Below are 57,671 nucleotides of genomic sequence, written 5' to 3' on the forward strand. Positions count from 1 at the left end.
TTATGTGCACGGATCATGAAAAATTCACTTGAGAAATAGAAAATGAATGCCGCCACGAATGCCCCGGAAATACAGGAGAGATAGGTTTCTAAAAAATTCAAGTGCATTGCAGGTCCGCCGAAGGGAGCAAACATGAACTTGATCATCGACAGGGTAAAAAGTGTAAAATAAAAGTGCCACGGCATAATTTCAAGATATTAACATTTTACACCATAAGCCAAATCACCTGCATCACCCAAGCCGGGAACGATGTAAGACTGAGCAGTTAATTCCTTATCAATTGCTCCGACCCAAATACTGATCGAATCCGGAAGATGTTTTTTGACGAATTCAATAGCCTCCGGTGCTGCAATTGCGGCCACAATATGAATTCTTGCAGGTTTCCCCTGTTTCAGCAAAGCCTTGTACACCATTACCATGGAACTTCCTGTAGCCAGCATCGGATCAGAAATGATCAGGGTTTTTCCATCTATTGAAGGAGCCGCCAAATATTCTACATGAATATCGAAATCTTCGGCAGTTGTGTGTTTTCTGTAAGCAGAAACAAAAGCACTTTCGGCGCGGTCAAAATAATTCAACAAACCTTGGTGCATCGGTAATCCTGCTCTCAAAATGGTTGCCAAAACCGGTTGTTGTTTCAAGGTTGAAACCTCAGCTTCTCCAAGTGGAGTTGTCACCAATTCTGTCTGGTAATCCAATTGCTTGCTTAATTCATAAGCCAATACTTCGGCTACGCGTTCTAAATTACGTCTGAAACGCATGGGATCAGTTTGAATTGTACAATCCCTCAACTCTCCTAAAAAAGTATTGAAGATGGATGCTGACTGACCTAAATTGTAAACCATAGTATTGAATATTGCAGGTGAATTTTGTGCTTTTTAGTAAGTCATTTTGACTCTTCACAAAATAAAGGAATAAAAGCAAACAATTGAAATAAAAATGTGTTTTGTTAATGAATTTTAGCACTTAAAAATAAGTCATATCCCAATCCTTAGATGTAATTTTGCAGCATGGCCAAACAGAGCAAAATTGATTTTAGGATTTTTAAACGACTGCTGAAGTTTGCAAAGCCTTATTCCGGGCTTTTAATTCTGGCTTTTTTGTGCACTGTTTTACTTTCTGTTATTGGCCCTCTAAGACCTATGATCATTGGAAATACCGTGCAGAAATACATTGTAGATTCCAAAGAACCCGAATTATTTTTGAAATGGACCCTGATCGTAGGAGGAATGCTTCTTTTCGAAGCCCTTCTCCAATTTACAACTACCTATTTCTCGAATTTCATGGCACAATCTGTTATCCGTGATATTCGAATAAAAATATTCAATCACTTGTCGACTTTCAGAATGCAGTTTTTCGACCGGTCACCTGTTGGCGGTTTAGTAACTCGTGTGGTTTCCGACATTGAAGCTATTTCAGAAGTCTTCTCTTCGGGATTGATTGATATTTTAGGCGATCTATTGATGCTTATAGTTGTTTTGATCCTCATGTTTACAAGCAACTGGCAGCTCTCACTTCTTGCCCTCATCCCCATTCCGATCCTGATCTTTGCTACCCGGGTTTTTGCGAAAGCTATGCGTAAAAGTTTCCAGCAGGAAGGAACAGCGGTACATCGTTTGAATTCCTTTGTACAGGAACGACTTACCGGAATGAATATCGTTCAGATCTTCGGGAGGGAAAAAATGGAATATGCCGCGTTCCAGGAAGCGAATAAAACACACAGACAAGCTCACGTCAACGCTGTCTGGGCCTTCTCTATCTTCTTCCCGGTTGTAGAATTCCTAAGTTCGCTTTCCATGGCCTTACTTATTGTATGGGCTGCTTTTTCAATGACAGGAGAGCGCATGGGAGACACACAATTATTCGGCACCGTATTTAGTTTTACCCTTTGGATCCAGATGTTGTTCAGACCTATTCGTATGCTGGCAGATAAATTCAACATTCTCCAGCGGGGTATCGTCCGTGCCGATAAAGTATTTGAATTGCTGGATACCCATGAGCACGTTCAGGAATCAGGAACCATTACGGATTGTGATTTTGAACAACCATTAAAATTCGAGCATGTTTATTTCGCCTATAAGGATGAAGATTGGGTTTTGAAAGATATTAACCTGACAATTCAACCCAAGGAAACGATCGCTTTTGTTGGAGCTACCGGAGCAGGTAAAACTTCGATCGTGAATCTTCTGAGCCGTTTCTATGAATATCAAAAAGGAACCATTCACATCGGCGAAGTGGAACTGCGGGAGATACAAATGGACATCCTTCGGAAAAACATTGCCATTGTGCTTCAGGATGTCTTCCTGTTTTCAGACACTATCCATAACAACATCACTTTGGGTAACGAAGCAATTAGCCGCGAAGAAGTTATTGCAGCAGCAAAAGCAGTGGGAGCAGACAGTTTTATCGAGAAACTCCCGAATGGCTACGATTACCAGGTTGGTGAACGGGGCGGTGTTCTATCAGTCGGGCAAAGACAGTTGCTTGCATTTATCCGCGCTTACGTATACAATCCGCATATTTTAATTTTGGACGAGGCCACTTCAAGTGTCGACAACGAATCTGAAATGATGATTCAACGCGCCACCGAACAACTTACCAAAGGAAGAACTTCAATAGTTATCGCACACCGATTATCTACCATACAGGCAGCAGACAAAATCATTGTCCTGGACAAAGGTGAGATCCAGGAAACCGGTTCTCACGAAGAGTTATTACGCAAAGATGGACTGTATAAAAAACTGCACTCCATGCAATTCACAAAGAAATGACAAACGAATTAGGACTTAAGATCGGTGGTGTGCCAGAACATTTTAATTTACCGTGGAGACTTGCAATTGAAGAGGGGAAATTCCAGGAAATCGGTTTAAATCTTCACTGGTCTGACATGAGTGGCGGAACAGGGCAAATGGTCCGCGGACTGGAAACCGGAACAATTGATATTGCGGTTCTTCTAACTGAAGGAATTACTAAGTCTATCTTACAAGGCTTAGACGCAAAAATTTTGGAAGTGTATGTCGTTTCTCCCTTAAACTGGGGAATTCATGTACCAAATAAAGGCGCAATAAAAAAACCGGAAGATATCGAAGATCAAACCTTTGCCATTTCCAGGTACGGTTCCGGATCTCATTTAATGGCTTATGTCATGGCAGACCAATACGATTGGAACCTGGAGGGATTGAAATTTAATGTGATTGGCGATATTTATGGTGGTTTATGGGCACTTGAGAATAATGAAGCTCAGGCATTTTTATGGGAAAAATACACCACCTTTCCATTTGTAGAACAAGGCAAGTGCGATTACGTAGGCGACGTTGTAACCCCATGGCCTTGTTTTGTCATTGCGGCACGAACAGAGGTTGCTGAAAAACATGCGGATCTTCTGAAGAAAATGTGTTCCATTGTGAATCAAAAAGCATTGGAAGTAAAAGAAAATCCTGATTCTGCAGAGATCATTTCCTGGAGGTATAATCTACGTTTGGACCAGGTAAAAGACTGGCTATCCGAAACCGAATGGAATTATAAGGGAATTGAGTATCCGCTTGCTTTTGAAAAGACGACACATTATTTGAAAAAACTCAATTTGCTTTCAGAAGAAGAAGCAGAAGACTGGAGAGATAAACTATTTGTTTAAACCTTCAAACGAGGATAAAAGAGTTCAAGGTTGAAACTTTTTGAACTTTTGAACTTTCTTCTACCATCCGTTTGACTGACGTTTAGCTCTTTTTTGACGTTTTTCGTTCCTTTTCACACTTTTCTTTGCTTCCTTGGATTGTCTTGACCAAAATGCTTTCTTGGATTTTTTCGCTTCCTTTTTAGCTGCTTTGGCCTCTTTCTTCCTGCGTTTGGCAATTGTTTTCTCCGCTTTGGCAATAGAGCCATCCTGACTGTATGATGAAGTAACAGAACCTGCACCAAAAATAAACAGTCCACACAATACAAACAGTTGTAAAAACGTTCTTAACTTCATAATTTTATCATTCCAATTAAGTAAAGTGAAAATACGAATCTTTTTAATGATTTTACTCATAGCCGGCGTTTCTTGTAAAAAAAACAAGTCACACCCTGTGCCGAGTATCGCGTTTGATTTTCAGATCGATCTTACTTTGCCTTCTTACCAGGAATTGAACAATGTTGGCGGCTGGGCCTACGTTTCAGGTGGAATCAAAGGAATTGTTGTTTACCGGCAATCCACAGATGCTTTTGTAGCATGGGAACGAATGTCCCCCGAAGATCCTGACAATACTTGTGTTGAGGGTTTAACACCGGATTCTAGCAATTTCTTACAATTAAATGATCCGTGTTCAGGAGCTAAATTCTCGATGTACGACGGATCACCCATTTCCGGATCAAGCTGGGGTTTGCGAAAATACCAGGCAATCTGGAACGGAAGCAATCTGTTGCGGATTTATAATTGAGGATCAAAAGGTTTAAATAAATCTACATTAAACTTGAACTCCTCACCTCGCTTCCGTCTTCCAAATTTCCACATAAGAATTCGAATTTCTCGGATTAATTCCATGTAAAAATTTGTCTACGAATCCCGGTTCGATCTGGGCCTCCAGGTGCATCTCCGGATAAATGAGTTTGAATGTGTCAATACGCTGGTCTAAAGACTTTTCACCAAAGAAGAAGATATAATCCTGCGGTTCTGTCGTATAATAACTTGCCGGATTAACAGTATCCAAATTCCAGCGCTCCAAAACCTTATAGTTCCATCTACCGGAGTAGAAAAAAGGCATCATCTCAGGATTGGTTTCTCCGGTTGCTTCGATCAAAATATGTTCTCCACCATGCAATTTACCATGCAAAGCATACATTGTATTCACACGGGATTTCTTGGAAGGCATAACCGTAATAATGCAAAGCAACGGAATATTTAAGATCCAAAATGCAACCCAGGAAACTTTCCAGAAACCATTCCAAAACTTACGCGTTCTTAACTGCTCAATTCCAAGGAAAACAAGAATCACAACCAAGGGGAAAATAGTTAAGATAAAACGTTCCTGTCTATTGGGGAAAATAGTGTGAAACAGGAGAAAAACGAATGTCGGAATAAATAAGATAAGGTATTTTTTAGCTGACTTGAAATAAGCTATTAAAGCTAAAATCCCCAATGGAAAGAGCAGGAACCCGAAGAGCACATAAAAATACATGAAGTAGTTTGCATTTTTCATATAGCGCGTTCCTTCATTCATATTGTAAACGACATAACCTTTGAATTCCGCAAATGGATATCCCCAAATGAAATAATCTACAACTCCCTGGGTGAGTACGAACATTACGAGCGAGCCGCCCGTCATTAAGAACAACTTTCTCCATTCCAGCTTAATCAAATAATAGATTCCCAAACCAACGGCATAAATGGCAATTTGATAACGAAAAGAAATAGCTACACCGATCAACAAACCGGCATAGAACAAGGCCCATTTGCGATTGTCCTGTAGTGTCAGCCACACAGCCCACATCAAAAATGGAATACTAACGACCTCCACCAGGTTTCTTACGGATAAGAAAGGCATTGCCCATAAAAGGGCCAGCATCCATCCCACATAACTTGCTGTTTTCCTGTTTGTTAATTTTTCAGTAATTAAATAACCAAATCGAATAACAAGCAGTGAAAATAACGCGTGGATGATCCGGTTGATTAACATCAGCGTTTTCGGGTCCGAAATACCAAAGAATTTCATTGTTACAAAATACAAATAGTTTAATCCGACATAAGTAAAGCTATGTCCTTCCGGAGCAGCGCCGGCAGGTTTATTCCATGGCAGCCAATGATTGTAATCAAATCCGTCTGCCCATGAGCCGGCAGCTTCGATCACCAGAAAATGATCATCGTGCATGCTATAACCTTCGGAGAAAATTGCCGCTATTAAACGAACGATTAATCCTACAAATAAGATTGTTTTAAGTGATGACCAGTTAATGGTTTTAATTCTTTGAGAAAGTTGCATAAGCGAAATTAGCTATAATCCAAAATTAAGCAAGTTCTGTTACTTAATGATTAAATAGATAAAATAAGTGTGCAATGCACATTCAAGGGGATTAATCCCCTTGGAAACACGCGTGTGTGAAACGAAAAAGGAATCCCTTTCGAGATTCCTTTTCCTATTTTATCTGTAAATCGATTTTTTAGTATCTGTATGCATCGGATTTGAACGGACCTTCTACAGCTACTCCAATGTAAGCTGCTTGTTCCTGTGTCAATGTTTCCAATTCCACACCGATCTTAGCTAAATGCAAACGAGCTACTTTTTCATCTAAATGTTTTGGCAACACGTATACATCGTTCTCATAGTTTTTATGGTTTTCCCATAATTCCAATTGAGCCAATGTTTGATTTGTAAATGAATTAGACATTACAAAGGAAGGATGACCTGTTGCACAACCCAAGTTCACCAAACGACCTTCAGCCAGGATAATTACGTCATTTCCTTTAACGTTGTAAATATCTACCTGAGGCTTAACAGTAATTTTTGTAGAACCGTAGTTTGCATTCAACCAAGCCATATCGATTTCGTTATCGAAGTGACCAATGTTACAAACGATCGCTTTGTCTTTCATGTTTTCGAAATGACGACCAACGATGATGTCTTTGTTTCCTGTAGTCGTAACAATGATATCTGCGTTAGAAACTACCGAATCCAATTTTTTAACTTCGTATCCGTCCATTGCAGCTTGTAAAGCACAAATAGGATCGATTTCAGTAACGATTACACGAGCTCCGGCACCACTCAATGAAGCAGCAGAACCTTTACCAACATCACCGTAACCACAAACAACAGCTACTTTTCCAGCCATCATAACATCCGTTGCACGACGAATTGAATCTACCAAAGATTCTTTACATCCGTATTTGTTATCGAATTTTGATTTTGTTACCGAATCATTAACGTTGATTGCAGGCATTACCAAAGTTCCGTTTTTCTTACGCTCATGCAAACGGTGAACACCCGTTGTTGTCTCTTCGGACAATCCACGGATATCAGCAGTCAATTCAGGGAAACGGTCAAAAACCATATTGGTTAAATCACCACCGTCATCCAGGATCATGTTCAAAGGCTTTCCACCTTCAAATGCGAATATCGTTTGCTCAATACACCAGTCAAACTCCTCCTCATTCATACCTTTCCATGCAAAAACAGGAATTCCAGCAGCAGCAATTGCAGCAGCAGCGTGGTCTTGAGTTGAGAAGATATTACATGAAGACCATGTAACTTCCGCTCCTAATTCAACCAAAGTTTCAATCAAAACAGCAGTTTGAATTGTCATGTGCAAACATCCTGCGATACGCGCACCTTTTAAAGGTTTCTTCGCACCGTATTCTGCACGCAATGACATTAATCCCGGCATCTCTGCTTCTGCTAAAACGATCTCTTTACGACCCCACTCTGCAAGCGAAATGTCTTTTACTTTGTAAGCTAATTTTTCTGTTGTATTGCTCATAAATGTTTTATTGCTCAATTTTTACGACTGCAAAGATACAGTATAGGTTTGTGAATTAAAAATGTAAAATGCAAAATTCAAAAGAGTTAAGACTCAATGGTTAGAAGTTCTTAATTCTCTTTCGGGTTTCCGATCAGATACAAAATACCAACCGGACCTGATTTTTGTCTCCCTACTTTCCATTCAAAATTTTCATTCCCTTTCACTCGTGAAACCAACTCATTCATTTCTGGAATAGTATATGTTCGCAGTGCAGAAAGAATTCCATCCAGCATTACAAAAAGTGGAACTAGTGGAATGAAGTATGTGAAAACAATTCTTCCGAATGAAAAAGGGCGAATGAAAGGAGTCATCAATAAAACATTGATCGGTGAAAAAATCATGGCAAGAACGCTTTTCACATTTCGTTCCTGTGACTCAAAAATGGCAATCGGACTCCTGGAATCAACGGCATTTTGCAAGATCTGAACTGCATCTTCTTCTGAAAAATGATGCAGGGAAAGAAACTGGGTCCGGACACCTTTTAATTGTTGCGGGACATTTCGTGCATCCACTGAACTTTTTTCATATTTAAAATTGGACGCCTGTTTACTTACATATTCAAAGGCTTTTAAATTGGGGTAATAATCAGTCAGTATTATTTGTAAATCCGGATGATCTTTCTGTAGGCGTTTAGATAATTTAAACAGACCACCGCCCCCACCTGAGGCCAGGTCAATAATTTGCTGATCCCCGCTTTTCGCAATTGCTTCCGATAAAAGTGGTGTAATTGATTTATAAATATCAAATTGATTGGAGATAAATTGCAAAAAATCAGTCAGGTAATTTCTTAAAAAACCGGGAAACCAGGTTTGATCTTCAAATTCAAATAATTGTTTACGTTTCATAACGAAATATTTAGTATCTTTAGGTCAAAGGTACTAAACTTATTTGAATTAGGTCAGGTTTACTAAAAAATAAATGAAAACAAGAGATAAAATATTGCAAACAGCCCTGGACTTATTCAATAAGCATGGAGTTCCGAATGTAACCTTGCGCCGGATTGCCGCAGAAATGTTCATCAGCCAAGGGAATTTAAATTACCATTTCAAGCACCGGGAAGATATCATTGAAGCCCTCTATTTTCAATTATTGGAAACATTTGAAAGTGAAAAAGCGAAGCTGGATACTGAAAAAATTGATTTTCAATTTGTAATGGATTCTACTCGCGCAGGAATGGAAGCACTTTTCAAATACCGTTTTCTTATGATTGACTTCAACCAGAACATGCGTGAAAATCCGAAACTGCATGAACATTTCAAACAGCTGGAAGAAGTACGGAGAACCACCTATCTGTATTCGTTTGACCTTGCTATTAAAGCCGGAGTTATGCGGGCACCTGCATTCGAAGGAGAATACAACGGATTGAATGAACGAATCCGTGTTTTTAGCGACTACTGGATAGCTTCAGCTGAAGTTTATGGAGAACCTGTGGAAACAACAGTAGATAAGTACCATAACTTATTAGTTGAGATGTTCTTTCCGTATTTTACAAAGGATTCGCAGCGGGAGTTTTTGTTAAAGCGACTTTAAGAAATAAAAAAATCCCCAATCATTTGACCGGGGATTCTCCAACAATAAAAACAGAGTCTAAGGAAACTCTCGTTTAACAATACATTACAAATTAGCCAAAGCTTCTTTTACCAGTTCGGAAACACGTTTCCCATCTGCTTTTCCAGCTAACTGACCGTTTACAGGTCCCATTACTTTACCCATATCCTGAGGTCCGCTGGCACCAACTTCAGCAATTTTTGCCGCGATGATTGCACGAACTTCGTCTTCGGACATCATTTTCGGTAAATAGTCCTCTAAAACTTTTGCCTGAAACAATTCTTCTTCCGCCAAATCATTTCTTCCCTGGTCAACATAAATCTGGTAAGTCTCCATGCGTTGTTTGTGAAGTTTCAAAACGATTTTATTCGCTGCTTCTTCCGTCAACTCACCTGAACTACCGGATGTTGCCTCCAGTAATAATTTACTTTTAATATCACGCAAAACTGCAAGGCGTTCTTTCTCCTTAGCAAGCATCGCGTTTTTTATATCCTGATTGATTTTTTCTGTGAAATTCATTTTTGAGGATTTTAAGATTTTAGGACTTTAAGACATCAGGACTAAATGAGTCTTAATATCTTAAAATCCTGTTGTCTTAATGTCTATTTAGTCTACGTTATCGTGTAAGAACGAGTTATTTGTTTTAATTCCGTCATCAGAAAGTCCGAAGCGGCTCACATTTAATTCTTCGCTTTTAACAACCTGATCCAAATGAATGTTCCTTCTGACGAAAGCAGGTTCGTCTTCCAATTCTTTCAGTCCTTCTGCCTTCTTCAACTTACTGTTGTAATTTTTAATGCGCTCCATACGCTCCATATTACGTCGCTGTAATTCTTCTGCGCTAACAGGAGCCTTTTGAACTACATTTTCCAGTTCAACTTTAGCTTCCGCTTCATCTTCCAGGAAATAACGTTTCGGCTCTTCTTTTTCTTCAACCGAAGGAGTCGACATTGGTGTAACCATTGGTTTTGCCTCAGACTTTACTTCCCAGTCAAACTCAATAGTACCCGAATTTGTTGATTTCACTTCTTCAACTCTTGGATCTGACTTTAAAAAAGGTTCTTCCTCCTTCTTCTCAGGAATAACCTGATGTGTAGGTGAAGTCAAAGGAGTTTTGATCTCATTCTTAGGTTCGTCTTCCAAAACAGAAACTGTTTTTTCAGGAGCTTTTTCAAAACCCGTGAACGGAGTCGAATTAAATCCAGTTGCTACCAAAGTAACACTCAATTTATTTCCAAGAGTCGGATCGTAACCATGTCCCCAAATAACATCTGCAGTAGATCCCGCTTCGTCCTGGATGTAATCCGTGATCTCACCGATCTCATCCATTGTAACTTCGATATCACCGTAAGTAATGTTCAACAAGATGTATTTCGCTCCTTCAATGTTGTTATCGTTCAACAACGGAGATGTCAATGCTTCCTGAACCGCGTTGATCGCACGACCTTCACCTTCAGAAACAGCCGATCCCATAATCGCAACTCCGGAATCACGCATAACCGTGTTCACATCGTTGAAATCCACGTTGATAGCTCCGGTTGTTGTAATTACATCTGCAATTCCTTTTGCGGCAGTAGCCAATACGTTATCAGCCATAGCAAATGCCTGGGCTAATGACATATTCCCACCAACTTCACGCAAACGCTCGTTATTGATTACCAACAAGGTATCAACACACTGACGCATTACATCCAATCCTTCTTCTGCCTGCTGGCGACGGCGGCGTCCTTCAAAAGCAAAAGGAACCGTTACTATACCAACAGTCAATATATTTAATTCTTTAGCAACTTGTGCAATCACAGGAGCAGCACCGGTTCCTGTTCCACCACCCATTCCGGCAGTTACAAAAACCATTTTGGTCCCACCCGAAAGCAGTGCACGAATATCTTCAATATTTTCAACGGCAGCATTTCTACCAATTTCAGGAATTGCCCCCGCACCACGTCCTTCTGTCAGGCTTGGACCCAACTGAATTTTATAAGGCACCGGAGAAATATCCAAAGCCTGACGGTCTGTATTACAAACGATGAAATCAACACCTTTGATTTCCTGATCGAACATGTGGTTTACAGCATTACTTCCACCACCACCAACACCAATCACTTTGATAATTGACGTTGTTCCTTTTGGCAAATCGAACTCCATATGCTTTCTTTTATTGTTGTTGTTATTGTTGTTATTTCTATGACAGAATTTTCATCTTACATAGTTAATACTATTCTTCCTCCGCAAAGAAATTTTTACTCTTTGTTAACAAAGTATCAAAGAAACTTCCTCTTGTTTTCGTTGAGTGTCCTTTCACTTGTCCGGTTACGGACTCTACTTGTTTCTGAGGCACTTCATTCTCGAATCCTTTCATCACCAATCCGATTCCCGTAGCATACATCGGAGATGTAATAGCTTCTATCGTATTTGTCGACGCCAAATGTTCTGTCGGAAGACCAATTCGAGTTGTCATTCCGGTCATGTACTCGAATAACTGCGTGATGTGTTTCAATTGAGATCCACCACCGGTAACGACGATACCTGCAATCATTTTCTTCTCATATCCGGAGTTCACGATTTCATAATGAACATGCTCGATGATTTCTTCCATACGGGCCTGAATAATGCTCGCCAAATTACGAAGCGTAATTTCCTTCGGGTCTCTTCCACGCAATCCGGGAATACAAACCACTTCTGTTTCCAGGCTTTCAGATGCAAGGGCAGAACCGAACTTCACTTTCAATGCTTCAGCATGACGTCGAAGAATGGTACATCCTTCCTTAATATCATCTGTAATCACGTTACCACCGAAAGGAATTACTGCTGTATGACGAATGACTCCTTCATGGAAAATTGCTACATCAGTTGTTCCACCGCCGATATCAACCAAAACAACACCGGCCTCCTTCTCTTCATCATTCAAAACAGCATCCGCAGAAGCGATTGGTTCCAGGATGATATCTTTCACCTGAAGTCCTGCTTTGTCTACACAAACCTTAATATTCTTCGCTGCATTGATCTGACCAGTAATAATATGAAAGTTTGCTTCCAAACGAACTCCCATCATACCGATCGGGTCAATAATCCCCTGCTCATTATCAACGATATATTCCTGGGGCAGCACATGGATAATTTCTTCTCCCGGAGGCATTACCAGCTTATACATATCATCGATAAGCGCATTGATATCTTTCTGGGAAATCTCTACTTCCGGGTTGTTCCGGGTGTAAATACCCCTGTGTTGTAAACTTTTGATGTGTTGTCCTGCAATTCCGACATTCACTACGCGAATAATCAGATCTGCATCTACACGGTTTTGAGCTTCTTCTACAGCAGTTTTGATAGATTGTACTGTTTTCTCAATATTGGACACGATTCCTCTGGCAACACCCAAAGACTCGCTTTTTCCCATGGAAATAATTTCAATTTTCCCATGTTCATTTTTCGTACCGACTAAACATGCAATTTTAGTGGTCCCAATATCCAATCCAACTACAATCTTTTTTCCCACTGACATAAACTCTTCTTTTGCTTCAACCTACATCCCGTTTTGACCGGGATTAAATTTGCCGTTTTGAAACTTGATTAATCGGATTTTCATCCGCTTATTTCTTGTCTTTATCGGGTAAAAATCAGCACATATCGATGTTTTGGTTCTTACCTATAATACGGTATGTACAAACTTAAATTTTATTTGGTCGCGTTCTTCGTGAATTTAGAATACTTATTAAACAAGTATTGTTAATAAAGACAGTGCTGATTTTTAGGTAAAACCTTTGTAAAGGCCAGCAAAAACAGCCCGCTTCAACTATTTAGTTAATTATCAAACTGTTTATAATTTTAAAATAAAAATTTTATGTAATTTTAATAGGACCCACAAATTAATTATTTACCATGCTACAACGACTTTCAATAGTCTTACTACTCTTGTTGATTTCCCAGGTATTAAATGCTCAGAAAACAGACCTGGAGAAAATTGAAAATTTGAAGATCCGAATTAAGCAAGCGACCTATTATGACAGTTCAACGGTGTTTTCACTTGGGAGACAATGCATTCAGCTTGCCAAAAAACTTAATAAAGAGAATGAAATCGGCTATGTTTATCAGTATTACGGAAGTTTCAACTACTATGCAAACAAACTGGGTGAAGCTAAAAAGTATTACTATAAAAGCATTGCCATCGGAGAAAAAACAAAAGACTTCAAACTCATCAATTCCACGAAGATCAGGCTCAACTACTTAACCCTGGACCAGGATGTGCTAAAGGCTGAAAGTGGATTCAAACAGCTTTTACAGGACGCGAAAAAAGGAAATTATATTGAAAATCAGCTTGAGATCTATAATGGATTCGGCATCATGTACGAAACCCGACTGATGTATGATAAAGCCACGGAAAGTTACTTGAAAGGACTGCGCATTTCAGAAAAGCATCATCAAAAATTTGCTACCGGTTATTTGTTGAATAACCTGGCACTTCTCAAATTAAAAGCAAAAAAATACGAAGAAGCAAAAAAAGACCTGGAGCGTGCGCTGATTCTCTCAACCGAAACCAATGAATCACGCCTGCGATTAAATGTATTAAATAACCTGGGCCTGGTCACCCATGAAATTAAAGATTTTCAGGGTTCCGTTATTCATTACAAACAAACGGTTACTGAAGCCAAAAAGATCGGTTTTCCATCCGGAATACTTGCTGCTTACATCAATTTATCCTCGTCTTACCTGGACAATAAACAGTTATCCGAAGCTTCCAAAAGTTGTGATTCAGCTCTTATAATTGTTCAAACATACCGCGACCCTCTTTTCCTGGTCAATGCTTATCTTATGAGAGGAATGGTCTCGACGGAGCAAAAGGATTTTCAAACAGCAGAAAGATGCATTGACTCTATCCGGTTTTTCCTCCAATCATACAACGACCCCAATTTTCGGAAAGAATTGATCGCATTACAGTCAAAATTGGCCTCTGCCCAGGGGAACTTTAAGCTCGCTTATGAACTTGAGCGCCAATACAGCAGTTTATCAGACAGTATCCGGGAAGTTTCCAATGAAAATGAACAAATGAGATTGCAAACCATTTATGGAAAGGAACGTCTTGAAAACGAACTCACCGACTCCAAACAACGGAATAAAATCTTACGGACCAAAAGCGAATTGAAATCGGCCAATTACCGCTTTACTTTCCTGGTGATTTTTTCCCTGTTCCTGCTCGTCCTTGCTGCGATCTACATTTATAATGTCCGAAAATCACGTAAAATCAAATCTGTTTTTTCGCAAAAGTTAATTGAGCAAATCGATGCGGAACGTTCCCGGATCTCCAAAGACCTGCACGACGACATTGGCCAAAGTTTAGCTGTAGTTAAGTCAAAACTCAATTTATTTACGACGGGAAAGATTTCGCAATTGGAAGGTGTTGACGCAGAGATCGGTGACATTTTGGAACAAACAAGAGTACTCAGCCATCAGCTTCATCCAACAGCTTTAGAAAAAATAGGTTTGGAGCGCGCATTGATTTCAATTCTTGAGAAAACGCAATCCGCCACAGACATGCTTTGCAATTTCGACTTCGATCCGGGAGGAAGAACCATTGACTTGGAAACCAGTTCACAAATCTATCGCATCATCCAGGAATGCATATCCAATACCATTAAGCACGCTCATGCGAGTGCTTTAAAGGTTAGCGTAGAAGAAAAGAACGGAGAACTGATCGTTCAATACAGGGACAATGGAATTGGAATATCCGGATCCCAGGATAAATTGGGCTTGGGACTTTTAACTATCCAGGAAAGAACAGCTATAATAGGCGGGCGATTAGATTTAAAAACCGGAACAAACAAGGGAATTTCACTGACAATAACTATTTAGATGAAAGTAATTTTAGCAGATGATCATCCTATATTCAGAAGTGGTCTAAAGTTTCTTCTGGAATCTTCTTTCGACCATGTTGAAATTCAAGCCTACGAAAATGGTGCACAGGTCGTAGACAATATTCCCTCTTTCAAACCGGATATTGTACTGCTTGATATAGATATGCCGGTCCAGAACGGATTGGAAACCTGCTCGATTATCAAACAGCAATACCCCGATTTAGCAGTCATTATTCTTTCCATTCACAAAACCACGGATGTTATTAAACTCGCCTTTTATAATGGCGCGCGGGGATACCTTATCAAAGACAATACTTCAGAAGAAATCGTAGAATGCATTAACTGGGTAAGGGAAGGGAAAACCTATTTACCGCTTGTATTAAGAAATCAGCACAACAAACGCGAGGTTGATCCGAAAATGGAATTAATCACAGATGAAATCAGTTCGCTCACACCGACTGAACTGAAGGTTTTGAAACTTGTAAGCAAAAAGTACTCCAGTAAAGAAATCGCCAACCTGCTCTTTGTATCTCCGAAATCAGTTGAGAATTACAGATCGCGGATCTGCAAAAAGCTGAACCTGGACGCCCGGAACAACAGTCTGATCCTTTGGGTTATGGAAAACAAATTTCTCCTGGATTCGGATCAGCTTCAATAATACAACAAAGAGATCCTATTTTCATAAAACCTCTCTGCTTCGGGGCATAGTTGTGTGTGCTTATATTTTTGTGCAATAGTAAGTTAAATGTGGTGTAAATCAATCCAATGGAAAAATCAGTATAAATCAAGACTGCATTAGGTACGCAACGTGCCCCCACTGGGAATATCAAATCGCCGAAAGCGTGAATATAACCAGTAGGAGCTTTAATTGTTGCTTGCAACCATTCACTTTGGCATCTCTCCATTTTCACCTCCTTGACTCAAGAAGTGTCCACTACCAAAATTGAACAGTTTACAGATGATTTAACGTAAAATCCTGTTGTGATGCAGAACTAAAATACACAACGTAGAAAAAAGTAGTAGTAGATTATTACGTGTCATCTATGTTTTGTAAACCCTAATTTTAATTTCTTAAAGCAAATCTAAATTTACAAAAGCATATATTAAAGAGGGCTGGCCCCTCAAAAAAAAGTTACTAAACTTTAGCAGTAAGAAATTACAACAAGATTTTGTTTCTTCTGTTCAAAAACAAACAATTAAAGCGTGTCTCGCAGGTATGTACACACTACCTGATTGCGGTATTTTAAGTTGATTGTTTTATATTTATTCCATCCAACATAAGGTAAACCGTTGGTATAAAAAACAATTAATTTTTTCAGTTTTTCCCTTACATCACGCTCTGTTGGAGCCGGACCCAACACAATTCGCTGAGCACCAACTCGCGGGATTAGAATAAAATCTCCCCACCTGTCCCTATGCACCTGGCTGATTTGAGCCGTTAAAAAAGGATTTTGATGAATAACCTTAGCTATGTGAAAGATCTCATCCAAGCTCCGCTCATTCTTCAATTTCGGATCCGACTCAATATCCTCAACAAGCAAGGTATCAGACTTATCTTTGATGTTCCCGGTGAAAACCAGGATCCGGGCAGTAAAATTAGGAGTTGGATTCATTGTTGCTCCTTTCGAATCCACATAAAAACTTTCCCCGAACTGATTAAAGATCCGTGCATATGGCTGCCGGATTTTTAATTTGATTCCCCAATTCCCTCCTAATTGTTTGTACACATTTACTTCTTCAACCTCGTGCATCTTTCGAATATTCTCTTCGATTGCAGCGGTATTCAAATTCTTCATTAATTGATTCGGGTAAAAGAGATTCATCCTTTTCAAACGCACCAACAATTCGGTTTCGGTCAAAAATGCATTCTCATCAACCACAGAAATAGAAACATTGGGATTCAAAACGACTGCTTCATCCTGGTTTTTACGTGCTAAAAACAGCACCCCAATGATGGCAGCAGCAAATAAAGCCCAGGCAGCTATTTTCAGTTTCTCTTTCAACTTAATTTTTTTCTAATCTTTTTTTCATTTCAGGAACAATCCGGTCAATATCTCCTGCTCCGATCGTCAAAACAACGCCTTCTTTAATCGTGCTTGCGAATTCCAAAACTTCTTCCGGGGATTTCAGGCGCGCTTTTTTACCGATTTTACGCACCAATTCATCACTGGTAACACCGGGAATCGGCTCCTCTCTCGCCGGGTAAATGGGCATAATAATCGCTTCATCCAATTTAGCAAGCTCACGTACAAACCCTTCTTCAAAATCTCTTGTCCGAGAAAACAAGTGAGGCTGAAAAACACCGATCACTGCCTTGTTGGGATAAAGCAAACGGATGGATGAAACAAGCGCTTCAATTTCGGTCGGATGATGTGCATAATCATCAATATAAATCAATTTTTCCGTGCGTACCTGGTATTCAAAGCGTCTTTTAACACCTTTGAAATTTTGCAGTCCGGAACGAATTTCATTTTCGGAAAGTCCCAATTCTTTACACATAGCTGCAACTGCCAAAGCGTTTTCTGCATTGTGAATGCCCGGCAGCCCTAAAGCCACCTCTTCCCAAACTTCACCATTCATATGAATATCCACGAAAAACTGACCTTTTTCATAATGCAGATCCGTTCCGTTTATCTGAGCACCCGGCTCATTGATTCCATAAGAAATCCCTCTAAATCCGGTTTGACGAAGCGGAAGGCCATATTTATAAATAAGCAGCTGATTCTCCTTGTGCTTATCGGCATATTCCTGGAAGCCTTCGATGAATAATTCCTTGGTGCCATAAATATCCAAATGATCCGGATCCATTGCGGTAATAATACTTGCAAAAGGCTTCAATCGTAGGAAGGAACGATCAAATTCGTCTGCCTCAATTACGGAATAATCTGCGGATGGTTCAACCAAGACATTCGATGAAAAATTAGAAGAAATCCCACCAAGAAAGGCCGAACATTTTAAAGGCGACTGACTTAACACATAAGCAAGCATTGTTGAGGTGGTTGTTTTACCATGCGTTCCAGCAACTCCAAGACCTTTACTTGTTTGTGTGATCAAACCTAAGACCTCGCTGCGTTTTAATACCTTATGATTTTGCTGCACATAAACCAACTCCCCCATATTTTTAGGGATTGCAGGTGTATAAACCACCAGAGTTGAATCTGTCTCCTGGTACTCCTCCGGAAGTTCGTTACCCAAATCACGGAAATGAATAGCAATGCCTTCTTTTTGCAATTCATCCGTTAAAGGAGAAGGAGTTTTGTCGTATCCGGCCACATCAAAACCTTTCGCTTTGAAATAGCGTGCCAGGGCCGACATTCCGATTCCGCCAATGCCTATGAAATAAAAGCGTTTTATGTTGTCCAATTCCATTTTTTCAAACTTCCCCCTTTGGAGGGGGACTGAGGGGGAGGATTTATCAAATTATTTTGACAAAATTTCTTCCCCCGGTTAACCTATCATTCAATTTATCAGTTTTTCAAGTTCGGAAAACAATACACATTTCCTCCCCCTTTATCCCCCTCCAAAGGGGGAAACAAATTCGTACCTACAGCACCAAATTTTCAATCACATCCACTATATCTGTTGTTGCATTCGGTTTTGCCATTCGTTTAATCGCAACACGCAACTCATTCATTTTATCCTCATCATTCAGAACCTGGATCGCTCCGGAGATCAATTGTTCTTTTGCCACATTGTCCTTTATCAGGATTGCGGCCTGATTCTTAACTAAAGCCATCGCATTCTTCGTTTGATGATCTTCGGAAACGTTCGGTGAAGGAACCAAAACAGTCGGCTTGCCCACAATACACAATTCCGAGATTGACAACGCTCCTGCGCGCGAAACGATTACATCTGCAACCGTATATGCCGCATCCATTCTCGCGATAAAATCCGTTAAATAAACCGGAGCTTTTTTCCGAATCTCCAATTCTTGTTTCATCGATTCAAAATAATACTTTCCGCATTGCCATAAAACCTGGACACCTGCCTCTTCCAATTGACTCAAACCCTGAAGAACACCCTCGTTCAATGTCCGTGCTCCGAGACTTCCACCCATTACCAGGATGGTTTTTTTCAATGGATCCAGTACCGGGAATTCTTTGAATGCTTCGTCTTTGCTAATCTCCATACGGTTCACTTCTTCCCGTACCGGATTTCCTGTCAGTCGAATTGAAGCAGGGGGAAAAACACTTTCCAATCCTTCATAAGCTGTGCATACTGCCTTTACTTTCTTAGCCAGCAGGCGATTGGTTTTACCAGGATGCGAGTTTTGTTCCTGAATAAGTGTAGGAATTCCTAAACTTTGAGCCATCCTAAGCGTCGGACCGCTTGCATAACCACCTACCCCAATCACTACTTCGGGTTTAAATTCCTTCAGAATATTCTTAGCCAAAGAAAGACTTTTAAACAACTTGAAAGGAAGCGCTAAATTTTTAATTGTCAGTTTTCGCTGCAGACCGACAATGGGAAGCCCAACAATTTTATATCCTGCTGCAGGAACTTTTTCCATTTCCATTTTTCCTTCTGCACCAACAAACAGAATCTCCACATTCGGGTTGCGTTTTTTTATTTCGTTGGCAATTGCCAATGCCGGAAAGATGTGTCCACCTGTTCCACCGCCTGATATCACTATTTTCTTCAATTCTTTCATGCAAAAACACTTTCAGATTCTACAGAAACCTTTTCTTCTTGTTTTTGGGCAACACCCTGTACAATTCCAATTGCTATACAAGCCATAATCATTGCAGATCCTCCCATTGCCAAAAAAGGCATATTTTGACCTGTAACCGGAAAAATCCCCGTACAAACCATCATGTTTACAGCTGCCTGGGAAAGTAGGAGAATTCCAATTCCCAAACAAACATACGTCTCAAAGAGCTGTTCGGCCCTGAGCCCAATCCGCATAATCCTGTAAAGCATAATCAGGTAGAGCAGCACCAAGATGATCGCTGCGAATGACCCGAACTCTTCCACAAAGGATGCGAAGAAAAAATCGGCATAGGCTTCCGGAATAAATTCTTTCACCTTTCCCTTTCCTACGCCCTGACCAAAGAAGCCACCCAAATAAATTGCCTGTTCAGCACTTTTTGCCTGCATATTCCCGGGAGAATCAATGTCATCCGCATTCTCATACCTGTTCGTAATTCGGTTCATCCAGGTTTCGTAACGTGGTAAAATATTCAGGTCGGGTAACGCTTTATGCAAGCCAACCGCCATTACGAATAACAGGATTCCCGCAAAAATGACTGAAAAGAGTTTGGAAAAAGGTACTCTTCCGAGGAAAAGCAACATAAAGCTGATCATAAACAGAATGGCAGCCGTTGAAAAGTTATCTTTAACAATCAACCCACAAATAATAACTATCGGTGCCATTACCGGTAAAAAGCCTTTTTTCCAATCACTCATTTCGTCCTTCTTCTTTACAAGCATCCTGGAAACATAGATCAACAGAGCCAACTTGGCAAAATCCGAAGACTGGAAGGTCAATCCCACAAAAGGAATCTTCACCCATCGGCCCGCTTCATTTACTTTCGTCCCGAAGAAAAGCGTAAAAATTAACAAGGCAATTGAGCCGTAATAAATGATCTTGGACATCTTGGAAATGTACATCGGATCGCGTTTATGGACCCAATACATTGCCAATACGGCCAGAAGTATATAAATAAAATGCTTAAACAAATACTTAAATGGTGTTCCGCCTTCGATCTTCACTAAGATCGGAACGAAACTGTAAACAGAAACCAACGAAAACCCAAGTAAAATGAGCGTAATTACCCAAATCACCAAATCTCCTTTAAAGTGTTTTCTTAGAAACTGTACCATTTTTATTGATGTAACTTGACAAAGTTCTCAAAGACCTCCATTTTTGTTTTCCACTCATTTCCCTGAACGGTAAAAAGTAAAATATGCCTTGAGCGCTTGTTCTTTTTCAAAAATTCCAATGCATCTTCCAACGATTCAGTTCCGGTAACCAAAGGCATCGCGGAAATAATATCAGACGGAAGTGAAAGCTGCGGATTATCAAACTGAGCACACCACTGAATAGAGCGCAAAGTTTCAGGATCCACTTGTGCCATTTCCTGAATACTGATCTCATTCGACATCCAGAAAACCGGAAACGGGAAGGTGGAAATTGTTGCAGAAAGTTCAACAACAGCTGGTTTATACCATGTGAATACATCCATTCCCCAAAGTTTACCCAAGGGTCTCAGGGACATTCTCTCAGCTGCATCAAGCGACTCCTTTCGGGCCTGAAGCAGTTGGGCTTGCTGATCAACCTTTTTAATTTCCATGACCGGCGGATTAAAGTGAACGCACTGCCTCTTTAAATTGATTTCCTCTGTCTTCGTAATTTTCGAACAGGTCAAAACTAGCACAAGCAGGCGACAACAAAACTGTTTCGTCTTTCTTTGCTAAACGGTAACCGTAAGCCACAGCCTCCATTGCAGAACCTGCTTCAACGATTGTTTCTACATGATCGGAAAACGTATCGATGATCTTCTGATTGTCTTTTCCAAGGCAGATAATTGCTTTTACCTTTTCTTTTACCAATTCGACCAATTCGGAATAATCATTCCCTTTATCGACACCTCCAACGATCCAAACAGTTGGCTGCTCCATACTTTCCAATGCAAACCACGTTGAATTGACATTTGTTGCTTTTGAATCATTGATAAACTCAATGCCGCAAACCTTTGCAACGAACTCCAGACGGTGTTCCACATTTACAAAGTCAGCCAAACTTTCGCGCACGATTTCCTTGCGAATATCAAGGATTCTTCCCGCAAGCCCGGAAGCCAGGGAATTTTGGGTATTGTGCTTACCCTTCAAAGCTAGTTCATGTATAGACATAGTGAATTGATTGTTAAAGTTTATGATGAGTTGTTTGTTTGCTACATATGCTCCCTGTTCAAATTCCTGTGTCAATGAAAAGGGAAGTTTTTTTGCCGGAACGGAGCGTTTCTCCAGTTCGGCGAGTATTGTTTTATCGTCTGCGTTATAGATGAAATAGTCATCTGCCGTTTGATTGTTCAGAATCCGGAACTTCGAGTTCACATACAACTGCATGTTGTATTCGTAGCGATCCAAATGATCCGGAGTTATGTTTGTCAGAATTGCAATTTCTGCTTTGAAATCTTCCATATCATCCAGCTGGAACGAACTTAGTTCCAACACGTAGATTTCATTATCTTCCAATGCAACCTGCTTAGCGAAACTATACCCTACATTTCCGGCCAATCCCACTTTCAAACCTGCTTTCTTTAGCATGTGATGGATCAGCATGGTGGTAGTAGTCTTCCCGTTACTTCCGGTAATACATATTTTTCGTGCCGTAGTGAAATAACCTGCAAATTCGATCTCGGAAATCACTTTGATCCCTTTCTCGCGAATTGCTTTCATAACCGGGGCCTTCTCAGGAATTCCCGGGGACTTAATCACCAATTCAGCTTCAAGGATACGATCCATCGTATGCGATCCCTGCTCCCATTCCAATTGATGCGCATTCAATTCCGTCTGAAACGAATCCTTGATACTCCCAAAATCGGAAACGAAGACCTTCGCACCCTTTACTTTTGCAAGAATCGCAGCACCGACACCACTTTCGCCAGCGCCCAAAACAACCACTATTTTGTTTCGAATGTTCATTAACGTAGTTTCAGAGTTACGATTGATACAACTGCCAAGAGAATTGCTACGATCCAGAAGCGGGAAACAATTTTCGCCTCGTGCAAGCCTTTTTTCTGGTAATGATGATGCAAAGGAGCCATTCTGAAAATCCTTCGTCCTTCACCAAATCGTTTTTTCGTGTATTTGAAATAACCGACTTGCATGATGACAGACAAGTTCTCGACCAAGAAAATTCCGCACAACACCGGGATCAATAATTCCTTACGGATAGAGATTGCAAATACCGCAATGATTCCCCCCAAAGCCAAACTTCCGGTATCTCCCATGAAGACCTGCGCCGGATAACTGTTGTACCACAAAAAGCCGATACAAGCCCCCACAAATGCCGCAATAAATATCACGAGTTCTTCAGCGTAAGGAACGTACATCACATTCAGATAATCGGCGAAATGCACATTGGAAGTTACATAGGCCAAAACGGCCAATGCAATTCCAGCAATTGCACTTGTTCCGGTGGCCAAGCCATCGAGTCCGTCGGTCATATTTGCCCCGTTTGAAACAGCAATGACCACAATAATCACAAATGGAATAAAGAGCATCCATCCATAGGATTTATCGATATCACCGATCAACCAGTTGTAATTGAACTCGTTGTTCTTTACGAATGGAATGGTAGTAGTCATATCGCGTGTCACAATCCATTTCGAAGGAATCGTATCAACGATATCTTTCGAGTGCTGATGAGTCACGAAGGATTCACCCGACTGCAGGTGATAGTTTGCAGGCACCTTTTTGTGAACCTGTACATCCGGATGGAAGTACAAAATTGAGCCGACAATAATTCCCACACCGATTTGACCTACAACTTTAAATTTCCCTTTTAATCCTTCTTTGTTCTTTTTAAATACTTTGATGTAATCATCTATCAAACCGATTATTCCCAGCCAAACGGTTGCAAGAAGCATCGTAAACACATATACATTATGCAGCTTTGCAAACAAAAGTGTTGGGATCAGGATTGCAGAAAGAATAATAATACCTCCCATTGTCGGAGTCCCTGATTTCTCAATCTGGCCAGCCAATCCAAGATCACGAACAGTTTCCCCGATTTGCTGACGACGCAGCAAGTTGATCAAGCGCTTTCCGAAAATAATAGACACAATCAATGAAGTAATCAACGCCATTGCAGCCCTGAATGAGATGTAATGGAAAAGCCCCGCTCCCGGGAAATCCAATTGTTCTAAATAATTAAAGAGGTATGTTAACATGTCTTTCTATTTAAAATTCATTTTATCTGCGCTAACGCTTGACAATTATCATCCGCCGCGGCGGATTCTTATTTTTTCAGTTTAGTGAAGTAATTTTTTACAACTTCGAAATCATCAAAGGGATGTTTCACCCCGTTAATTTCCTGGTACTTTTCATGTCCTTTCCCGGCAATCAGAATAATATCTTTTGCCTGTGCCAGGGAAACAGCAGTTTTAATGGCCTGGTCGCGATCCAAAATGGAAAGGACCTTCATACTTTGGTGTGCTCCGACACCAGCTTCCATTTGTTTCAAAATTTCAGCCGGGTCTTCTGTTCGAGGGTTATCTGAAGTTAAAATGACCTTATTACTTAATTCACAGGCTATTCGCGCCATTTCAGGTCTTTTCATCGCATCGCGATCGCCACCGCAACCAACTACCGTGATAACCTGCTCGTTTCGCGTGCGAATATTTTCAATCGTTTTTAAAACATTCTCCAAAGCATCAGGCGTGTGGGCATAATCCACAACTGCAGTGATATCCGTTTCGCTCTTGGTGAATTGAAATCGTCCGTCAACAGCTTCCAATTTGCTGAGAACCGTTAAAACCTCTGTTGAATCGGAATCCAGCAACTGGCTGATCCCATATACTGTTGCGATATTGTATGCGTTGAAATCTCCTATCAAACGCGTCCACAATTCGATTCCATTCACTGTCAGAAGCAAACCGCTGAAACTGTTCTCCAAAACCTTTACCTTGAAATCTGCATGGCTTTTCAGCGCAAATGTGGAAACCTTAGCTTTGGTATTCTGAACCATCACCATTCCATTCTTGTCATCTGCATTGACTAAAGCAAAAGTATCTTTCGTTAATTCATCAAAGAAGGTTTTCTTGGCAGCAATGTATTCTTTGAAAGTGCCGTGATAATCCAAATGATCATGCGTAATATTCGTAAACGCACCTCCTTTGAAAACCAAACCTGCAATCCGGTGTTGAGAAATAGCGTGGGAACTTACTTCCATGAAACAATGAGAACATCCCTGTGCTACCATGTCTGCCAGCAAAGCATTCAATGCAATCTGATCCGGTGTTGTATGTGTCGACGGAATAACTTCTTTACCAATTAGATTCACAACTGTGGAAAGTAATCCTACTTTGTACCCCAACTCTGTATACAAATCATGCAAGAGAGTGGTAGTCGTCGTTTTACCGTTTGTCCCGGTAATACCAACCAACTGTAAGGACTGGGACGGATAATCGTAAAACGCATGAGCCAGCTCTCCAAGAGCCAAAGCTGTATTCGGAACAATCAGCAGAGTTACATGTGCCGGAACTTCAACAGCTCTCTCGGCAACAATTGCGGTGCAACCTTTCCCGATAACCTGAGAAATAAAGTCGTGCGCATCCACTCTTGTTCCTTTTACGGCAATGAAAAGCGTTCCTGAAACTGCCTTTCTTGAATCTGAAACAAGCGCAGAGACAGTCACATCAGCTGGGCCGATCCACTGAGTAACTTTCGTTGCTTTTGCTATTTCATTTAAGGTTTTCATTCCAATATTAATTCCATTAATCCTCCCCGAACCACTGGTGATCCGGCAGGAATTGTTTGTTTTACTACTCTTCCGCTTCCACGGACATACACATGCATTCCCAAATGCTCGATCAGGTAAACCGCATCTTTCGCTGTTAAACCCGACACACTTGGAACTGTAGTTGAAGAGATCTTTCGGGGAACAATCGAGATATGAGAATCTGAAGTCCGAACCCGTGACCATTCGCTGTAAGCATCCATTTGATATGGCAAATGCAAGCGTTTCAATACAACCAGCAGGTCATTGATGTTCCCGTCTTTGATCAGTGGAGCATCATCCACCCGTTTTTTCTCTTCGTTGATTGCTTTGTGGTAATTCAATGAATTGGAATAGACCTTATTTGCAATAGCCGAAAACACTGTTCCCGAAACAGTTGCCCCATAAATATCTTTCGATGGAGCAGCCACAACAACGATACAAGAGTAAAGCGGCTCATCTGCCGGAAAATATCCAACGAAAGAGGCCTGATATGTTTTGTTTCCATCTTCCCCGTAACGACCATCTGCATTTTGAACTACCGCAGTTCCCGTTTTACCCGCAATATCGAAAAGAGCCGATTTCAAAGCACTACCTGTTCCGCGCTTCACAACTCCCTTCAAACATTCCTGCATCGATCGCAGCGTTTTATCGGAACAAATTTTCGGACGAAGTACAATCGGTTTAAATGTTTTCACAATACGTTGTCCGCGGCGAATATGCTCTATAAATTGCGGACGAACCAAGGTCCCGTTGTTTGCAACCGCGTTGTAAAATGCCAAAGTTTGCAAAGGCGTTTGCTGCACTTCGTAACCGATCGACATCCAGGGAAGAGAAATTCCCGACCATTGTTTCGTTCCCGGTGCATACAATGTTGGTCTGGGCTCACCTTGTAAATCAATTCCAAGTGAATCCCCGATTCCAAACGAACGCAAACGATCAATAAACACCTGCGGATCATTGCGGTATGCCCTGTGAATGACACGCGCAATCACGTTCGAAGACAATTCAAATGCTCTGCGGATAGTAATTCTTCCATAACCGTACGGATTCGAATCTTTCAATTTCAGGTCGTAGAATTGATATTCGCCAACCGCATTCACCGTATCATCCAGGCTGATCTTTTGATCTTCAAGGGCCGCCATCAAGGCAGCCAGCTTAAAGGTAGAACCCGGAACTTCTTTCGTCCCGATTGCGTGATTGTACAATTCGTGGTACTCACCATCAGAAGCCATTTGTAGATTTGATACCGCGCGAACAAAACCGGTTTTTACATCCATTACGATAACACAACCACTTTTCGCCCCCTGGTTTTTCAACTGGCGATACAACTCCGAGTGCGCAACTTCCTGGATATCCATATCAAATGAAGTAATCAGATCAGCTCCTTCAATCGGTTCGCGAATCATTTTACCTGTCCTTTTCCATCCCGAAGAAATGCGCTGTTCGATCTCTTCCCCCGGCTCACCGGCCAGAACCTCATTAAAAGCTCCCTCAATACCAACACGCAACTCTTTCGAGCCTCCTTCACTTGCACGATAATACCCAAGTGTTCTTTTCAGGATTTCGCCATGTGGTCTTTTCGATACAAAATGCTCTTCCGTATCAATCAAACCACCCTTGTTTCTTCCCAGCTTAAAAATAGGCAGCTCTCTCAAGCGATTCCGCTGCTCATTTGTTGCTTTTAACTTAATAGTTATAAATCGTCGCCCTCTGGACCTTCCCTTCCGGATGTAATTTTCAAAATCACGTGCAGAAGTTTCACGGAACACCTTATTCAAGCCCTGGCACAAATCGCTGATCTCCTTATCAAAGATCTCCTGATCCACTACACTAGGATCCATGTGTATGTCAAAGAACGATACCGATGTAATCAACGGCGTATAATTTCTATCTAAAACCTCCCCCCGACGCGGGTATTTTTTCACCGTCCGGGTGGGAATTTTTTCTTTTGTAGCTGTAAACAGCGAAGCACTGCCTTCCGACTGGATCATGATTGTTTTAACAACCACTACAATCAAGGCAATGAAAAAACCTATGTAAACCAGGTAAGCCCGCCACATCAAGTCTTTTTTATCACTCATTGTCTGCCCGCTTTAATCGTATTACTTTCGCCGGATTGACCGTTTCCTTCAACCCCCTTTTTTCCAATGCCTGAACCAAGCGATAACGCGAAGTCGATTCTTCCAAATGCGCTTTGTTCTCAATATATTCAGCAGTCTGTGCATCCACATCCGCCTGCAGATCCGTAATATCTTTCTGTAATTGTTTCCCGTAGTACCCTTTCGCGACCATCAGCATCAGCAACAACAGAATAAAGAAAATGAAGGTTAAATTATTCAATACGAAATCCCGTGTAAGGATCTCCCCGTTCAACACCTGGATCAAAATATTCTGACGACGCGGCTTTGCAGCTGCAGTCGGCTTAACCTTTTCTCTGGGAGTCGAACTGTTTTCCATTTTCGGCTTTGCCTCAGTTTTCTTCACCGACTCTTTTTTACCCGGCTTCTCTTTCGGCATTTCCGTTGAATACTTTTCACGAGATGATTTCCCCCGCACAGCATCCATCGGATTCACATCCTCCCGTTCCCTGTACTCATTTTCCATCTTCCACTCTTTTAGCAATCCTCAACTTCGCACTGCGCGCACGTGTATTTCGCTGAATCTCCTCCTCACTCGGTAGGATCGGCTTTCTATTCACCTCTTCAAAAGGCTTCAATACTTTCCCGAAAAAATCTTTCTCAATCGAACCATCCAGGCTCCCGCGCTTCATCAGGTTTTTCACCAAACGATCCTCCAGGGAATGATATGACATCACCACCAGGCGAGCATCCGGCTTCAGCACTTCAGGTGTTTGCAACAGGAATTTCTCCAACACATCCATTTCCTGGTTCACCTCAATTCGAAGCGCCTGAAACACCTGCGCAAAGAATTTATGATCCTTAAACTTCGGAGCAACCGGCATCAAAGCCTCCATCAATTCCCCGGTCGTTTTGATCTTAGACCTGTTTCTCGCTTTCACTAATTCAACAGCAGTTTTGAAAGGATGATCCAATTCACCGTATTTTCTGAAAATCGCAGCCAATTGTTCCTCATCGTAGGTTTGAACAATTTTCGCAGCGGTAAAATCGCCCGCCTGATTCATACGCATATCCAACACTTCATTGGAACGAATTGAAAACCCGCGCTTCGCATCATCAAACTGATGAGACGAAACCCCCAGGTCAGCCAGAATCCCGTCAACAGCAGGAATCCCCATTGCGCGTAAATGATTTTTCAGAAAAGCAAAATTGGCCGCTACAAAATGAAAATTCGGAGCTTCCCATGCATTTGCCCTAGCATCCGGATCCTGATCAAAAACAATCAGCTTTCCTTTTGGAGAAAGTTTTTCGAAAATTGCGCGGGAATGGCCGCCACCACCAAAGGTAACATCTACGTAAATCCCATCCGGATTAATAGCCAATCCATCAAGACACTCCTGCAACATGACAGGCACGTGATATGTCGCGTCGTTATTCGTCATCATTCCCCAAATCACCCATTACTTCATCTGCCAAATCAGCAAAATCAGCCATGTTTCCATCAATCAGTTGGAAGTACTTAGACTTGTCCCAGATCTCAATTCGGTCGTTGTATGCAATCAGCATAACATCTTTATCCAAACCCACACGCTCCATATGCATTACCGGAATCAAAACGCGACCTGCATTGTCCAGCGCGATTTGCTTTGCCCCCTGATGGAACAAGCGGTAAAACATTCGGTTTTGTGGTTTGAACAAATTCAGCTTTGACAATTTCACTGACAATTTTTCCCATTCGTTCATGGGGTAAAGAGTCAAACATTCTTCAAAGCCTTTATTCAACATGAATTGTTCCTGAGCTTCCGGAGAAAGTTGCTTGCGTAAACCAGCAGGAAAAAGGAATCTTCCTTTTCCGTCCAGCTTCACCTCAAATTCTCCTACAAGTCCAGCCATAGCTATTAATAATGGGTAAAATTAGGGAGAATAACCCACTTTTTACCACTCAATTACACTTTGTTGATAACTTCTAACGTTAACAACACTTACAAGGTTACAAATTTTTAATCAAATCTATTGATTTTGCTGATTTTTTATGATTTCAAACTGAAGTGGTAAAAAGTGGTAAGTAATGACAAATTGTGGAAAAATAGTGGTTTTTGACACATAATAAATGAATAAGATCCGGGACTTCCGAAGCGAGAAAGACGGGGAAATAAATATTTGATTAATAAGGGTTTGCTTCCTTATTAGTCAAACAAAAAACGAATTCAATCAGATTAGCATCGGCTTCTTATTCCATATTTGGATCCTTAAAGCGGAGAAGCTGCCCTTTAAAAGAGAAGTTTATGGGACGAACAAGAGTAAAACTCCAAGAATCACTTTAAAATCCCTGAAAAATGAAAATTTTGACAACATTTTGAAGAAATAGAAGAAAACGTGAAATACACTGAATAACAGCTGCTTACGGTGTAATTCAGCAAAGTAATGGAATACAAAATCGATTTACTTGCGGAAAACCACATTTTCATTTTCAGTATTTATACGGTTGTACGAACGGAACTAACAGTGTACATTTGTCATACACTATTCGCAACGAGTCAGAGACGAAGCTGAACAGGCAAACCGTTTTGAAAAAAAATAGGGACTCTGTCTGACAGCTATCAGATGACTTTTAGAACTGAATACGACTGGGAAATTCGTTAATCTTCGAAGATTTTCAACTTTTCCAGTCGATTCACCAAAATTGCTTAGATAAACAAAAGATATTGAGCAGCATGTTTTGTCCAAAACAAAACAGTATGACTCGAAGATACTCTTACGCAAGAGTTAGTTAGGTTAAGTTGTAGTAGAAAAGCCCCGTCGTTTACGCCGGGGCTTTTTCCTTATGTGAGAAACCGTCTCCAAAAATCCGGCAGGGGCTCTTGAAGTTCTATCCATTGATCAGAAAAGGGCTGCCTGAATTTCAGACTATGTGCATGCAGAAATAATTCGTCGATACCCAATTCGTTTTGGAAATAATGATTATGATGACGATTTCCATATTTCGGATCATTAATGATCGGATGCGCAATTTTGTTTGCATGAATACGCAGCTGATGCATTCTTCCGGTAACCGGAATCATTTCCACCAGGCTATAGCGCTGTTTTTCGTAAGGCGGAATCAGATAGTCCCGTTCAAATTGCTCCAGGCATTTATACTTTGTCAGTGCTTCTTTGTAGTTCCCCCTGTCATTCTTTACCGGAGAATCAATCACTCCTTCTGTTTCCACATGACCACGTAAAAGTGCCAGGTATTTTTTTTCGATGACCCCGTTTTCGAATAAAAGCTGGAAACCAGCAACCCACTCTGCTTTCTTCGCAAAAAGAATCAGTCCGGAAGTTTTACGGTCCAGTCGGTGCACCGGACTCGCTTCTATCCACCCCTGCTCCCGGATCAAATCAGTCAGGGAAGTTTCTTCAATATTCCTTGCGTAGTATGAATGATGCACAATCAGGTTGTTGGGCTTATTTACTACCAAACATTGTTCATCTTCATAAATAACCTTCACCTGTTGCTGACCCACGATCCTATTTAATGATTGTAAAGGTATTCCACAAAAGTTAGAAACAAAAAAACGTGGAAGAAAGTCTCCCACGTTTCAGGTTGGTTTTTGGTTTTAATTATTCGATCGTTACTGACAATTGGTTCACGCGCTCTTTACCGAAATAGTAATTTTTCCCATTAATTGTTGTCTGCATTAATTTATAAGGGACAATCATTGCTACAGAACTGCCCGCACTTAAACCGCTTAATTCAGAAGCAGAAAAAGTACAGGAGTTCACACTTCCAGCCAGTGTTTTTGACACATTTCCGATAATAAATAAGGTAGAATCCGCAGCAGAAACTGAAGAGCAACTCAATGTATATCCGTTCGCTTTAGTCACAGTGGCAGAACTTGTGATTGCTGATCCGCTGGGGAAAACCAGGGAACTTGCATCGTAAGTGAAAGCTGCATGTCCGTTCCCACCGGAAACTGACCAATCCGTTGAAGAAGAGAAATCCAATCCGGTTGGCATGGTCTGATTAGGCGCAAAAGTATAAGCGTTGTTTGAAGATGCAGTTAAATTCTGAGAATTAACCGAAACCGTTCCTACATTCACCAGGTCAGTTGTTCCATTCATAAAGATCCCAACTGCTGTTCCAATCTCAATGGTAAAACCCTGAACCGTGCTTGATGATTTAATTGCCCACATCACCCCGTCGGCGCCGATTGGTGTCGGCGTAGTGCTTCCGGTTGGTGTACTTACCGGAGTTGGAGCCGGTTCTTCCGGAAGGATATCTTCCTTTTTGCAAGAGGATATTAACATGCTCAGTGAGCAGACTAAAACAAACAAACTTGTCTTTGAATTTTTCATAAGTTCTTAATTATTGGTTATTACAAACTTAGTCCTGTTCAATAAACCATTCAATACTTCATTTGCCGTATTTTGAAGGCTTACGTTAAGCCAAAATATTCTCTTAACTTTGCAGTCAAATACAGAAGTAATGATTATCAAGGACGCCAAATTCATCATCAGCAATACAGACATCAAACTTTGCCCGACAGACGGAAAGCCCGAGTACGCTTTTATCGGTCGTTCGAACGTTGGGAAATCTTCCCTGATCAACATGCTGGTTGATAAAAAAGACATGGCGAAAACTTCCGGCAGACCGGGTAAAACGCAATTGATCAATCACTTTTTAATTAACAACGAGTGGTATTTGGTCGATTTACCGGGATACGGGTACGCAAAAGCTTCGAAATCGAGTAGAAATCAGTGGGAAAAATTCATTTCTGAATTCCTGACTAGAAGAGAGATGTTAATCAACACCTTTGTACTGATTGATTCGCGTCTGGAACCACAGAAAATAGATTTGGAATTCATGACCTGGTGTGCCGAAGAGCAACTTCCGTTCTCCATCGTTTTCACGAAAATCGATAAACTTTCAAGTTCCGCATTGCAGAAAAACCTGGCAGCTTATAAAAAGGAAATGCTGAAGACCTGGGAGGCACTTCCTCCGGTTTTCACCACATCCAGCGAATCCAAGTTTGGACGTGAAAAGATCCTGAATTACATTGAGCAGATTAATTTCGACCTTGCGGAAAGCAGGAAAAATAATTAAAGGCGGGCAGTTAAAAGTCTAAATGTCCGGACAGCTATCTGGATATAAATTGTCAAACTTTTCGAATTCAATCCATTCTTCCTTTGATCGTAACTGCGATTGTATCTTCTAATTTTGTAAACTCAAAATCAGGAAAATCTTTTAGTAATTTCTCATTAGAGAATTGAGAGTCATTTTGCGAACTGCGGGCACTTTCCTTGGTAATTGTGGGTCGTTTTCCCTGAAGCCTGCCAAGAATACCGGACAAACGCCATGCAAAACGGATTAGAAAGGGCCCTGCTAACTTATACGGAGCTTTCACATCCAGCTGGCTGCAGATCTGATCAAACAATTCTTTAAACTTAAGATTGGAACCTGTAACCAGGTAACGTTCCCCGGTTTTTTGAGTTTCAACCAGTTTTAAAATGAATCGTGTGACATCCCGCACATCCACAAAGGCATTAGAGCCTTTCGTATAATATTTCAATCCTCTATGGAGTGTTCTGAATATTTTTAAAGAACTTTCTTCCCAGGATCCGGGACCGAACATCACACTCGGATTGACGATAGAAACATTCAGACCTTCTTCCTTTGCACGCCAGACCTCTTTTTCCGCGCTAAATTTGGAAAGGGAATATCCGCTCACCTCATCGTTGGGATTCCACAGGTTTGATTCGCGCTTCAGGCCATCCGTGAATTGCGAGTCGCTTCCTATTGCCGCCGTTGAAGAAACATGAATGAATTGATTTACTTCCGAATTCAATGCAAAATTGACCATATTCGCAGTCCCTTGTCTATTGACTTTGAAAAGCAAGTTAAAGTCCCTTCTGTGAAACGAAACAAGTGCAGCACAATGAACTACTTTCGAAATGCCACGCAAGGAATCTTCAACATCCGTCAAATCCAATATATCCCCTTGAAACCAACTTAATTTTTGAAGTAATGTTTCTTTTTGTTCCGGATAATAGAAATCCAATAAGCGATAAACTATTTCTTTCCTGGTTTCCTCACGAAACAGTGCCCTTACCTCATAGCCTTTATGAAGCAATTCAACGACCACATGTGATCCGAGAAGCCCGGTCGATCCAGTTACTAAAATCATTCCCACAAATGTAATCAGTTATCTTGAGTGGAAAATAGAATCGCAAGATTATTAATTTGAATATTCTATCAGAAAAAATGAATATTTAACGATTATGGGAAAACATATTATTTTTTTAATTAATTGGTTTGTGCGTACATTTGCATTATGAAAAGGAAAAAGCTACTGCACGTCCTTTCAATTCTTGCGTTTATGAGTTCATGCCAATCGGAATATGAGCGCCAGGTAGAATATGCGCAAAAATTAGTTGAAAAGGAACGTGGATTATTAAATCAAATGGGGGAAATGGAAACCATTTCTCACAGTTATACAACACTGGAGGCAATCCAAGAAGAACTTTCCTTTCGTTCACATCTTTCCGGAAATGAAGAGTTATTCAATGAGCAGGTTGCCAATTACAGAACTGATTGTGAAATTCATGCGAACCGGGAACAAAAATTAATTTCAAAGTTTCCTTAATCGATGTTTAATTCGGTCATCGGATCCCAAAAGATTTCTTTCCAATTTACAATTTGATCGTTCCGGACTTCTACTCCATCTGATTTGAGTAATTCTTCCATCTTTGTCGGTGTTTCAAAGTGCATTTTTCCAGTTAGCAAACCGTTTCTGTTAACGACCCTTTGAGCCGGAACATTTTCCAGTTTGTGAGCAGCATTCATTGCCCAGCCCACCATTCTGCTCCCACTTTTCGCTCCCAAATACTTGGCAATTGCACCATACGAAGTGGCTCTTCCGCGGGGAATCAGCCGTACAACCTGATACACCCGATCAAAAAAATCAGCATTTGCTTCGGAGAGTTTAATTGGTTTTACCATGACTTAAAATTAATTTAAAAAGATCACTTCGACTCCCCTCAGTGACCTTTTTGCGATTGAAAATTAGTTATTATTAGATAGGTGGCCGAGCGGAGTCAAAATCACCGAGCTAAATTTTCAATTCCTGTGTAACCTTTAATAATTTGACGCATTATGGAAGTAAATCCAAAAGCCATGAAAACCGCAGTTTTATTAGGTGGGCTACTCCTTATTTCCAGCTCATTATCAGCACAAAGTATCGATCCTCCCGAAGAAAGTCAATTACCAAGTTGGGAATTGAAAGTTTACCCGAACCCAACAAGTGATTTACTTATGATTTCTTCTTCCCTGGAAATCAAAGATGTAACCTTAATCGATCTGAATGGCCAGGTCTTGAAAAATCATGCTATGCCAAACTGGTGTTATTCACTTCATGACTTACCCGCAGGATGGATCTTTGTTTACATAGAAAGTGCAGACGGACGAATCGAAAAGAAAAATGTCTATAAGAATTAGAATGTCAGATTAACAAGTTCAAAAAGATTTAAAGCAGGCACGTGATCATTGCCTATAAATTAATTGAAATCCTCTCGGCTTAGCCAGGGGATTTTTTTATTCCTTTGCATTTATCCAAAAAAAAGGAATCATGAGAGCACTTCTTACCATTGCATTATTACTTATTTCCAATTCGTTTATGACTTACGCCTGGTATGGTCATTTGAGAGACAATGCAGATGCTAAAAAAACGGGGATATGGGTCTTTGCAATAACGATCCTAACGAGCTGGGGAATTGCCTTCTTCGAATACATTTTCATGGTTCCGGCTAATAAGTTGGGTTACCAGGGAAATGGCGGACCATTTTCACTCATCCAGCTAAAGATCATCCAGGAAGTTGCCTCCATTCTTATCTTCATGGTTTTTTCGTTGATCTTCTTCAAGGATGAAGCTCTCAAATGGAATCACGCAGTAGCTTTCTTATTGATATTGATCGCTGTTTATCTTGTATTTAAGAAATAGTTGTAGTTCTTCATTCAAGGTTGCATCCCGATAGCTATCGGGATCGCGATATTGCGAACAGCTCTTATACAGCAAGGGATACAGACGTATTATATTCCTGATGTTTTCAAATCAGCGGATCATTTTCAGAAAAGTCAGCCACATGATTTTTATATCCTGGCTCAGGGTCGGATTAGCGATATATTTTTTATTCAATTCAATTTTGGCCGGCATAATTTCATGAATATAAGTTTCTCTCGGGTTTTCGGATTGACCCAGCAATTCATTTTCTTTGAAATACTCCAGCGAAGCATAATCGGTAATTCCGGGCTTAACTGAAAGCACCATCCGCTGGTCGGAGGTATACAAATCAACATACTCCTGTACTTCCGGCCGGGGGCCAACAATACTCATTTCACCCGTTAATACATTTATAAATTGCGGAAATTCATCCAGTTTTGATTTCCGGATAAAATAACCCACACGTGTGATTCGCGGATCACGCATGCCTACGGTTAATTTACCTTGCTTGTCGGCATCCACGCGCATGGTGCGAAATTTCCACAATTTGAATAAAACACCGTTCTTCCCTACTCGTTTCTGGCGATAAAAAGCTCCACCTTTGCTCTCCAAAACAATAGCCAGGCTTATCAAAATTCCAAACGGAAGAAAAATAGCTAAAATTATCAGCGAAACGAAGATGTCGAACAAGCGTTTCATCATCCCAATACTGTTTTAACTGCTGTTTTAACTGCTTGAATCACAATCTGAACCTGTTCGTCAGTCAGATCAAAAAACACCGGCAATGTGATCTCGTTTGCATAAGCATTCCAGGATTCCGGGTAATCTTCTATTTTATATCCTCTCTTTTTATAAGCTGTCAAAATTGGGAGCGGTTGAAAATGAACATTCACGGATACGTCCTGATCAAAAATTGCCTGCATGATCGCGTCTCTTTGTGGCTCGGAAGCCCCTGCAATTCTCAATTGATACAAGTGATAACATGTTTCCCGTTTCTCATCCTTCAATTTAGGAAGAATGGCCCATGACTCATTCTTTAATCCGTCGTTATAAGCCAGGCAAATCGTTTTTCTCCGATCCATATTCTCCTGGAAGCGGTCCAATTCCACTAATCCGATGGCCGCCTGGATATCCGTCATGTTACATTTGAATCCCGGTTCCTCAACATCATAACGCCAATTCCCTTTCTGTGCTTTTGCCAGCGCATCTTTACTTTGACCGTGAAGAATCTTGATACACAGCTCTTTGTAGATCGCTTCATGATCGAAAGTATCCGGTAAATTAATCGACATGGTTCCTCCTTCAGCCGTTGTAAGGTTCTTTACTGCATGAAATGAAAAACAGCTGATATCAGCAATACTTCCGGATCGTTTGCCACCATAAGTTGCACCAAAAGAATGAGCTGCGTCCGACGCAACCAAAATACGTCCTAATTTCTTCTGATAATCCGAATTTCCCTGGAACATGCTTTTTATAGCCGGATCGTTTACAAGTGCAAATATTCCATCGTAATCACAGGGGAAACCGGCAATATCAACGGGCATAATGACCTTCGTTTTTGGAGTAATCGCTTTTCGGATTGCCTCCACAGAAACATTAAAATCATCCGGATTAATATCAACCATGACTGGTTTTGCCCCGGTATGGATCACCACATTCGCAGAAGCACAATAAGTAATTGCCGGGATAATCACCTCATCTCCGGGACCAATTCCCCACCAGCGCAATACGACCTCCATTCCTGCTGTCCAGGAATTTACTGCAACAGTGCACTTGTTTCCACAATACTCGGTCAATTGTTTTTCAAACAACTTCGTTCTCGGACCTGTTGTGATCCAGCCTGAAGTTAAAGCCCTGGTTACTTCATCAATTACTCTTTGATCTATTCTGGGAGGTGAAAATGGAATCATTGCATTAATTTTAAATAAAGTTAACCAAAAAAATACGGGGTAAATTACAAGCGAGACAAATAGAGGCCCCACTTATGTATTTAAGCATTTAATGTTTTCAGAAAGTTCGAAGCAATTACATCACGATTGAATTGAAACTCAGCATATTTTCTGCCATTCTTACCCATTTCCGTGGCCAATTCCGGATTATCAGCAAGCAGTAAAACATTTTCGGCCAAAACGGATGCGTTTTCAGGTTCAACAAAAATGGCAGCCTGGGCCTTATCCACAAAATGCAATCTTGCTTCACCATTTACTCCCAAAAGAATAGGAACTTCCATTGCCAGCGTTTCAAATACTTTAGAAGGAATTGCTCCTTCAAATAGATCCAATTTCCTAAGTGGAATGACCGCAACGTTGATTTCCTTCAAAACACCAGGCATTTCAGACTTCTCAACCGGAGGCAAAAAATGAACATTTGTTACCTTCAGTTCCTCTTTCAATTGCAACAACCGTTCTTTTTCCGGCCCTGCCCCCTGAATGATAAATTGAATTTCGGGACGATTTTCAAGCAGCTTAGCAGCGTTCAGGATCACATCCAATCCTTGGGCATAACCAACAACCCCGCCGTAGAAAAATAAAATATCGGATTCTTTGAGTCCGTTTCTTTCACGGTATCCAATCTTTTCGATTTCAGCCGGGTTGTAAAAGCTTAAATCGACGCCATTAGGAAGCCAAACCACTTTTTTCTCCGGAAAGCGTTTTGAGATATCATCTACAATTCCTTGTGTTTGCCCGGTAATCAGGTAAGATCTCCGATAACACTTAGCTTCCAGCCTGTAAGCCAGCCCCAATAAGAATTTATTTGTAACCAAGCCCAGTTTTTCTGCGCTTTCAGGCCAAAGATCAGAGACATTAAAAATGAGCTTTGCATTTAATTTCCTGGAAAGTCTCATGGCAGAGTATCCCAAAAATAAAGGTGGCGATTCCACCATTAAAAAATCGAAATTTTCCAATTTCTTGCCTCTTCTGCAGGATGTATATACGAAACTAAAATAGTTAAGCAGCCGTTTAATTATTCCTTTGGAATCAGAAACATAAATTTTTGATCTGTGAACCGGAATTCCATCGATGACTTCCTCCAAAATCTTTCCATTTTTATATTCTTCATGGATTTGCATTTTGGGGTAATTAGGCATTGCCGTGAGTACTTCTACATGCATTCCTTTGGCTTTTAAACGCACAGCCAATTCATGCAATCGATTTTGCGGGGCACCTATCTCTGGAGGATAATATTGGGTTAAAATCAATAATCTGGATCCCATCAGTTTTCTTAATTTTTATAGTTCAAAATCAGGTCGATCATTAATTCCGCAGCATTTCCCTCCCCAAAATAAGTTAAGCGTTCGCTCGTCGGATTAAAGTTCTTAATCGCATCTACTATTTTCTGTTCGTTTGCTCCCACCAGGATATTCCAGCCATTATCAACAGTTTCAACCCATTCGGTTTCATCTCTCATCGTAATACAGGGAATTCCCAAAAAGAAAGCTTCTTTTTGAATACCTCCGCTATCCGTTACAATTTTCTTAGCTGTTGATTCCAAACGTACCATGTCCAAATATCCAACCGGATCTATCACCCGGATGTTATCACCCAGCTTTAATCCGTAATCGGCAATATATTTCAATGTTCTGGGATGCAACGGTAGAACAACCGATTCATTACACGCATTTAAGCCTGCAACAATAGCAGTTAGTCGCTCCAAACTATTCGTATTTTCAGCCCGATGAATCGTACACAATAAAAACGATCCTTCCTGAAGCTGAAGCTCATCAAGGATCATGCTTTTTTCCCTGGCGATCTTAGTAAAATGTAAAATTCCATCGTACATAACATCTCCAACTAAATGAACACCCTTTGTTATCCCTTCATTTTTCAAATGATCAACAGCAGTTTGAGTCGGGACAAACAATAAATCCGAAATATGATCAGTTAAGATTCGATTTTGCTCTTCCGGCATTGCCTTGTTAAAACTTCTCAGGCCTGCTTCCACGTGAATAACCGGAATCAATAACTTAGATGCCGCTAAAGATCCGGCAATTGTTGAGTTGGTATCCCCATAAACCAAAACGAAATCCGGTTTTTCAATTTCCAATACCTTCTCAATTTCCGCCAGCATTGCACCTGTCATTGCGCCGTGTGAGCCCGAGCCAATATTTAAATGATATTTTGGATTCGGGATATTCAATTCTTCAAAGAAAACATCCGACATATTTGCATCGTAATGTTGCCCGGTATGAACTAAAATTTCATCAAAATACTTACTGAATGTTGAAGAGACAGCAGCCGCTTTTATAAACTGAGGTCTTGCGCCTAAAATTGTTACGATTTTTAATCTTTCCATTGAGGACAAAATAAACTATTTCCTTTGAATACTCGAATATTTTCTCTTTATAAAGACTAATTTACTTTTCATTCATTCCAAAATTCATGATTTAAATTGATCAAAAAAAACTATCTTCGGTTTTTATTTTGTGCGCTTATACCCGATATGAAAAGCATCCTTAACTATATTCTTTTTTTCACCCCTTCTTTTCTTAATAAACCAATCAGGAGGATTATGGGGCAAAAGATTGGAAAAAAAGTACGTATCAGAATCGGGACTTTACTTACTGCAAATGATGTTATTATCGAAAACAATGTAAGCATTGGTCCTTTCTGTATAATAAAAACAAAAAAGCTGAGAATCGGTGCTTATTCGAAAATCCAACCGCTATCTATCATCTCCACTCAAAATGTTGATTTCAGAAAACATATTCATATAGCACCATTGGTTGTTATAAAAGGTGAACAATCTAAAAAATCATCTATTATCCTGGATGATCACAGCAGGGTTTTTCCTTTTTGCTGGATTGATACGGGGCATGGTGTTGAAATAGGAAAGAATGTAGGAATTGGTGGACATACATTGATTTTTACTCATGGTGTATGGCCAAATTACCTGGATGGTGCCGGAGTGTCTTTTGGCAAAGTGGTCATTGAAGACAATGTTTGGATTCCATGGCGAGTTTTTATTCTTCCAAATACACATATCGGTACCAATTCAATTGTTGGAGGAAATTCTTTACTGAACAAAACTTATCCACCAAATAGTTTAATCGGAGGCAGTCCGGCAAAGATTATAAAAGAAAATATTGGTCAGACTATCAGTCCCGAAGAAAAATTGGGGCGTTTCAATGAAATTATTCATGCTTACCTGGATTATAAAGACCTTCCTATAGCGGAAAAAGAGAAAAATAAAATCAATTTAGACGGGATTATTCTATCTATCGACTCAACTGATAATCTCCCCGAAGGAGCAATCCTTGTTTTATTAAACAGCTCTCTCAGCCAAACGGAAATTGATGTATTGAACCAAAAAGGAATTCATATTATTGACCATCTGAACAAACAGTTAATCAAAGCTTCCAAATCAAAAAAACTGGATGAATTTGTATCCTATTTACGCCGTTATGGTGTAAGACTTTATAATAAATAAATCAATGAGTATTGTACTAAGAGTTGATGTAGATAAACCCTACGGTAATCATACTATTTTTCGTAAAATAATCAGTAAGTTGATGGAAGATTACGCAGGATTTGCTTTGACGAGTTCTCCAGCATATCTTTCTCATCAAATTCAATTCCTTGAATTTTGCAATAAGAACTCTGTAAAGGGCTATTTTTACTACCGTACGTGTACAAGACCAAACGAAAAGGTATTGAAATTAATGGCATCCGGGAAGCATAAGACCGGCTTTCATGCTGAAAACACAAGAACGTTTGAAACATTCAAATCTGAACTGAATTCTTTTCGAAACAAGTTACCAGGGGTCAACGTTAGTACTTTTTCAAAACATGGATCCGGAATATTAAAACTAGGAAAAAATCATTACCCACCTTTTGAACCGGAAAAGTATCTGAAATGGGCAAAAGAACTTGATTGTGCTTTCCCTTCAGGAAATGGTATCTGTGAATCTGAAGAAGACTTAAGTGATACAAACGGTTTCTACGAAAAAATATTCTGGATCGAGCCAGATTATAGGTTGCCTGGCTTTGACTCTATTAAACAATTAGTTGAAACAGCAAAAAAACAGCGTGTCGTAATTCTAATACATCCAGAGAACTATATAGCACGAAAACAAGTTGCTGACGAATTCAAATTACTTGTTAAACTGGCTAAAGAAGAAAACATTGAGTGGGAAATGCCCTATTAATCAATTTTTCCGGCGAACACTTGAATGAATTCTGCTTAAAGAAGCGCTGTCAAGGTAAGAAATCAACACAGCTTGGTGTTTACCATGAAAAACAAACATACTTCCCGCTGCTACTGCTGTAGCCCCAATTTCAATTGCCTGGCATAAATGGTCAATCGTTCCTGCGCCACCGGAAATAATCAAGGGGATTTTCACAACTTCCCTTATAAGTTGAATCAATTCCAAATCATATCCGCTTCTTGTACCTTCCCTGTCAATTGAATGAATTAAAATTTCTCCGACTCCCATTTGATCCAGTTTCCGGGAAAAATCGGCAAGATCCAAATCAGTAGCTTTTGTTCCTGATTTAGAATACAAACGATATTCACCGGAAGGTGTTTTTCTGACATCCAGTGAAACACAAATACTCGAACTTCCAAATTCGCTCACTGCCTGCTTTAAAAACTCCGGATTCTCGAAAACTTCCGAACCGATAATTACTTTTTCTATTCCGATTTGAATGATCTTACGAATATCCTCTATTGTTTTAATACCTCCGCCATAAGTCAATGGCATAAAACATTCTTCCGCAATCTCCTTCAACAGTCCGAAAGGAATTGGAGTTCCTTTAACGGAAGCATCAATATCCAGAAAAACAAGTTCATCCACTTCCTTTTCATTGAAGATTCGAATCGCATTCAAGGGATCTCCTATATACCTTGAATTCTGAAACTGAACTGTTTTAACCAAGCCGCCATTCTGAAGTAAAAGAACCGGAATACATCGTGGTAGAGCCATCAGAATTCGGAAATAAAATTGGTTAATAACTGCATGCCGAATCTATGGCTTTTTTCAGGATGAAACTGAACACCTGCAATATGTCCTTTCAGAACTGCGGCATCAAATTTATGAATGTAATCAGCTTCCAAAACAACTTCATTGCGATTGCTGCATTTTACAAAGTATGAATGAGCAAAATAGAATCTCGTTTCTTCGTCAAATCCTTTCAACAGTTTATTTCCCTGTTCGGGTGCCGAAACATAATCCCACCCCAGGTGCGGAACAGGAAATGATTTATAATCCGTTGAATTGAACTTTTTACTTTCCAGATCGATCCAGGAAAGACCAGGTCGGATTCCTTCCTCACTTTTCATACCCAGTAACTGCATTCCCAGGCAAATTCCCAGTATCGGAACTTTATCTGTCAAAACTCGCTGATTTAAAACCGGTATCAACCCTCTTTCATTCAAATTATTCATTCCCTGGTCAAATGATCCTACTCCTGGAAGAATAAGTTTACCTGCAGCCGAAATTTGCTCCTTATCACTGGAAATTACAGCGTCAAAGCCTATAAACTGGAGCATGTTCTTTATCGAGCCTAAATTTCCCAGGCCATAATCAACAATTACTATCATGCTAAAGAAGTTCAAAAGGTTTAAAAAGTCTAAAAGGTTCAATTTGAACATCTGAACTTTTTATATTCTCCAATTCAAATATACTTTTATGCAGCATCTGTCTTTATCGTTTTGGTGAGTTTCAGGAAAAGAAGAATGATAATCAAATAGATGATTGACAATAAAACAGAATTAAAGCCCAGAATCCAATGAAATGAATCAAATCCCGAATCGGTTAAATTCAGTTTTCCCATCGTTTTTAAAAGAATCGGAAGAACTCCGAAATTAAACAACTGGAAAAATGCTACTATCAAACCGAAACCAAACATCAATTTTTGTTTAGACAATACCAGGGATAAGGATGAAATGGGTGAAACAATGAAATTCAGCATTAAAGCAGGGGCCAGTATTTCCGCAATTCTTCCTGCTTCCCTCCATTTCTCACCGAAAACAAACCCAAAAAGATCACTTCCAAAAAAGAAAAGTACTGTAAATGGAATAATCGAAATATAAAACAGGGTTCGGAGTGTTTTTAAAGTCAATGGATAGACAGCTTGTTTCTTATTGAACAATTCAGAACTTTTATTGAAAAAGACTTGTCCCAGGGACTGACCGAAGAGTGATAAAGGCAGTTTTAGCATCAAATACGCATAACTGTAAGAACCAAAAGTTCCTTTCCCATAAAACTCCACAATAAATGCAGCTAATGCCAGGTCTACTCCCAGATCCAATAAAACATGCGGCAAGTACACCGTCGGATACGATTTGTAGTTTTTAGCCAATATGCGCATTCTTTTCAAATCACTGGAAGAAGTATCTCCTTTTTTATTCGATAAAAAGGTCCTGACGAAAGAAAAAACGGATAAAAAAGATCCGAGCAGTGTTCCGAAAATCAATCCGAAAGAACCCCAGTTCAAAAGACCGAAGATTAGTCTCAATGTATTCACTGAAACAGAATTAACCATGCGCTGGATGGAGATCTGTCGGAAAAGTTTTTTTCTCACCGACCAGTTTGTTCCCAGGTTGATCCAAACACTGACATACGCACTCAAGACTGAAATCACCAGGAACACGTAATTGGAAAAACTATATGGTTTGAGCATATAATAAGTCAGTCCGACCAGGAAAACCGCCGTGAGAACAATCAGCGAGATCCGAAATGACAAGCGATATAATGAAAATGCGTGATTATCCTGTTTTGCAACCGGAAGGGTTGCTTCATAACGGGCAGTTGCAAATGCTGCAATAAATGCAACCAATCGCGTATAAACTCCCAACTCCCCCATATCTGCCGTGGAGTAAATTCGGGTGAGTACAGGATAAATGAGGTAAGCAATCAACTGAGCAATTACGGTACCTGTCATTAAAGTCAGGACAGATTTTACAAAGTCAGATTTTAATGCTTTTATTTGCATTGCAACACATGACGAAGGTATTCATTAATTCCTTCTTCAAAGGTATATAGGGGTTTATAATTCAAATATTGCTCCATCTTAGCTGTTGAAGCCAAGGAATCCTTAATATCTCCTTTTCTTGGGGGTCCGTAAGTAATCGTACTTTTCGTTGTTACACCCAATCCTTTCAATTCGTCCTGCATGCTCTGAATCAGATCATTTAACGTTAGACTCCGTCCACATGCTACATTGTAAGCCTGACCTAAAGCTTCCTTGTCTTCTGAAGCCAAGGATAACAAATTTGCATAAATTGCATTATTTACATAGGTAAAATCTCGCGATTGTTCCCCATCTCCATGTATAACAATTTCCTCTCCCCGAAGCATTTTATCTAAAAATTTCGGGATAGCAGCAGCATAAACACCATTTGGATCCTGGTACGGACCAAACACATTGAAGTACCGTAAACCAACTGTTTCCATTCCATACAACTGATGATAAACCTGGGCGTATTCCTCGTTTAGTCTTTTAGTAGCCGCATAAGGAGAAAGCAGTGCTCCTTCCTGGCCTTCTTGTTTGGGCGAGGTAATGGAATCTCCGTAAACAGATGAGGAACTCGCATAGACAAACCGTTTTACATTTGCCAATTGTGCCTCATGAAGAATCGTTAAAAAACCAGTTGCATTAACGTGATGGTTTTTGAAGGGGAATTCTATAGATCTCGGAACAGACCCTAATGCGGCCTGGTTAGAGATCGCATCCACATCCTTTAATAAATGCCTGTAATCCTCCGGATTACAAATATCTCCGTTTACAAAACGGCAATTTTCGTATTGGGACAATCTATCGACATTCGACTGAAGGCCTGTTTCCAAATTATCCAAAACAATAACAGAGGCCCCTATTTTCAATAGTGCCTCTGCCAAATTTGAACCAATGAAACCGGCACCACCGGTTATCAAAATGGTTTTATCTTTTAATCTCTGTATAATCTCAATGGGGATATTCACTATCAATCACATTTATTATTCAACCCTTTGTCAATATCAATATAAACTTCATTACACCGGGGCCATACTGACGTTTGACCATCATCGAAAGCCGAACTTCCCTTATTTAGCGTAATTCACTGAACGTTTTTCACGAATCACGGTCACTTTTACCTGTCCCGGATAAGTCATTTCCGTTTGAATTTTCTGAGAAATTGCAAACGATAATTCATCAGCCCGTAAATCTGTTACTTTTTCACTTTCCACTAAAACACGAAGTTCTCTACCTGCCTGAATTGCATATGCTGAATTCACCCCGTCATAAGACAAAGCCAAATTCTCCAGATCTTTAATCCGTTTGATATAAGATTCTACAACTTCACGACGAGCACCTGGGCGAGCACCAGAAATGGAGTCACAAATTTGTACGATCGGCGAGATCAGGGTTGTCATTTCAATTTCATCATGGTGAGCTCCGATTGCATTCAATACATCCGGTTTTTCACCGAATTTCTCAGCTATTTTCATTCCCAGGATAGCATGTGGCAATTCCGGTTCTTCATCCGGAACTTTACCAATATCGTGTAATAATCCGGCACGTTTTGCCACTTTTACATTTAAGCCGAGTTCAGCAGCCATGATCGCACAAAGATTTGCTACTTCGCGGCTATGCTGCAATAAGTTCTGTCCGTAAGAAGATCGGTATTTCATACGTCCAACCATACGGATTAATTCCGGATGTAATCCGTGAATTCCCAAATCGATGCATGTTCTTCTTCCCGTTTCAGCGATTTCTTCTTCCAAAGATTTTTTCGTTTTCGCTACTACTTCTTCAATTCGGGCAGGGTGAATACGACCATCCGAAACCAATTGATGTAAAGCCAAACGGGCGATTTCTCTTCTTACCGGATCAAAACAAGACAAAATAATTGCTTCCGGAGTATCATCCACAATGATCTCAACACCGGTAGCTGCTTCCAGCGCACGGATGTTTCTACCTTCACGACCAATAATACGTCCTTTCACCTCATCAGAATCAATATTGAATACAGAAACTGCATTCTCTACCGCTTGTTCCGAAGCCACACGCTGAATGGTTTGAATCACGATGCGTTTTGCTTCCCTGTTTGCATTCAGTTTTGCTTCTTCTGTTATTTCTTTAATATGAACCATTGCAGCAGTTCTTGCTTCGTCTTTTAAAGATTCCATCAACAGGTTTTTCGCCTCTTCAATAGACATCCCGGTGATTTTTGTCAGCTCAGCAACACGCTTTTGGTGCATTTTATCCAACTCCTGATGACGAATTTCGTTTGCTTCAACCTTCGTTGCAAGTTCAGCTTGTAAACGCTCCGTGTCTTTTTCTTTCCTGGAAACCTCTTCGATTTTTTGTGTGAGTGCCTTTTCTTTGCTTTTCACCCTGTCTTCATTTGATTGCATGCGTCTTTCACGTTCTTTGACGTTTTCCTCATGCTCTTCCTTTAATTTCAGAAAGCGTTCCTTTGCCTGGAGAATTTTATCCTTCTTCATCGCTTCTCCTTCCAGATCCGCTTCTTTCAAGATTTGTTCCTTCCTTTTCTTTAACATTGTATTCTGGATAATGAAAGTAGCTACACCACCTCCAATCAACCCGATCAATGCTCCAATAATTACATTTACCATAGTTTCTTAAATAAAAAAATCCCACTGCTTACGGAGAATGTTACGTAAACAAGTGAGAAAAAGACCTGCTATAAAGCAATTAATTCAATGCATCCAAATCATCAGAAAGTGCTTTCAATGCAGCAGTTGCTTCAGAGAAATCAGCTTGGGGAGCGTTACCGGAAACCGGTGCTTTCCCCCCTCTAGTAGACAATTGTAAGGCGGTCATCGCCAATAAGTCTTGCATATCGCGAACAGCAAAATTATCCTGAAGTTGTTTAATTGCTTTATTAATATCTTCGGCAGCACGCTGCACCTTTTCTACTTCCGACTCCTGGACAGTTAAAGGATACGTGCGGCCAGCAACCACTACTTTCAAAGACACCTTACTCATTCGCTATTTTTAATTGTTGAATGCAGAAATCAATCTCTTTCACAAGCACATCAATTTCAACTCCATTGGTTGAAACAGCTTGTACCTGAACTTGTTCACGCGTTTGGCTCAATTCTGATCTCAAGCTTTGGAGCTCTTCCTCCATTGCCTTTTTCTGGTTTTTAAAATCAGAAATTTCAGTATTAAGACGGTTAATTTCATCTGTCATAGAACGAACGCGTTCTCTCTCAGTCACCAACGATTGGTGTAACTGACGAGATTTCGCGCCAATTTGTTCAATTAAAGATTTCAACTCAGACGTCATCCAATAAGCGTTTGTACAAAAATAACAGGTAAAACCAATTCTACAACAATTTTATTGTAAGTTGTGAACAGTTTTTTGGCGATAAATCAAATTAATCACGAATTACGTCCGTCGCCGCGGAGCCTAGTACCGAATTCTTGTTGTGCTGTTTACAACTATTCTCAGTTTTAGCAGAAGAAAATTTTCGGGAATTTCTAAAAAACGGAATTAATTGCTTCCAGATGGAGATTTCCGGTTTTGGAGATAAACAGTGAATAAGCAGAAAAGCAAGACATAAAACACAATTCCACTTTGACGTTGGAGCATAGATTCAAACAAACAATTGAAGGCCAAGTTCAAAGTCAGCCAAAACAACAGACTAAACCGATACTTCATGGCCATTCTGAAATAACAGACAAAAATCGAAAGAAAGATTAGCAAGCCCAAAACACCGATTTCGACAGCTACTTGAAGAAATTGGTTGTGCGGATTGTACTTGAATTCAGCATAATCATCCAAGCCTTTATCCCGTAATCTTTTTCCAAGTTTATCATCAAAATTCGCTGTTCCTGATCCCATCGGGTGTTCTAAAAACTCCTGGGTTGAAACTGTCCACATCAATAACCTCGTCTGATTTCCGGAAGGGTTAGTCCTTACTTTTTCAAAGATCAAATCCGGGTTTTGAACGTATGCCGAAAGATCATTTTTAGCATTGTCGACCTCTATCTGCACGTGTATATTTCCGTAATATGCTGCAACAGGGATAATTGGAAGAAGCACTATGACAACCAGAAACAAAACCCTTGGAAGCCGCCTATAGAAATAAACAATCAGTATTACAGTAATCAGTAAGAAAAAGAAAAGCAAGGAAGCAAACGAAAAACAGAACAGTAAATTGGCGCAGGTCAGTAAGAAATAGGCTCCGAGTGTCCAGTAATTAAATCCCTTCCATTTATTTCGAACTCCTTCACGAACCATCAGCAGTGTAATCGTAGCTATAGCGGCAAAGTAAGTCGGATGATGGATGTATGAATAGCTGGTACTTCCAAAGCTATTATTGAAGTCATGAGTTAAGTAGTAAACATCAATTCCGTGAAAAACTGATAAAACTGTTAGTATGACTGTTCCCAAAACCAAGCCGATAGTAATCGGTTTCAGATCTAACTGCCGTTGAAACCGAAAGGAAAATAAAAGCGGGAAAAGCACCAGAACCAATTTCTTCTCCAAATATCCGAGCGCATCGCCCATATGATCCGTGAAAAAAACTCCTATGGCATAGGCTAAATAAAGTAACACGAAGGTCAGTAAAACCGGTGAAAAAACAAACTTCATTTTCTTACGCACAACCTGTGTGATTGTGAATAAGATCAATAAACCGGCAAAAAGACTGATTGATTTCGGGGCAAAACAAAAACAAGCTAAGGTTGCTGCAAGTAAGTATTCGTATACTTGTTCTATTTGGAGTTTTGCTTTCATCAAATAGTCGAAAAAACGGGAATTACTTGCCCGATGTGGGTTTTAACGGAATCCGAAATAACCGAGTTACTTCCAAGTAAGGTGCCTATCGCCAAATGAGAAAATTCACCAACTTTACAATCGTGATCCACTACTACATTGGAATTAATAATTGAATGTCGACCAATTTCGGAGTTCGAATTGATCACTGCTCCTGCCAAAACCACTGCTCCCTGACCAACAACTGCATTTGTTGCAATGATTGACTTGGGATGAATGACCGTAGCCCATGTAACTCCGATTGTTTCGTTTACCAATTTTCTTCTTATTGTATTATCTCCAATTCCGATAATACAGGCATCCGGTTGGATTCGTTTCGAAGTAAAGTCTTCTACTGTTCCTAATACTTTGGCATCTCCAAAAACAACTTCCCCTACAGCAATTGAATCATCAAAAAAGCCGGCCAGGAGATATTCATTGGAATATGACAATGCATCTGCAATAACGCGGGCATGCCCGCCAGCTCCAATAATTACAACTCGTTTCATTGCTTAGTTATTGATCATTTCATGATATTTCTGCTCAACAACTTTCATGTTATTGGCCCAAATTCCTTTTTCTTCGATTACTTTCTTATTTATCGGACTTGCCTTTTTGTGAAAAGCTTCGTAGTTGGTATACGTTTCCATAATTCGACTAGCTAAACCTTCCACATCATTGATCTCTACCAAAAACCCGTTTTCACCATCAGTTATCCATTCCCGGTTAGCCGCGATATTTGTAGCAATACAAAAAGCATCGCAAGCCATTGCTTCATTTAAAGAGATATTATTCCCGTCTGATAATGAAACGGATACGAAGATATGAGTCTTGTTTAAGGTTTCAGAAATTTGATATCGATTTACTTCTCCCCAAAAAGTCACAAGTTCTGACAAACCTAATTCATGCGTTAAGGCAATCAGCTCATCTTTTAGTCGCCCAAATCCCATAATATTCACTTTAAGGTTTGGAATTTTATCTTTCACTATTGCTACTGCACGTATCAAGTGAGGAATGTTGTAAATGGTTTCTAAATTCCGTGTACTGGTAATCACAAATTCGTTATCCGGAAGAGCGCGGGAATCAGAATTAAAGACTACTGGATCTATTCCAAAAGGAACAATATCGACTTTAGACATATCTGTTCCCATTTCTCTTGTAACATCATACATTTCCTGCGACATCACAGTAATCCATTTTGCTTTTCTGAAGGCAAACTGAAGAGCTTTTCGGTAAATTCTGGAATTCCTTCCACTAATTAATAGATCAGAACCAAGTGCAGTTATCACATAGTTCTTATGCCCTACCAATGCTCCTGTCACGCCGTAACTAGTAGCATAAAGAGAATGAAAAATATTGGGTTTAATTGATTTAACTAAACGTCTTACTTTTAAGAATTTAGTGATGTAATGCCAGTTTCCACCTGAAACATCTGCTTTACTAGCGGGAATGACATGTATCTGGACATCTGGACATGCTTCTTGGGAAATCGGAACAAATGTAATCAAGTGAACCTCATGTCCTAAGGACTGGAAGTGATTACACCACCTAAGGGTATGAAAACTCTCTCCAAATGCAAAATAACAGATTCTCATTTTAACAAGTTATTCTTACGAAAGTAATCAATTGTCAAATCTAAACCCTTATCTACACCAAATTCATAATTGCCAATTTCATTTTTTAACTTCAAATCAGTGTATATAATCTGGTTTGTTACCACTCTTAGTTTGGTGATTTTTATAATATCTAAAAAATCGCGCAGGAAATTCGGCAAGTAATAACAATGAAGCTTTACACCCAGTTTTTTAGCAATTAAACGGTAGAATTCTATTAAATTCATAGAATCGCCCACATGAAATACACCATTAGATGAATCGTTCGTTAAAAAAAAAGTGATTACTTGGCACAAATCACCAACATACAAGTAATTGACTTTTGCTTCTTTAGTTCCAAGGAGTGTTTTTTGATGTTGAATCTTTGTCATCAGATTGTTCAACGCATTGAACGGATGCATTTCCCCAAAAACATTGGTGGGTCTTAAAACAACAAGTTGATAAGCTCCATTATTTTGATTGAAAAGTGCCTCCTCGGATTTTAGTTTTGTTTGTTCATATAAATTTTGAGGTGTCGGTCTTTCTAATTCATCCACCAGGTAACTTACAGGGCTATATGATTTACCAACAACTCCAACACTGCTAAGGTGGATAATCTTTGAAATACCAGAATACTTAACTGCTTCGATCAGATTGTTTGTTCCTTGAACATTCGTCTGATCCAATTTTTCCTGATTACGAACTTCAGCCGCAAGATTAATGAGAATATCCTGCTGTTCAAAAGCCTTTTTTAAGGAATTCTTATCATTTAAATCTCCATAAACTACCGAGAAACCAAAAAGGTTTTCATTTAGTTTAGTCAGATCCCTGCTCATTAATGTAATATCATAGTGTGCTGTGTCCAAAAAACGGAGTAAATTTTTCCCCACAAATCCGGTAGCACCAGTTATAATTACTCTTTTTTTCATTATGAAATTCCTTTGGGAGGATTAAAAATCCTAGGTAATGTATACATATATGCTTTCAGCTTTCTAAAATAGGTCACTTTAAACGGAGAAAGTAAAGCAAACAAAACGATTTTAAACAGGACATGAAACAAACTGATCCATTTAATTACAAGCGCCTGAAAACGACTTCCGTGTTTAGAAAAGAATTTGATCTTATTAAAAACTTGATTCGAAATTGAAATATTGTAGTTTTTCTTGGCACTTTGCCCGATATGATGCACAATTCGCGCATTCGGGAAATACAGACATTTCAGCCCATGATGATTTGCTCTCCAGCAAAATTCTACATCTTCAATCCAGAACATCGTTTCATCGAGAACTCCAATCTTATCAAAAAGTGTTCTTCTAAAGAAAAGAGCTGCTCCTGAAAAAGATTCTCCTTCAAAAATTTCATTAAAATTCTTGTCCTCGTAATTTTTCTTTTTCAAAAAGAAATTCAGATAAAATGATTCACAAAAAACAGACGCTACTGTAGGATATCTCCAGGCACTGAGTTGAAAACTCCTGTCTGAATTTAATAATTTGGGAGCCAATAAATGAATTTCCGGGTGCTGATCCAAATAATCCCTCATGATATCGATCGCATTATCCTGAAACTCCGTGTCCGGATTCAGCATAAAAATATAATCTCCGGTCGCAAGTTCAAAACCCTGATTATTTCCCATTGGAAATCCTGCATTAAAGTCATTTTCAATTAAAATAACCTGTGGAAACTCAGTTTTTATAGCCTGGCAGGAATTATCTGCTGAATTATTATCAACAACAATCACTTCCAAATTCTCTGAAGAGTTGTATTTATAAAGTGTTCTAAGACTTGTAAGAATCAGGTCTCTGACATTATAATTAACTATTACTACTGAAATTTTCCTTTCTGACATCCCCGTTTTGTTTCAATTTGAATACAAATAGTCCAAGTAAAAACCAATACAAGTAACTAAACAAATAAAAATCCAATGCATTACTTACAATATTCACCAAACCAGTGACAATAAAAATGATAAATATAACACTTACAAAATCGAACGCATGTTTTCTAATGTACCGGATCAGACTTATAAAAAACATTAGGGCCATGCCCAGATACATTGCTAATGCAGAAATTCCTGTTTCAATCATTAATTTAAAATACCAACCATCCGTTGATGCAAACGAAACACCCGGAGTATTGGGTGGAAACAATTGTACAGCTGTGTGACCGGCCTTTCCTAATCCCAATCCCATTGGATTATGTTCGATGGAATGAATAACTTCTGCCCATAAACCAACCCTGGTATTACCGCTCTCGAGACCTACTGTTTGTTTAGACGAGGTAAGTACCCATTCCATCAATTGAGAAAACTGGGGAACAAACAGATAAAAAATCAGCAATTCAAAAAGAATAAAAGTTACCAAAATCATTTTGGCTTTTCTGTTTTTTCCAAGTAACAGTAAAATAGCCAATGCAAAAAAAGAAGCTATCATAGGCCCTCTTGAAACACTAAAGAACACAGCATTCACCGTTACTAAAGAGAAAAGTAATGCGAAGATATTTCCTGTTTTTAAGTACTGATAAGTCCAATAGCAAAATGCACTCAGCATAATCATAGCAAAGACTACCGGTGTCCAGAAAATGGATGTCATTCTCACAAAACCTTTAAAAGCCATTACAATAGGTTTGTCGGTCATGATTTTATGGAAATAAACATGTACTCCCGGGAAAAAGAAATAAATCACAAAACCAATGATCGCAACGAAGACCAATATTTTAAAAAAGCCATGAAAAAGACTATCAAGGTTTACTTTTTTATCCCAATAATATGAACCGACGAAATAAGCCAGCATTGGTAAGTAAGTTAATCTAAAGCCATATAAACTTGCTTTAAGATCATGTGAAAGATAAACTCCAATGAGGACATTGAACAAAAAATAAGTAATGACAATTTTATCAAACAGATGCATTTTCCTGTTCTTATCCTTAATCAGGGATAAAAGAAAAAACAGCAGTATCAACGAAAAAAGCATTTCAGGGATCAAACTTATCAATATTGAAAAGCCGGATGCATGTTCTGCCCCCATAATAAGTAAGCGAATAGTCGGGTAAAAAACCAAAAGGCTTAAAAAAACACTTAATTGATTGGACTTAAGATAATTATAGATACTCATTTTTTAATGATCGCGATTAGATAATTGGGCGTCATAGGATTTAGAAATTCGTATAATCCAGTTGATCAGTGCGAAGATAAGCAAAACTTGTATTATTGAGGTTAATAAGAGGATGCTTCCCAGGTTTAATTCCAAATATGATCCTATGATAAAAACAAGTAAAACGAAGAAATTACTTGTAATCGAGAATATGAGCAAAACGTGATGCCTGTTAAAAATCAAAGGGATCTGAGAAAGTGCTGCACGTATAAAATCAATACAAACCCAGGCTGCCAGGTATCTGGCATAAACTCCCGAACGAAACCATTCTTTTCCATAAACAAAGGAAAACAATTGAGGTCCGGCTAATATCAGAATAATAAATACCGGAATAATGATCAAACAACTCATTTTTATTGTCCGTTTCACTAATGGGAACATAGGTTCTTTGTTATGTACCGCTGAATTTGCTTCCTGATAGAAAACCTGGGCAATGGATGCCCCAATAAAACTCATCGGCAAAAACAATATACGAATCGCCAATGAAAAAATTCCCACATAGTAATCTCCGAACAGGAATGAAATAATGTAAATTAATCCGTTGAGTTGAAGTGCATCCAGTAAGGCCTGGAAAGAATTGATCAGTGGAAACCTGGCGTATTTTCTTCCTACAAATAGCATTCGCTTAAAGCTGACACCCTTAATAATTAAGCGGAAATCTGCCTTTATCTGATACAAAGCAACGAATAATGACAAAAATGCCGAACTGAAAAACGCGATCAAAATCCCATTATACTGGAACTTGGCCAGGCTTGTGGAAACTGAAAAAACATTGTTGAAGAGTGATTGGGAAATTCGGAATGTTGCTATTTCACGATACCTCCTTCGCCGATTATTCCATGCCATAAGGGATTGACTAAACCCGACTATTAAAACGAAGATCGGCAAAATATAATACCATACACCTAATCTTTCATTCCAACCCAGGAATGATAACAGGAATAAAATTCCGTAAAAAACGGTTGCAAAGGCTACATTTACCAATAATGAAAGCGCCAGCAGGTTCGCTGCATCTATATTTCGTTTCGGGACGAGCAATGCCACTTCATATCTTCCGCCTGCTATTAGGGCAATAACACCGTAAATAGAGCTTATTAACGCAAAAAAACCCCACTCTTCCTGGGTGAACATGCGCTGAACAATTGGCGAAAACGCAATTGTCAGGAGCTGCGCAATCACAGTACCTGTAATTAATTTCAGAATATTCTTAATGAATTCGGACCGGTTTTTTAAATTCAGCTTACCAACCAATTTATTCTGATTAATTAATAACTATGACGCCTAATAATTGAATTATGCCTGATTGGTTGTTCCTCCAAAATTCATTGGTGGAAAAGGAGGTGTATCCGTATCATTAATTACGCCATTTACTTGCTCATATTTTTGAACATTCTCGGCCAACGCCCGCATTAAACGCTTTGCATTTTGTGGTGACATGATTACTCTGGAACGAACTTTTGCCTTTGGCATTCCTGGCATCATTTGAACAAAATCTGCAACAAATTCAGCTTGCGAATGAGTGATTATAGCGAGGTTAGAATAAACCCCTTCCGCTAACTCTTCATTTAGCTCAATATTAATTTGATTGTCATTTTTTTCCATGGTAACGAAAATACAGGTTTCCGAAGACTTTTTAAACTGTTTTCAAAATTAAATGCCCTATCTTACCTTATCCTTCCTTGGAAGTGTGCAACCGGCAAGAAATACGGACTAAAAATTTAATCCCTCACTTATGCTGTAGGATATTATTCCTATCTTCCGCATCTGAAAGAACTAATAAACAGAATTACAGTCACTTGTAGATATTCCATATTAATTATTATCGCTTTCTTTCTTTTGCCCTTGAATAGCTTCTCAAACTATCTCAAACCAGGCGGCAGAAAGCAGCACTATATTCATGCGCTCCGGGTTCAACGCATTAATACGGATTCGGCTTTAATCTATATTGATCTTGCATTTCAGGAAGCCAAGAAAAGTCATAATATAAACTACCAGGGGGAAGTCTCCCTCTCAAAAGCAAGAATACACCTTCTCCGGGGTGAGATAGATTTGGCAATTGAATATGGCTTGCAATCACATAAATACTATTCACAAAAGAAAAATCATGAAGGAATAAGTAAAGCAAATCTGTTGCTCGCGCAGGCTTACAGTATTATCAAGGAGAAGAAAAAGTCTGATGAATGCCTGAAACTTGCAGAAAACTATGCACAATCAAACAAACAGCATCAAATGCTTATTGAAGCTCTTATTTGCCGAGGAAACACCTGTTTTCAATTTGGTAAATATGCTGCTGCCATGAAGTATTACAAGGATGCCAAACAAAAGATGAAAAGGATCGTAAATCCATATCTTGAAACGAAAATCAACAACAACATTGCCAATATATTAATGAATACAGGTAATACTCCTGAAGCACTTAAAATCTACAAAAAAGCTATTGTTCAATACAGAAAAATAAATCAACCGCTTGACGAGCTTTTGATCCTTTACAATATCGGCAGACAATACAGAGAGGTCAAAATGATTGATTCTTCATTGTATTACAATAATTTATGTCTGAGTCTTGCTTTAAAAGTACACAGTTTGGAGGACATTACTTATTCATATTCCGGATTAAAAGAGAGTTATCAAATTCTCGGAGATTATAAAACTGCGCTTCATTACAATGAACTCATGAACGTTTACCAGGACAGTTTGCAGATGAATGCGAACAAAGTACGCATTGCACGCCTGGAGGCAGATTACGAACTCAGAAGAGGAAAGGAAATAATCCAGATTCAAAAGCGGAAACTGATCCTGACTAAACGAAAAACAACCTTTGCATTATTAGCCTTGTTTATTGCCTCTTCTCTGATTATCTTAGGTTTGTTCTACTTCAGGAAATCACGAAAACTGAACCAGGCACTTAAACAATCAAATGCAGAAATCCGGGAGCAGAATAAAACTATTGACAAAGCTCTTCACGAGAAAGAGGTTTTACTAAAAGAAGTTCATCACCGGGTGAAAAATAGTTTGCAGATAGTTTCCAGTTTACTGAATTTACAGGAATCGCAATTAACGGATGAAATTGCGATTGATGCTTTGAGAAATAGTAAAATCAGGATCCAGACCATTGCACTAATGCACCAAAGCCTTTATCAAAGCGATGCAGATCTGGGACGTGTAAACAGTGCCAGTTATCTTCAGAATATTCTGTCTTTGCAATTGCAGGCACTCTCTGTCAAAACCAAGCAGATCGAGACTTATACTGATTTTGAAGACCTGGAGCTAAGCATTGACCAAGCCGTTCCTCTCGGTTTAATTGCTTCCGAGCTTATCAACAATGCCTTGAAACATGCCTACAAGGAAACCAAGAATCCTCATTTGTCCCTAATCACAAAAATGGTTGATAACGAATTACTTTTAAAAATATCCGACAATGGAAGCGGATTTGAAAGCAATGATTTCAGAAATCACTTTTCCCTGGGGCTTGAAATTGTAGAAGCTTTAAACAACCAACTTCACGGCAAAATGGAATGTCCGTCCACTCCAAAAGGAACAAGCTTTACTTTTTTATTTCCGCTCGAATAAGGCTACTGCAAGAATTCCGTATTTTTGCACCATGAAAGAAAAACAGCCCTCTCAATCCATGCTCACAATCGCTATGATTTGCAGCATGGTCGTTTGGGGAATAAGCTGGCCTTCCAACAAGGTCTTAACTTCCTTTGGCTCTCCGGTTGATTTAGGCGTTTTTCGTTATGGATTCGTCGTCATCAGTTTCCTGCTTCTTCTGATTCCATTAAAAACAAAGTTCACTATTTCCAGGAAAGGAATTCCATTCCTGCTCATTGC

The 57,671-nt window shown here is 39.7% G+C and carries 58 protein-coding genes (2 of these 58 cut by a window edge); 14 read left to right on the top strand and 44 right to left on the bottom strand.

What is annotated here, in order from left to right:
• Together K0S23_RS14265 and upp are read right to left on the bottom strand one after the other, a co-directional pair.
• Positions 1-185 carry the start of a hypothetical protein gene (locus K0S23_RS14265; RefSeq protein WP_300358695.1) on the bottom strand. It extends 286 nt beyond the left edge of the window, so 185 of the gene's 471 nt are visible here — the first part of the coding sequence; the start codon lies at positions 183-185; the stop codon falls past the left edge of the window.
• Between the two features lie 12 nt (positions 186-197).
• Positions 198-845 carry a uracil phosphoribosyltransferase gene (upp, locus tag K0S23_RS14270; RefSeq protein WP_300358698.1) on the bottom strand — a complete coding sequence of 216 codons (648 nt, stop codon included), beginning with the start codon at positions 843-845 and terminating at the stop codon, positions 198-200.
• 165 nt (positions 846-1,010) lie between these two features.
• Here upp and K0S23_RS14275 point away from each other — a divergent pair, with 165 nt between their 5' ends.
• Together K0S23_RS14275 and K0S23_RS14280 are read left to right on the top strand one after the other, a co-directional pair.
• Positions 1,011-2,771 carry an ABC transporter ATP-binding protein gene (locus K0S23_RS14275; RefSeq protein ID WP_300358700.1) on the top strand — a complete coding sequence of 587 codons (1,761 nt, stop codon included), beginning with the start codon at positions 1,011-1,013 and terminating at the stop codon, positions 2,769-2,771.
• Positions 2,768-3,634: a substrate-binding domain-containing protein gene (locus K0S23_RS14280; protein ID WP_300358702.1), complete on the top strand. Its 867-nt coding sequence runs from the start codon at positions 2,768-2,770 to the stop codon at positions 3,632-3,634. Before K0S23_RS14275 ends, K0S23_RS14280 begins: the two co-directional genes overlap by 4 nt.
• A gap of 60 nt (positions 3,635-3,694) precedes the next feature.
• Here K0S23_RS14280 and K0S23_RS14285 read toward each other — a convergent pair whose 3' ends face one another.
• The gene (locus K0S23_RS14285; protein ID WP_300358704.1) at positions 3,695-4,030 is read right to left on the bottom strand and encodes a hypothetical protein; all 336 of its coding nucleotides are present in this window, start codon (positions 4,028-4,030) and stop codon (positions 3,695-3,697) included.
• Here K0S23_RS14285 and K0S23_RS14290 point away from each other — a divergent pair.
• Positions 4,017-4,418 (top strand): hypothetical protein, encoded by a 402-nt coding sequence (locus K0S23_RS14290; RefSeq protein WP_300358706.1) that lies wholly within the window; start codon positions 4,017-4,019, stop codon positions 4,416-4,418. The genes K0S23_RS14285 and K0S23_RS14290 overlap by 14 nt on opposite strands.
• 42 nt (positions 4,419-4,460) lie before the next feature.
• Here the strand turns inward: K0S23_RS14290 and K0S23_RS14295 are convergent, their stop codons facing one another.
• The 3 genes from K0S23_RS14295 to K0S23_RS14305 all read right to left on the bottom strand — a co-directional run bounded on the left by K0S23_RS14295 (position 4,461) and on the right by K0S23_RS14305 (position 8,336).
• Positions 4,461-5,957 carry a glycosyltransferase family 39 protein gene (locus K0S23_RS14295; protein ID WP_300358708.1) on the bottom strand — a complete coding sequence of 499 codons (1,497 nt, stop codon included), beginning with the start codon at positions 5,955-5,957 and terminating at the stop codon, positions 4,461-4,463.
• A 178-nt stretch (positions 5,958-6,135) separates the two neighbouring features.
• The gene (gene ahcY, locus K0S23_RS14300) at positions 6,136-7,449 is read right to left on the bottom strand and encodes an adenosylhomocysteinase (protein ID WP_300358710.1); all 1,314 of its coding nucleotides are present in this window, start codon (positions 7,447-7,449) and stop codon (positions 6,136-6,138) included.
• 110 nt (positions 7,450-7,559) lie between these two features.
• On the bottom strand, positions 7,560-8,336 hold the full coding sequence (locus K0S23_RS14305; protein WP_300358712.1) for a hypothetical protein: 777 nt from the start codon (positions 8,334-8,336) through the stop codon (positions 7,560-7,562).
• 73 nt (positions 8,337-8,409) lie between these two features.
• Between K0S23_RS14305 and K0S23_RS14310 the strand changes: the two genes are divergently transcribed.
• The gene (locus K0S23_RS14310) at positions 8,410-9,021 is read left to right on the top strand and encodes a TetR/AcrR family transcriptional regulator (RefSeq protein ID WP_300358715.1); all 612 of its coding nucleotides are present in this window, start codon (positions 8,410-8,412) and stop codon (positions 9,019-9,021) included.
• 84 nt (positions 9,022-9,105) lie between these two features.
• Here the strand turns inward: K0S23_RS14310 and K0S23_RS14315 are convergent, their stop codons facing one another.
• The 3 genes from K0S23_RS14315 to ftsA form a co-directional block, all read right to left on the bottom strand.
• Positions 9,106-9,558, bottom strand: a complete 453-nt coding sequence (locus tag K0S23_RS14315) for a GatB/YqeY domain-containing protein (protein ID WP_300358717.1) — start codon at positions 9,556-9,558, stop codon at positions 9,106-9,108.
• An 87-nt stretch (positions 9,559-9,645) separates the two neighbouring features.
• Positions 9,646-11,184: a cell division protein FtsZ gene (gene ftsZ, locus K0S23_RS14320; protein WP_300358719.1), complete on the bottom strand. Its 1,539-nt coding sequence runs from the start codon at positions 11,182-11,184 to the stop codon at positions 9,646-9,648.
• A gap of 70 nt (positions 11,185-11,254) precedes the next feature.
• Complete coding sequence (ftsA, locus tag K0S23_RS14325) at positions 11,255-12,541, bottom strand: cell division protein FtsA (protein WP_300358722.1); 1,287 nt, start codon at positions 12,539-12,541, stop codon at positions 11,255-11,257.
• Between the two features lie 377 nt (positions 12,542-12,918).
• On the opposite strand from ftsA, the gene K0S23_RS14330 reads away from it, so the two are divergent.
• Both K0S23_RS14330 and K0S23_RS14335 read left to right on the top strand, forming a co-directional pair.
• Entirely contained in the window at positions 12,919-14,886 is a 1,968-nt protein-coding gene (locus K0S23_RS14330; protein WP_300358724.1) for a sensor histidine kinase, read from the top strand.
• Positions 14,887-15,546, top strand: a complete 660-nt coding sequence (locus K0S23_RS14335) for a response regulator transcription factor (protein ID WP_300358726.1) — start codon at positions 14,887-14,889, stop codon at positions 15,544-15,546. It begins immediately after the preceding gene.
• A 538-nt stretch (positions 15,547-16,084) separates the two neighbouring features.
• Here K0S23_RS14335 and K0S23_RS14340 read toward each other — a convergent pair.
• From K0S23_RS14340 to K0S23_RS14405, 14 genes are all read right to left on the bottom strand, one after another.
• Positions 16,085-16,891 carry a hypothetical protein gene (locus K0S23_RS14340; protein ID WP_300358728.1) on the bottom strand — a complete coding sequence of 269 codons (807 nt, stop codon included), beginning with the start codon at positions 16,889-16,891 and terminating at the stop codon, positions 16,085-16,087.
• A 1-nt stretch (position 16,892) separates the two neighbouring features.
• The gene (gene murC / locus K0S23_RS14345; protein WP_300358730.1) at positions 16,893-18,257 is read right to left on the bottom strand and encodes a UDP-N-acetylmuramate--L-alanine ligase; all 1,365 of its coding nucleotides are present in this window, start codon (positions 18,255-18,257) and stop codon (positions 16,893-16,895) included.
• A gap of 175 nt (positions 18,258-18,432) precedes the next feature.
• Positions 18,433-19,539: an undecaprenyldiphospho-muramoylpentapeptide beta-N-acetylglucosaminyltransferase gene (gene murG, locus K0S23_RS14350; protein ID WP_300358732.1), complete on the bottom strand. Its 1,107-nt coding sequence runs from the start codon at positions 19,537-19,539 to the stop codon at positions 18,433-18,435.
• A complete protein-coding gene (locus tag K0S23_RS14355; RefSeq protein ID WP_300358735.1) occupies positions 19,536-20,711 on the bottom strand; it encodes an FtsW/RodA/SpoVE family cell cycle protein in 1,176 nt (391 codons plus the stop codon). The genes murG and K0S23_RS14355 overlap by 4 nt, the downstream gene beginning before the upstream one ends.
• A gap of 2 nt (positions 20,712-20,713) precedes the next feature.
• The gene (locus tag K0S23_RS14360) at positions 20,714-21,181 is read right to left on the bottom strand and encodes a hypothetical protein (protein ID WP_300358737.1); all 468 of its coding nucleotides are present in this window, start codon (positions 21,179-21,181) and stop codon (positions 20,714-20,716) included.
• Between the two features lie 10 nt (positions 21,182-21,191).
• Entirely contained in the window at positions 21,192-22,535 is a 1,344-nt protein-coding gene (gene murD / locus K0S23_RS14365) for a UDP-N-acetylmuramoyl-L-alanine--D-glutamate ligase (RefSeq protein WP_300358739.1), read from the bottom strand.
• Positions 22,535-23,785 carry a phospho-N-acetylmuramoyl-pentapeptide-transferase gene (gene mraY, locus K0S23_RS14370; RefSeq protein ID WP_300358741.1) on the bottom strand — a complete coding sequence of 417 codons (1,251 nt, stop codon included), beginning with the start codon at positions 23,783-23,785 and terminating at the stop codon, positions 22,535-22,537. The genes murD and mraY overlap by 1 nt, the downstream gene beginning before the upstream one ends.
• A 68-nt stretch (positions 23,786-23,853) precedes the next feature.
• On the bottom strand, positions 23,854-25,314 hold the full coding sequence (locus tag K0S23_RS14375) for a UDP-N-acetylmuramoyl-L-alanyl-D-glutamate--2,6-diaminopimelate ligase (protein ID WP_300358743.1): 1,461 nt from the start codon (positions 25,312-25,314) through the stop codon (positions 23,854-23,856).
• Positions 25,311-27,416, bottom strand: coding sequence for a penicillin-binding protein (locus tag K0S23_RS14380; RefSeq protein WP_300358746.1), 2,106 nt, complete (start codon positions 27,414-27,416; stop codon positions 25,311-25,313). Before K0S23_RS14380 ends, K0S23_RS14375 begins: the two co-directional genes overlap by 4 nt.
• Entirely contained in the window at positions 27,409-27,939 is a 531-nt protein-coding gene (locus K0S23_RS14385) for an FtsL-like putative cell division protein (protein ID WP_300358748.1), read from the bottom strand. The genes K0S23_RS14380 and K0S23_RS14385 overlap by 8 nt, the downstream gene beginning before the upstream one ends.
• Complete coding sequence (gene rsmH, locus K0S23_RS14390) at positions 27,929-28,855, bottom strand: 16S rRNA (cytosine(1402)-N(4))-methyltransferase RsmH (RefSeq protein ID WP_300359057.1); 927 nt, start codon at positions 28,853-28,855, stop codon at positions 27,929-27,931. The genes K0S23_RS14385 and rsmH overlap by 11 nt, the downstream gene beginning before the upstream one ends.
• Entirely contained in the window at positions 28,845-29,306 is a 462-nt protein-coding gene (gene mraZ / locus K0S23_RS14395) for a division/cell wall cluster transcriptional repressor MraZ (protein WP_300358751.1), read from the bottom strand. Before mraZ ends, rsmH begins: the two co-directional genes overlap by 11 nt.
• Positions 29,307-30,235: 929 nt before the next feature.
• Positions 30,236-30,916, bottom strand: a complete 681-nt coding sequence (locus K0S23_RS14400; protein WP_300358753.1) for an RluA family pseudouridine synthase — start codon at positions 30,914-30,916, stop codon at positions 30,236-30,238.
• Positions 30,917-31,013: 97 nt separating this feature from the next.
• Positions 31,014-31,748, bottom strand: coding sequence for a hypothetical protein (locus tag K0S23_RS14405; RefSeq protein WP_300358756.1), 735 nt, complete (start codon positions 31,746-31,748; stop codon positions 31,014-31,016).
• A gap of 130 nt (positions 31,749-31,878) precedes the next feature.
• Between K0S23_RS14405 and yihA the strand changes: the two genes are divergently transcribed.
• Positions 31,879-32,496: a ribosome biogenesis GTP-binding protein YihA/YsxC gene (yihA, locus tag K0S23_RS14410; RefSeq protein ID WP_300358758.1), complete on the top strand. Its 618-nt coding sequence runs from the start codon at positions 31,879-31,881 to the stop codon at positions 32,494-32,496.
• A gap of 67 nt (positions 32,497-32,563) precedes the next feature.
• Here yihA and K0S23_RS14415 read toward each other — a convergent pair whose 3' ends face one another.
• A complete protein-coding gene (locus tag K0S23_RS14415) occupies positions 32,564-33,577 on the bottom strand; it encodes an NAD-dependent epimerase/dehydratase family protein (protein ID WP_300358760.1) in 1,014 nt (337 codons plus the stop codon).
• Between the two features lie 147 nt (positions 33,578-33,724).
• Here K0S23_RS14415 and K0S23_RS14420 point away from each other — a divergent pair, with 147 nt between their 5' ends.
• Complete coding sequence (locus K0S23_RS14420; RefSeq protein WP_300358763.1) at positions 33,725-34,036, top strand: hypothetical protein; 312 nt, start codon at positions 33,725-33,727, stop codon at positions 34,034-34,036.
• Here the strand turns inward: K0S23_RS14420 and K0S23_RS14425 are convergent.
• Positions 34,033-34,392 carry an MGMT family protein gene (locus K0S23_RS14425; protein WP_300358765.1) on the bottom strand — a complete coding sequence of 120 codons (360 nt, stop codon included), beginning with the start codon at positions 34,390-34,392 and terminating at the stop codon, positions 34,033-34,035. The two genes, K0S23_RS14420 and K0S23_RS14425, sit on opposite strands and share 4 nt — an antisense overlap.
• Positions 34,393-34,566: 174 nt before the next feature.
• Here K0S23_RS14425 and K0S23_RS14430 point away from each other — a divergent pair, with 174 nt between their 5' ends.
• Complete coding sequence (locus K0S23_RS14430) at positions 34,567-34,887, top strand: T9SS type A sorting domain-containing protein (RefSeq protein WP_300358768.1); 321 nt, start codon at positions 34,567-34,569, stop codon at positions 34,885-34,887.
• A gap of 130 nt (positions 34,888-35,017) precedes the next feature.
• Positions 35,018-35,389 carry a DMT family protein gene (locus K0S23_RS14435; RefSeq protein ID WP_300358771.1) on the top strand — a complete coding sequence of 124 codons (372 nt, stop codon included), beginning with the start codon at positions 35,018-35,020 and terminating at the stop codon, positions 35,387-35,389.
• Positions 35,390-35,500: 111 nt separating this feature from the next.
• Here the strand turns inward: K0S23_RS14435 and K0S23_RS14440 are convergent, their stop codons facing one another.
• From K0S23_RS14440 to wecB, 4 genes are all read right to left on the bottom strand, one after another.
• The gene (locus K0S23_RS14440) at positions 35,501-36,091 is read right to left on the bottom strand and encodes a sugar transferase (protein ID WP_300358772.1); all 591 of its coding nucleotides are present in this window, start codon (positions 36,089-36,091) and stop codon (positions 35,501-35,503) included.
• On the bottom strand, positions 36,088-37,299 hold the full coding sequence (locus K0S23_RS14445; protein ID WP_300358774.1) for a DegT/DnrJ/EryC1/StrS aminotransferase family protein: 1,212 nt from the start codon (positions 37,297-37,299) through the stop codon (positions 36,088-36,090). The genes K0S23_RS14440 and K0S23_RS14445 overlap by 4 nt, the downstream gene beginning before the upstream one ends.
• Before the next feature lie 80 nt (positions 37,300-37,379).
• On the bottom strand, positions 37,380-38,603 hold the full coding sequence (locus K0S23_RS14450; RefSeq protein ID WP_300358776.1) for a glycosyltransferase family 4 protein: 1,224 nt from the start codon (positions 38,601-38,603) through the stop codon (positions 37,380-37,382).
• Between the two features lie 8 nt (positions 38,604-38,611).
• Positions 38,612-39,682 (bottom strand): non-hydrolyzing UDP-N-acetylglucosamine 2-epimerase, encoded by a 1,071-nt coding sequence (gene wecB, locus K0S23_RS14455; RefSeq protein WP_300358779.1) that lies wholly within the window; start codon positions 39,680-39,682, stop codon positions 38,612-38,614.
• A gap of 216 nt (positions 39,683-39,898) precedes the next feature.
• Here wecB and K0S23_RS14460 point away from each other — a divergent pair, with 216 nt between their 5' ends.
• The gene (locus tag K0S23_RS14460) at positions 39,899-40,816 is read left to right on the top strand and encodes an acyltransferase (RefSeq protein ID WP_300358782.1); all 918 of its coding nucleotides are present in this window, start codon (positions 39,899-39,901) and stop codon (positions 40,814-40,816) included.
• A 4-nt stretch (positions 40,817-40,820) separates the two neighbouring features.
• Positions 40,821-41,534, top strand: a complete 714-nt coding sequence (locus K0S23_RS14465; protein WP_300358785.1) for a hypothetical protein — start codon at positions 40,821-40,823, stop codon at positions 41,532-41,534.
• Here the strand turns inward: K0S23_RS14465 and K0S23_RS14470 are convergent, their stop codons facing one another.
• From K0S23_RS14470 to K0S23_RS14540, 15 genes are all read right to left on the bottom strand, one after another.
• A complete protein-coding gene (locus tag K0S23_RS14470; protein WP_300358787.1) occupies positions 41,535-42,311 on the bottom strand; it encodes an AglZ/HisF2 family acetamidino modification protein in 777 nt (258 codons plus the stop codon). It lies immediately after the preceding gene.
• Positions 42,311-42,928, bottom strand: a complete 618-nt coding sequence (hisH, locus tag K0S23_RS14475) for an imidazole glycerol phosphate synthase subunit HisH (RefSeq protein ID WP_300358789.1) — start codon at positions 42,926-42,928, stop codon at positions 42,311-42,313. The genes K0S23_RS14470 and hisH overlap by 1 nt, the downstream gene beginning before the upstream one ends.
• Positions 42,929-43,014: 86 nt before the next feature.
• Positions 43,015-44,271 (bottom strand): oligosaccharide flippase family protein, encoded by a 1,257-nt coding sequence (locus K0S23_RS14480; protein ID WP_300358791.1) that lies wholly within the window; start codon positions 44,269-44,271, stop codon positions 43,015-43,017.
• A 41-nt stretch (positions 44,272-44,312) separates the two neighbouring features.
• Positions 44,313-45,311, bottom strand: coding sequence for an SDR family NAD(P)-dependent oxidoreductase (locus K0S23_RS14485; RefSeq protein WP_300358793.1), 999 nt, complete (start codon positions 45,309-45,311; stop codon positions 44,313-44,315).
• Positions 45,312-45,413: 102 nt separating this feature from the next.
• A complete protein-coding gene (rny, locus tag K0S23_RS14490; protein ID WP_300358795.1) occupies positions 45,414-46,949 on the bottom strand; it encodes a ribonuclease Y in 1,536 nt (511 codons plus the stop codon).
• A 79-nt stretch (positions 46,950-47,028) separates the two neighbouring features.
• Complete coding sequence (locus K0S23_RS14495) at positions 47,029-47,322, bottom strand: cell division protein ZapA (RefSeq protein WP_300358797.1); 294 nt, start codon at positions 47,320-47,322, stop codon at positions 47,029-47,031.
• Complete coding sequence (locus K0S23_RS14500) at positions 47,315-47,614, bottom strand: hypothetical protein (protein ID WP_300358800.1); 300 nt, start codon at positions 47,612-47,614, stop codon at positions 47,315-47,317. Before K0S23_RS14500 ends, K0S23_RS14495 begins: the two co-directional genes overlap by 8 nt.
• A 219-nt stretch (positions 47,615-47,833) precedes the next feature.
• Positions 47,834-49,081 (bottom strand): O-antigen ligase family protein, encoded by a 1,248-nt coding sequence (locus K0S23_RS14505; RefSeq protein WP_300358802.1) that lies wholly within the window; start codon positions 49,079-49,081, stop codon positions 47,834-47,836.
• A complete protein-coding gene (locus K0S23_RS14510) occupies positions 49,081-49,608 on the bottom strand; it encodes a hypothetical protein (protein ID WP_300358805.1) in 528 nt (175 codons plus the stop codon). Before K0S23_RS14510 ends, K0S23_RS14505 begins: the two co-directional genes overlap by 1 nt.
• A gap of 3 nt (positions 49,609-49,611) precedes the next feature.
• On the bottom strand, positions 49,612-50,694 hold the full coding sequence (locus K0S23_RS14515) for a glycosyltransferase (protein WP_300358808.1): 1,083 nt from the start codon (positions 50,692-50,694) through the stop codon (positions 49,612-49,614).
• Positions 50,691-51,620, bottom strand: coding sequence for an NAD(P)-dependent oxidoreductase (locus tag K0S23_RS14520; RefSeq protein ID WP_300358811.1), 930 nt, complete (start codon positions 51,618-51,620; stop codon positions 50,691-50,693). The genes K0S23_RS14515 and K0S23_RS14520 overlap by 4 nt, the downstream gene beginning before the upstream one ends.
• On the bottom strand, positions 51,620-52,537 hold the full coding sequence (locus K0S23_RS14525) for a glycosyltransferase family 2 protein (protein WP_300358814.1): 918 nt from the start codon (positions 52,535-52,537) through the stop codon (positions 51,620-51,622). The genes K0S23_RS14520 and K0S23_RS14525 overlap by 1 nt, the downstream gene beginning before the upstream one ends.
• Entirely contained in the window at positions 52,503-53,801 is a 1,299-nt protein-coding gene (locus K0S23_RS14530) for an O-antigen ligase (RefSeq protein WP_300358816.1), read from the bottom strand. Before K0S23_RS14530 ends, K0S23_RS14525 begins: the two co-directional genes overlap by 35 nt.
• A gap of 3 nt (positions 53,802-53,804) precedes the next feature.
• Entirely contained in the window at positions 53,805-55,019 is a 1,215-nt protein-coding gene (locus tag K0S23_RS14535) for an oligosaccharide flippase family protein (RefSeq protein ID WP_300358818.1), read from the bottom strand.
• A 114-nt stretch (positions 55,020-55,133) separates the two neighbouring features.
• The gene (locus K0S23_RS14540) at positions 55,134-55,442 is read right to left on the bottom strand and encodes a DUF3467 domain-containing protein (RefSeq protein WP_300358820.1); all 309 of its coding nucleotides are present in this window, start codon (positions 55,440-55,442) and stop codon (positions 55,134-55,136) included.
• A gap of 240 nt (positions 55,443-55,682) precedes the next feature.
• Between K0S23_RS14540 and K0S23_RS14545 the strand changes: the two genes are divergently transcribed.
• Positions 55,683-57,410: a histidine kinase dimerization/phosphoacceptor domain -containing protein gene (locus K0S23_RS14545; RefSeq protein ID WP_300358823.1), complete on the top strand. Its 1,728-nt coding sequence runs from the start codon at positions 55,683-55,685 to the stop codon at positions 57,408-57,410.
• Between the two features lie 31 nt (positions 57,411-57,441).
• A protein-coding gene (locus K0S23_RS14550) for a DMT family transporter (RefSeq protein ID WP_300358826.1) crosses the window boundary here: on the top strand, positions 57,442-57,671 show its 5' portion. 652 nt of this gene lie beyond the right edge of the window; 230 of the gene's 882 nt are visible here — the first part of the coding sequence; the start codon lies at positions 57,442-57,444; its stop codon lies beyond the right edge, outside the window.

The sequence above is a fragment of the Fluviicola sp. genome (assembly GCF_029266855.1).
GTDB lineage: Bacteria > Bacteroidota > Bacteroidia > Flavobacteriales_D > Crocinitomicaceae > Fluviicola.

Coding starts and splice junctions, on each gene's coding strand:
- K0S23_RS14305 (WP_300358712.1), bottom strand. CDS start 8,336: ATGAAACGTAAACAATTATTTGAATTTGAAGATCAAACCTGGTTTCCC.
- K0S23_RS14435 (WP_300358771.1), top strand. CDS start 35,018: ATGAGAGCACTTCTTACCATTGCATTATTACTTATTTCCAATTCGTTT.
- K0S23_RS14425 (WP_300358765.1), bottom strand. CDS start 34,392: ATGGTAAAACCAATTAAACTCTCCGAAGCAAATGCTGATTTTTTTGAT.
- K0S23_RS14405 (WP_300358756.1), bottom strand. CDS start 31,748: ATGAAAAATTCAAAGACAAGTTTGTTTGTTTTAGTCTGCTCACTGAGC.
- murG (WP_300358732.1), bottom strand. CDS start 19,539: ATGAAAGAATTGAAGAAAATAGTGATATCAGGCGGTGGAACAGGTGGA.
- K0S23_RS14315 (WP_300358717.1), bottom strand. CDS start 9,558: ATGAATTTCACAGAAAAAATCAATCAGGATATAAAAAACGCGATGCTT.
- K0S23_RS14335 (WP_300358726.1), top strand. CDS start 14,887: ATGAAAGTAATTTTAGCAGATGATCATCCTATATTCAGAAGTGGTCTA.
- K0S23_RS14310 (WP_300358715.1), top strand. CDS start 8,410: ATGAAAACAAGAGATAAAATATTGCAAACAGCCCTGGACTTATTCAAT.
- K0S23_RS14420 (WP_300358763.1), top strand. CDS start 33,725: ATGAAAAGGAAAAAGCTACTGCACGTCCTTTCAATTCTTGCGTTTATG.
- K0S23_RS14330 (WP_300358724.1), top strand. CDS start 12,919: ATGCTACAACGACTTTCAATAGTCTTACTACTCTTGTTGATTTCCCAG.
- K0S23_RS14430 (WP_300358768.1), top strand. CDS start 34,567: ATGAAAACCGCAGTTTTATTAGGTGGGCTACTCCTTATTTCCAGCTCA.
- ftsZ (WP_300358719.1), bottom strand. CDS start 11,184: ATGGAGTTCGATTTGCCAAAAGGAACAACGTCAATTATCAAAGTGATT.
- K0S23_RS14495 (WP_300358797.1), bottom strand. CDS start 47,322: ATGAGTAAGGTGTCTTTGAAAGTAGTGGTTGCTGGCCGCACGTATCCT.
- ahcY (WP_300358710.1), bottom strand. CDS start 7,449: ATGAGCAATACAACAGAAAAATTAGCTTACAAAGTAAAAGACATTTCG.
- K0S23_RS14385 (WP_300358748.1), bottom strand. CDS start 27,939: ATGGAAAATGAGTACAGGGAACGGGAGGATGTGAATCCGATGGATGCT.
- K0S23_RS14540 (WP_300358820.1), bottom strand. CDS start 55,442: ATGGAAAAAAATGACAATCAAATTAATATTGAGCTAAATGAAGAGTTA.
- K0S23_RS14470 (WP_300358787.1), bottom strand. CDS start 42,311: ATGGCTCTACCACGATGTATTCCGGTTCTTTTACTTCAGAATGGCGGC.
- K0S23_RS14520 (WP_300358811.1), bottom strand. CDS start 51,620: ATGAAAAAAAGAGTAATTATAACTGGTGCTACCGGATTTGTGGGGAAA.
- K0S23_RS14515 (WP_300358808.1), bottom strand. CDS start 50,694: ATGAGAATCTGTTATTTTGCATTTGGAGAGAGTTTTCATACCCTTAGG.
- K0S23_RS14450 (WP_300358776.1), bottom strand. CDS start 38,603: ATGGGATCCAGATTATTGATTTTAACCCAATATTATCCTCCAGAGATA.
- rny (WP_300358795.1), bottom strand. CDS start 46,949: ATGGTAAATGTAATTATTGGAGCATTGATCGGGTTGATTGGAGGTGGT.
- K0S23_RS14355 (WP_300358735.1), bottom strand. CDS start 20,711: ATGGTACAGTTTCTAAGAAAACACTTTAAAGGAGATTTGGTGATTTGG.
- upp (WP_300358698.1), bottom strand. CDS start 845: ATGGTTTACAATTTAGGTCAGTCAGCATCCATCTTCAATACTTTTTTA.
- K0S23_RS14380 (WP_300358746.1), bottom strand. CDS start 27,416: ATGAGTGATAAAAAAGACTTGATGTGGCGGGCTTACCTGGTTTACATA.
- K0S23_RS14295 (WP_300358708.1), bottom strand. CDS start 5,957: ATGCAACTTTCTCAAAGAATTAAAACCATTAACTGGTCATCACTTAAA.
- K0S23_RS14275 (WP_300358700.1), top strand. CDS start 1,011: ATGGCCAAACAGAGCAAAATTGATTTTAGGATTTTTAAACGACTGCTG.
- K0S23_RS14360 (WP_300358737.1), bottom strand. CDS start 21,181: ATGGAAATTAAAAAGGTTGATCAGCAAGCCCAACTGCTTCAGGCCCGA.
- K0S23_RS14375 (WP_300358743.1), bottom strand. CDS start 25,314: ATGAAAACCTTAAATGAAATAGCAAAAGCAACGAAAGTTACTCAGTGG.
- K0S23_RS14465 (WP_300358785.1), top strand. CDS start 40,821: ATGAGTATTGTACTAAGAGTTGATGTAGATAAACCCTACGGTAATCAT.
- murD (WP_300358739.1), bottom strand. CDS start 22,535: ATGAACATTCGAAACAAAATAGTGGTTGTTTTGGGCGCTGGCGAAAGT.
- wecB (WP_300358779.1), bottom strand. CDS start 39,682: ATGGAAAGATTAAAAATCGTAACAATTTTAGGCGCAAGACCTCAGTTT.
- K0S23_RS14290 (WP_300358706.1), top strand. CDS start 4,017: ATGATTTTACTCATAGCCGGCGTTTCTTGTAAAAAAAACAAGTCACAC.
- mraZ (WP_300358751.1), bottom strand. CDS start 29,306: ATGGCTGGACTTGTAGGAGAATTTGAGGTGAAGCTGGACGGAAAAGGA.
- rsmH (WP_300359057.1), bottom strand. CDS start 28,855: ATGACGAATAACGACGCGACATATCACGTGCCTGTCATGTTGCAGGAG.
- K0S23_RS14505 (WP_300358802.1), bottom strand. CDS start 49,081: ATGAAAGCAAAACTCCAAATAGAACAAGTATACGAATACTTACTTGCA.
- murC (WP_300358730.1), bottom strand. CDS start 18,257: ATGGAATTGGACAACATAAAACGCTTTTATTTCATAGGCATTGGCGGA.
- K0S23_RS14415 (WP_300358760.1), bottom strand. CDS start 33,577: ATGATTTTAGTAACTGGATCGACCGGGCTTCTCGGATCACATGTGGTC.
- K0S23_RS14530 (WP_300358816.1), bottom strand. CDS start 53,801: ATGAGTATCTATAATTATCTTAAGTCCAATCAATTAAGTGTTTTTTTA.
- K0S23_RS14460 (WP_300358782.1), top strand. CDS start 39,899: ATGGGGCAAAAGATTGGAAAAAAAGTACGTATCAGAATCGGGACTTTA.
- K0S23_RS14440 (WP_300358772.1), bottom strand. CDS start 36,091: ATGATGAAACGCTTGTTCGACATCTTCGTTTCGCTGATAATTTTAGCT.
- K0S23_RS14445 (WP_300358774.1), bottom strand. CDS start 37,299: ATGATTCCATTTTCACCTCCCAGAATAGATCAAAGAGTAATTGATGAA.
- K0S23_RS14480 (WP_300358791.1), bottom strand. CDS start 44,271: ATGACAGGTACCGTAATTGCTCAGTTGATTGCTTACCTCATTTATCCT.
- K0S23_RS14285 (WP_300358704.1), bottom strand. CDS start 4,030: ATGAGTAAAATCATTAAAAAGATTCGTATTTTCACTTTACTTAATTGG.
- mraY (WP_300358741.1), bottom strand. CDS start 23,785: ATGTTAACATACCTCTTTAATTATTTAGAACAATTGGATTTCCCGGGA.
- ftsA (WP_300358722.1), bottom strand. CDS start 12,541: ATGTCAGTGGGAAAAAAGATTGTAGTTGGATTGGATATTGGGACCACT.
- yihA (WP_300358758.1), top strand. CDS start 31,879: ATGATTATCAAGGACGCCAAATTCATCATCAGCAATACAGACATCAAA.
- K0S23_RS14525 (WP_300358814.1), bottom strand. CDS start 52,537: ATGTCAGAAAGGAAAATTTCAGTAGTAATAGTTAATTATAATGTCAGA.
- hisH (WP_300358789.1), bottom strand. CDS start 42,928: ATGATAGTAATTGTTGATTATGGCCTGGGAAATTTAGGCTCGATAAAG.
- K0S23_RS14280 (WP_300358702.1), top strand. CDS start 2,768: ATGACAAACGAATTAGGACTTAAGATCGGTGGTGTGCCAGAACATTTT.
- K0S23_RS14510 (WP_300358805.1), bottom strand. CDS start 49,608: ATGAAACGAGTTGTAATTATTGGAGCTGGCGGGCATGCCCGCGTTATT.